We start from the raw sequence: 57,671 nt of genomic DNA, 5'->3' as shown, positions 1-57,671 counted from the left end.
ACATTTTCCACATGGAGGTCATTTTCTTTGATCAAATCCCACAAGCGTCCTGGAGTTCCAATGGCAATTTGTGGTTGATGAGCTTCCAGCTTTCTCTTTTGTCTTTCACGATCAGCTCCACCAACGAAGATAAAAACATTATATTCTTCGGGATAATTCTTCAAAATTGCTTGGGTATCTTCATAAATTTGATAAGCCAATTCTCTACTTGGAGTAGCAATCAACAATTGGACTTCTTGTGTTGGCTTTAAAGCGTTCATTGATGGTAACAAGAACGCATGTGTTTTACCTGAACCAGTTTCAGATTGAACAATAATATCCTTTTTCTTATTTACTAAAGAGATTACTGCTTCTTGAACTTTCGTTGGTTCGTCGAAATTTATTTCTTTTAATGATTTGTTAATAGCATCATTAAAGTTATATTGTGAAAATTTAGTCATCTATTCACCCTTCTGATTAAAATCAGTCACTATTTTTATTAGTTCCTCAAACATTTGTTTAACTTCATCAAGATTTTGAGCAGTTGCTCCACTGGCAAGTGGATGTCCACCACCATCGTGAGCTTTAGCTAGTTCATTAATGATTGGGCCTTGAGAACGCAAGTGCATTCTAAAAGTACCGTCATCTTTTTGAACAGCTTCCATCCAGGAAGTAACTTCTTTCAAGCGACCTGGTGTGGAAACAACTGAATTGGCTTCTTCTTGATTAAGATTTAACTTATCCATTAAATCATGATCAATGATAGCCATAGCGGCACCAGATTTATCGATTTGGAGAATATCATAAATGAAACCTTGAAGTTTGGCTTGTTTCAAACTAACTTCATTCATCTTGTTGTTAATGGCAGCAATATCGACTCCTAAGGCGATAAACTTACCTGCAACATTCATAGTATGTTGAGTCGTTGATGGATAGAGGAATCTTCCCGTATCACCGACGATTCCGGCATACAAATAGTTGGCAACTTCTTTAGTCAATTGCAAGTCGTCAGTATTGTCGATCAAATCGGCAATGATCTCTGAACAAGAACTGGCATCCGTATTAACAAACAATTGGTCTCCATAAACATCATCATTAGGATGGTGATCGATCTTGATCAAGTATGCTCCATCATCAAAACGTTGATCGTCAATTCTTGGTCGGTTGGCTGTGTCACAAACGATTACCAGGGCACCTGCAAAATCCCCATCACTCACCTTTTGTGCTTTTGAAAGCCAAATTAAACCTTCAGTATCATTTCCACCAATTAAAACTTTCTTTTCTGGAAATGCTTGACGAATTGCCGTCGCTAAACCAGCTTGAGACCCTAATGCATCAGGATCTGGATTTTGATGACGTAGAATGATAATTCTATCATATTTTTTAATTGTTGCAATTATTTCAGCGTAGCTATTCATAATTGTCCTCCTTGTAAGACAAATTCAAAGAAACCTCTTCATACGACAATGGATCAAGATTCGTGATCGTAATTCCGAGCAAGCGAATCTTTTGATCAGTTACCCTTAATTTATCATAAATATCCCTTGCGACACGATAAATTTCTGTTTTTGTTTGGACATAGTCTTGAAAACTCATCCGTTTAGTAATGGTTTCAAAGTCTGAATTACGAAGTTTGAGGACAACGGTTTTGCCATGTTGACGTTGTTTTTTCAAATCTTGACTGACTAATTCTGCTAAAAAATTTAATTCGTGATTGATCTGCTCATCAGTCACCAAATTACGATTGTAAGTCCGTTCTCGACCAATCGATTTGCGAACACGATGCCCTTTTATTGGTGAATCATCAATCCCGTGGACTCGTTTATAAATTACGTAACCCATCTTGCCAAATTTTTTCAAAAAGACATCTTGATCTAGCTTTTGCAAATCACCACCGGTATAAATATCCATCTCATGTAGTTTCGTCTGCATCGCTTTACCAATCCCATTGAATTTTTCAATCGGTATCGGTTTTAGAAATTCCGTCGCATATTTACCTAGAATAATTGTGCGACCAAATGGTTTTCGATAATCTGAAGCCATCTTGGCCAAAAATTTATTGTAAGAAATACCAACTGAACAAGTTAAGCGAGTTTCTTTAACGATTCGTTGCTGAATATAATTAGCAATCTTGATAGTATTGGTTTCACCAAGTTTATTCTCGGTTACATCTAAATAAGCTTCATCCAGAGCCACTGATTGGTAGTTGTCAGTTACGTCGCCAAAAATATCGTGAATCTGTTGGGACACTTGCCGATATAAATCAAAATTAGGTGGTGTGATAACGAGTTTTTCTTTCGGAATTAAATCAACTGCTTCTTGAGCTGGCATAGCTGAGTGGGCACCGTACTTTCGAGCGTTGTAATTAGCCGTCGTGACAACTCCATGATGGTGATGCTTTCTAGGATCTTGCGCGACAATCAGACATTTTTTCTTGTATTCGGGATGTTCTCTTTCTTCCACTGAAGCGAAAAAAGCATCCATGTCGACATGGATGACTTTTCTGTTTTCTTCAATTTTAATGGGAATTTTTAAAAAGATAACAAAGACTCCTTAATCGTCCCAAACCCAAGAATTACCGTCACGTTCCAAAAGCATCTCTGAGGCATCTGGTCCCATTGAACCACTCAAGTAATTAGGGAATTCTGGTGTTTGTGAATCCCAACGTTGTCTGATTGTGTCGATGTACTTCCAAGTACTTCTAAGTTCATCCCAAAGCGTAAAGTGAACTCGATTTCCAGAAAGAATATCAATGATCAAACTCTCATAAGCTTCACGAGCCTTATCAAATTCAGCCTCTTCAGGGAACTTGATGAAGTCTTGGCCAGCTTCTTTGTAGTTCACACCATTGATCAAAATGCTGTGACCATTTTCTCTTTCAATCAAGAGTGTCACGACTGAATTAGGTCTGATTCCTAATTCTTTAACTTGATCATTCAAAACAATATCGATTCTTGATGATTTCTTAGGCATTCTCTTACCCGAACGAACGTAGAATGGAACATTACGCCATCTGTCAGTATCAAATTCAATCTTACCAGCGACAAAAGTTTCAATATTTGAATCTTCGGCCACATTGTCTTCTTGACGATAAGCTTTTAAATCACCTAAATTATCAGTGTCATATTGACCACGGACAAAAGCTTGATCAACTTCTTCAGGTGATAATTCCTTCAAACTTGAAAAGAGCTCAGTTTTATTCTTATGAATCACATCCGCATCTTCAGATTCTGGTTCATCACTGGCAACGGCCCCAATAATTTGCATAATATGATTTTGAACCATGTCACGCAAGACACCGGCTGTTTCGTAGTAACCGCCACGATCTTCGACACCAAGGGATTCAGCAAGCGTGATTTGAATATTAGAAACATACTTGTTATTCAGTGCTTGTTCCAACTTAGGATTATTCTTACGAATATTTGGAATATCTTGAATCATTTCCTTACCTAAATAATGGTCGATTCGATAAATATCATTTTCTGGAAAGGCCTTAGAAATGTTGCCGTTCAACTCGCAAGCGGAATCAAGATCCCGACCAAATGGTTTTTCAATAACCAGACGATTATAACCACTTGCCTTCAAGCCTTCAGAATTAATGTGTTCAGCAACGGTACCAAAGAATCTTGGTGCAATTGCCATGTAGTAAACGCGATTATGACCAGCCTCAAATTGGTCATCTAGTTTACTTGCCAAGTTCTTCAAAGCAATGTAATGCTCCGAATCGTTGACATCATGTGATTGATAGAAGAAATGCTTGGCAAATTCTGTCATAACTTCTTCACTATCATCAAAATAGTCCTTTAAAGATGTGACAACTGTTTCACGGAAGTAATCATCACTCCAAGGACGACGTGCGGTACCAATTACGGCAAAGTGATCTTTTAGAAAACCCGATTTGTAAAGACGGAACAATGAAGGATACAATTTTCGATGTGCTAAATCGCCAGATCCCCCAAAAATAATAAAAATTGCTGATTTCTCTTTAGCCATTTTCTAAACTCCTTTGAAAGCATCATGTAGTTCTATTTTACATCATGCGTAATTAAACATCTTGGTTTATGACTTAAAACTTTATAAAAATGTTGTTAGATTAGTATTAATAATAGTACTTAAAGTCTGCTTTAGGTCAAGCGTAAAGTTATATAGGTGTTGTTCTTTATTTTGGGTGGCATTTAGATGCCGTCTTCCGTGACAACTCTGGGAAACGCTGGAACGCTGTGGGCACAACTTGAAGCTTACGCAAAGTACGCGCAATCTCCAAGATTGGCCTTCTTGTAAGCGCTAAAGCGCCAACAAGAATTTCACGGCTGAGCATTTCCCAGAGTTGTCACTCCAGACTAGATAACGTTTCTTTTGGTTTAATTCAATACATTCTGGGGGAACAATAAATTCTATTTTTTTTGATAGAGATTAATATTTTATAGCTCTATATCCCTTTCTATTCATAATCTTCAATTTATCGACTAGGAATATTCAATAAAAATATAAGATTCACACCAATTAATACACAAAGCAAAAACAGCATCTATTCAAAAAACGTAATTGACTATTTTCAAGTTAATACGTTCTTGAACAGATACTGTTATTTTTTCAGATTAGAAAGAAATAAAATATAGAACCACCATTTAGTCCGGAGCGACAAACTCGATTTGGCTCAGTACTGAAATTATTGTTAGTGCTTTAGCACTTACAATAAGGCCGAGCTTGGAGACTTTTTCCGATTTTGAAAAAGGCTTCAAGTCGTGCCCAGTACGTTCCAGCCAAAATCGAGTTTGTTGCGGAGGACGGGATTCTACACCAGTCAAAGTATAGAACTTAAACTATTTTTCTTCTTTTGCTTCTGGTTCTTTAGTTTCAGCGGCTTTTTCTTCAGCCTTTGGAGCTTCTTTAGTTTCAGTAGCTTCTGCTGATTCTGTTGCTTCTACCTTTTCTTCTGGCTTAGCTTCTGTTGTTGTCTTAGCAACTGGAGTTGTCTTAGCAACTGGAGTTGTACGACGAATGAAGTTTAAGTCGAATGTTAGATAAACACCATCACAATCGATTACGATTTCTTTGTCGTCACGATTGATTGAGTGAATTGTTCCTTTTAGACCGCCAAGGGTAACGGCTTTGTCACCAACAGCCATTTCCTTCAACATTTCTTGACGTTTTTGTTGTTGCTTCTTTTGTGGACGAATAGAGATAAAATACATACCAATAAACATTACCGCAACGAAAAGCAATAGACCCATTGAACCACCAGCACCTGCGCCGGCACCTAATGTAAGCATATTCAAATTTTCCACCTCTTAATAATTTACATAAGTATAGGTTACCAAAAATATGACATGGTTTCCATACTAGAAAGATTATCTTCTCAAAATCTTCTAAAAATTCTTAGCATTTTTCTTATTAAAGCCATAATCTTCAAAGACATGTTCTCTAAATTCTAATAAATTATCATCACGGATGGCTTGACGTACGCCCTTCATCAAGTTCAACAAGAAGTATAGATTATGATAACTAGTCAAATGAATACCAAATAATTCGTTGGCATTGATCAAATGACGAATATAAGCCTTAGTGTAATTACGACAAACGTAGCAATCACAGTTGTCATCTAGTGGTGTGAAATCATGAGCATATTTAGCATTCTTAACTACCAAACGTCCGTGACTAGTCATACAAGTACCATTTCTCGCAATTCTGGTTGGCAAGACACAGTCGAACATGTCGATACCACGAATAACACCGTCGATCAAGGAGTCAGCTGTCCCGACACCCATCAAGTAACGAGGTTTGTTCTCTGGTAGTAATGGAGTTGTGAAATCTAGCACCCGATTCATTTCGCCCTTTGATTCACCAACTGAAAGTCCACCGATTGAATAACCAGGGAAATCCATGCTGACAAGGTCTTTGGCACTTTGTTTACGCAAGTCTTCAAAACCAGCACCTTGCACGATACCAAATAACGCTTGCCAATCAGGATTTCTATGAGCTTTCAAACCACGTTCAGCCCAACGACTCGTTCTCTCAACCGACTTTTTGATGTAGTCGTAACTTTCAAAGAATGGTGGACATTCATCCAAACTCATCATGATATCAGGACCCAAATAATTTTCGATCTTGATAGCTTTTTCAGGTGAAAGAAATTCTTGACGACCATTTAAGTGATTGCGGAAATGGACTCCCGCCTCAGTGATATCACGCATCTTGGCTAGTGAGAAAACTTGAAATCCACCAGAATCAGTTAAAATTCCCTTATCCCAGTTCATGAACTTGTGCAGTCCACCAGCTTCTTGAACGATCTCTTCACCAGGTCTTAACCATAAGTGATAAGTGTTGGCTAGAATAATTGACGCACCGATTTTTTCTAGGTCTTCTGGAGCCATATTCTTAACTGAAGCTTCGGTTCCAACAGGCATAAACATTGGCGTTTCAAAAGTTCCATGGGGTGTTTCCAACAAGCCAAGCCGTGCACCAGTGTGTTTTTCCTTCTTTAATAATGTATATTTAATTGCCGATTCCATAACTTCCCTCTACTTAATGAACATTGCATCGCCAAAACTGAAGAAGCGATATTTCTCTTCAACTGCGTGTTGGTATGCGTTCAAAATATTTTCACGACCAGTAAATGCTGCCACGAGCATTACTAGAGTTGATTTTGGTAAATGGAAGTTAGTAATGAATTCATCAACTACTTTCCATTGATAACCAGGTTTGATGAAGATGTCAGTCCAACCACTGTCGGCTTTGATCTCACCATTAAATTTAGTTCCGATTGTTTCTAAGGTTCTAATTGAAGTCGTTCCTGTGGCAACAATCTTACCACCATTTTTCTTAACATCGTTTAAAGTCTTAGCGGATTCTTCATCTAAACGATAAAACTCTGAATGCATCACATGTTTACTAATATCGGATTCAGTCACCGGTCTAAAAGTACCCAGACCAACGTGAAGCGTGACATAAACCAATTTCACACCTTTATCTTCCACTTTCTTCAAAAGGTCTTTAGTCCAATGAAGTCCAGCAGTTGGTGCGGCAGCTGAGCCATTCTCTTTTGCATAAACTGTTTGGTAGCGGTCGGGATCGTCGAGTTTTTCCTTGATGTATGGAGGTAGTGGCATCTCACCTAATTGTTCCAAAATCTCCATAAAAATTCCTTGATAATGGAATTCGATAATCTTGCCACCGTGTTCCAAATCTTCGAGAACTTCAGCTTCGAGTTGGCCATCACCGAATTGAACTTTTGTTCCAACTTTGGCACGTCGAGCAGGTTTCATTAGGACTTCCCACTTGTCGCCTTCAATATTGTTCAACAACAATACTTCTTCGTGTCCGTCGGTATCTTCTTTAGTACCGTACAATCTTGCTGGTAAAACTCTAGAATTGTTCATTACTAAAGCATCCCCAGGATTTAAATAATCCAAAATATCATAAAAATGCTTATCACTATATTCGCCAGTTTCATGGTCGAGGACTAATAGTCTTGATTGGTCACGATTTTTGATCGGTGTTTGGGCGATAAGTTCTTCTGGTAAATCATAATCGAAATCTTCTGTTGTTAGTGTCATCAAAATTCTCCTTTTTGCGTTGGACTAGCTTTCTTCGGGATAAGGCAATCCCATGTGTTGATAACCTTTTCTCGTTACGACACGACCCTTGGCAGTTCTTTTCAAGAATCCCATCTGCATTAAATATGGTTCATAAACTTCTTCAATTGTTTCTTGTTCTTCACCGATGTTGGCAGCGATAACCTTCAATCCAACTGGACCGCCATTGTAGAGTTCAATGATCATTTCAAGGATCCGACGGTCGATGTGGTCAAGTCCGGCATTGTCAACTTGTAATTGGTTCAAAGCTGATTCTGCCACGTCAAAGTCAATCGTATCTTTATTGTCAACTTGAGCGAAATCACGAACTCGTTTCAATAAACGGTTGGCAATTCTTGGTGTTCCGCGGGATCTTCTAGCAATCTCGTGGGCGCCCTCTTCATCAACATTGATGTTCAAAACATTGGCCGAACGAAAGACAATTTTCGATAATTCATCTATGGTATAGTACTCCATTCGCTCGATAATTCCAAACCGATCTCTTAACGGAGCTGATAATTTTCCGGCAGCAGTTGTCGCACCAATCAAAGTATAAGGTGCCAATTGGTGGTGCAAGGAACGAGATTCACTGCCTTGACCGACGATGATATCAATGTAAAAGTCTTCCATTGCGGAGTACAAAACTTCCTCAACTGCCCGTGGCATACGGTGGATTTCATCAATAAATAAAATATCGCCTGGCTCTAATTCATCTAAAACAGCTACTAAATCACCTGATTTTTCAATCGAAGGACCGGTCGTTGTATGGATGTTAACGCCCATTTCATTAGCGATGATCATTGCCAAAGTCGTCTTGCCTAACCCAGGAGGGCCGTATAACAAGACGTGATCTAGGGTCTGTTGTCTTTGTTTAGCAGCTTTGATATAAACATCTAATTCTTTTTTGGCTTTTTCTTGACCTAAGTATTGGTCAAAAGTTTGTGGACGAAGTGTTTGCTCAATAATATCTTCATTATTATCGAGTGAATCTGCATCAGTTAAACGTTCATCATCATTTTGATTTTCGATTGTTAACTCCCCCTACTTACTTAATAATTTCAAGCCAGCACGCAAGTACTCATCAGCACTCTTGTGGGTTTCTTTTTCTAAAGCACTCTTAATTTTACTAATTTCACGAGGTGAATAACCTAGTGACTCTAAGGCTGCCAATCCGTCATCGAGTTCTTGATTGCCGTGACTGTATTCTACTGGAACTTCACCGAGTGTCATCTGACCTTCAGCGGTAAATTTACCGGAGAGATCCAGGATAATTTGTTGGGCAGTCTTCTTACCAATTTTAGGAAATTTGGTCAAAAACTTCACATCGTTATTCTCAATTGCGTGAATCAAACCTTGCAAGTCTTGCCCAGCCAAAATTGCTAAAGCACTCTTAGGACCAATGCCAGAAACACTGATCAGATGTAAGAAGATATTCTTCTCATTCAAATCGTAAAAGCCGTACAAAGTCTGCTCATTGTCGCGGACGATTTGTTCGACGTATACTTTGGCCGTTTGTTGTTCCTCATAGCGATAAGGGTTGGCAACTTGGACTTTATAACCGACTCCTTGTACATCCACGACGATGTAAGAAGGGGTGACTGTGGCGATTAAACCATTTAAATATTCAAACATAATTACTCACTTTCTCTGGTATCATGCGGATCTTGAATTCTTTTAAACATCTTCTCGAGGTCCTTGTTGCTGAACTCGACTAACACTGGCCGACCATGCGGACAATTATAGGGATTCTCTGCCTTAGTCAAATTGTGCAACAACGAAATCGCCTCTTGGTCCGTGATGTGATGGTTAGCCTTGATAGCCCGCTTACAACTCATCATGATGGCATTTTTTTCACGGAAACTCGCCACACTGATTTTAGAATCATTTAGCACATAGTCAATCATTTCTTTGATAGTCGACTCTTCTTGACCTTGAACAAACCAGGTCGGATGCGTGTTGACAACAAAACTGTTTTGCCCGAAATCATCCAAATACAGCCCGATACTTTCTAGCACTGGCTTTTTTTCACGAATCAGGATACTTTCTGAATTAGGATAATCGAGAACAATCGGAACTAGTAGTTTTTGCTGATCTTGTGTCACGCGACCTATTGCCTTGCGGTAATATTCATAGTTGACTCGCTCTTGGGCTGCATGCTGGTCGACTAAATAAAAGCCGTCCTTACTTTCAGCAACCAAATAAGTTCCATGGATCTGTCCGATGTAACGCAAATCCGGAAAACCACTCGGTTGCGGTTCCTTGACTGGCGCTTGGTCAGAATGTTCGACGACTTTGACCTGGGCTTCTTTCTTCAAGCGTTCATCCCACGATTTCAAATGCTCTGGATCACTAAAAATCGGCATCCCGTCAGTCGGTGTGACGAATTCTTTTTCAATTGGTTCTGTTTGTTGAGTTGCCTTTGATTCCAACTCGGATTGTGATTTTGGTTGAGCAACTTCAGTTTGTGTCAACGGCTCACTGATTTTGTCGATTGTTTCAACATCTTCAAAACTGATCTGTTCGGGCTTATACGTATCAACCGGTTTGCGATTGAGATTTTTCACTGCATCGGGAATCAAGTTTTGCTTGGACAAACGTTCTTTGATTCCTTGGCTGATCAAGTCACCAATGTGACCTTCATTTGACAAACGCACCTCTTGTTTAGTTGGGTGAACGTTGATATCAACTAGACTCGGGTCCATTTTGATGTCGATCACCGCAATTGGGTAACGAGCTACCATCAGTTTCGAACCGTATCCACGAACAACGGCATTGGTCAATTGAAAGTTTCTGATGTAACGACCGTTTAAAATCAGTGAAATGTAAGACCGATTTGAGCGGGTCGTATCAGGTTTGGAAAAGAATCCTTTGATTTGATAATCTGGATCAGAATTTTCAAATTGGAACATGTGACTAGCGATACTCCGACCATAAATTCCGGCAATCGTCTGTTGCAAGTTGTCATTACCAGAAGTCCAAACTAAGTCTTTACCTTCATGAATCAAACGAAACGAGATTTCGGGATACCCCATCGCTAAACGGTCAACGATATCAACAATCCGATTCAATTCGGTATGCAATGATTTGACATACTTCAATCGGGCTGGAGTATTGAAGAATAAATCTTCGACCAACATCGTGGTGCCGACTGAACGTGCAAAAGTTTCTTTCTTAACTAATTCATTTCCCGAAAACTTAGCCCGGACAGCCGATTTACCGTCAGTACTCGTTAGAACTGTCAATTTGGAAATAGAGGCAATACTAGCCAGCGCTTCACCACGAAAGCCGAGTGTTTTGATATTGAACAAATCTCGGTCGTTGGCGATTTTACTCGTCGTATGTGGCATGAAAGCTACTTCAACATCATCAGCGTTGATTCCGTTACCGTTGTCGTTAACTTCAATTGACTTTAAACCTGATTGAGCAACCGTGATGAGGATCTGGGTTGCTTTGGCATCAATCGAGTTTTCCACCAATTCTTTGACAACTGAAGCCGGACGCTCGATAACTTCACCAGCCGCGATTTGATTGCTCAATTCGACTGGTAACTCATGAATTACTCCCACTATTTCCACCTTCTTTACTTAAGTTTCTTTTGCCACTTGTAGAGCAGATTAATGGCCTCAATTGGTGTGACGCTCATTAAATCTTGACTCGTTAATTCTTTGATAACTTGGTTTTCTTTCTTTGATTCTTTTTTAACAGGTTTTTCCTCAGGGAAAAGCGAAAGTTGTGTTTCATCCTCAACCGGTGTCACGCTTGGTTGTGCCTGTATTTGTGCTGCTGGTTCATGAATACTTTCTGACAAAGTTGTGTGAACGGAATTACCTTCTAAGCCTGACAAAATTTTACTTGCGCTAGTTAAAACTTCATCCGGTAAACCGGCCAATTTAGCCACGTGGATTCCGTAAGACTTATCCGCTGGTCCGGGTAAAACCTTGTGCAAAAAGACTAAATCGCCATTTTCTTCAGAAGCGTCAACGTGAACGTTTTTCACTCCCGGCAACTGACTCTCCAACTCGGTCAATTCGTGATAGTGAGTTGAAAACATCGTCATCGCTTTAACATTCTTGTCAATGTATTCGATGATAGCTTGAGCTAACGCCATTCCATCATAAGTAGCCGTTCCACGACCGATTTCATCAAAGATGATCAAACTATTTTCAGTCGCATGTTTCAAGGCATCATTAGCCTCACGCATTTCAACCATGAAAGTACTGTCACCAGAGATTAAGTCGTCAGCCGCCCCAATTCTAGTGAAGATATGGTCAAAAATTGGCAACTTGGCGCTAGTAGCTGGTACAAAACAACCGATCTGAGCCATAATGACGATCAAAGCCAATTGTCGCATGTAAGTACTTTTACCAGACATGTTTGGACCAGTTATCAACAGGATGTTGGTTTCTTGGTCGAAAAAGACGTCGTTAGGGATGTAGGAATTGTTGCTGAGAACTTTTTCCACCACCGGATGGCGACCATCTTTTATTTCCAACTGGTGTCCGGAAACAAATTCAGGAGCCACGTAATGATAATCTTCACTGACGACTGCAAAACTTTGCAAGACATCTAAGCGTGACAAAATGTTAGCTAGTGCTTGGATCCGTCTGATCTGTTTTTTAACTTTGCTTCTGATTTGATCAAAGAGATGATATTCCAAACTCTTAGATTTTTCTTCAGCCTCGAGGATCAAGTTTTCCTTCTCTTTTAATTCTGGCGTGATATAGCGCTCGGCATTGACCAGTGTCTGCTTTCTCGTGTAACGGTCTTCAGGCACCTTGTCGATATTGCCGCGGCTAACTTCGATGTAATAGCCGAAAACTTTGTTGTAACCGATCTTCAAATTGTTGATACCGGTCGATTCTTGTTCCTTAGCTTTCAAGGTTGCTAACCATTGCTTACCGTTTTTCGATGCGTCGAGATACTGGTCAAGTTGGTCATTGTAGCCTTCCTTGATCAAACCGCCATCGGTAACGGAAATTGGTGGTTCTTCGACTATCGCCTTGTCAATCAAGTCACGAATATCAGCCACTTCATCAATTTGTTCAACGTAAGCTGATAAATTGTCATCGCCAATATCTAAGAGAATCGATTTAATTTCAGGAACTTGTTCTAAGGACGTCTTCAATTGAATCAAATCGCGTCCATTGACTGTTCCATAGGCAACTCTTCCGGCTAATCGCTCCAGGTCGTAAACCTTAGTCAAATAATCTTGGAATGATGAACGTTGGAAGTAATTGTCGAGAAAAACTTGCACCAATTGTTGGCGTTGTTTTAACTTATCCACACTGATTAAAGGACGTGCCAACCACTGTTTAAGCAGACGACTTCCCATAGCAGTTTTAGTTTCGTCCAATAGCCACAAGAGTGTTCCGGATTTTTTATTCGTGCGAATATTTTTGAACAGTTCCAAATTACTTTGAGCACTGTGATCCATCAATAAATATGAAGAAGTTTCATATGACTGGGCCGCCTTCAAATGGTCAAGTGAACGCATCTGGGTTTTGATCAAATAACTTATCAACAGCTTAACGGTGGATACTTCATTTTCAGAAGTGATATTGGAGAAATCGAAACTGTAATTTTCTTCTAGTTCATCTATTTTCGAGATTAAAATACCAATTTTTCGCAACCGGTCTAAATACTTTTGCGGAAATTTGCCGTAGACAACCGTTTCCTTCGTATCAAGGTTTTGCAATTCGTTAGTTAAATCGAGTTCATTATCAACCGATGTCACTTTAACTTCACCGGTGGATAAATCGGCGTAAGCTAAACCAAAGCCATTTCTATTTGAAGTGATTGCGGTGATGTAGTTATTGTCCTTAGCTTGGGATGACTTATCCATGATCGTACCTGGAGTGACAACTCGAGTGACCCCGCGCTTAACCATTTTGCCTTGCGCATCAGCTGGATTTTCGAGCTGGTCACAAACTGCCACCTTGTATCCCTTGTCAACTAAGGTATCAATGTAACCCTCGATTGCGTGATGGGGAACGCCGCACATGGGAATACCCTCATCCGCTTTCTTATTGCGAGAAGTTAACGTTAACTCTAAAATTTGCGAGCCTTTGACAGCATCGTCATAAAACATTTCATAAAAGTCACCAACTCGATATAACAAAAAAGCATCTGGGTATTGTTTCTTATACTCCAGATATTGCTCCATCATTGGTGTTTCTTTAGTTTTTTGAGGCATGAATTCCCTCCATTAATTCAAAAAAGTTTGATTGTTCGGTGTAATGACATAATTCTTAATGCTTCGAGCATTGTTGGTCTTATCATTGATTTCAATCACGCAAAAACCAATCTGCATGCGGCCATCCTCGTCCACATCAAATTTGTTCGGTCTTTGAGTGAGAAAGTTGTTGATGATTGGTTCTTTTTTATCGCCCAAAATCCCATCATATGAACCGGTCATTCCGACATCAGTCAAGTAAGCTGTCTCTTTGTTGATAACTTGTGCATCGTTAGTCTGCACATGGGTATGCGTTCCACAGACAGCTGAAACTCGTCCTACGGTGTAATTAGCAAAAGCAATTTTTTCACTAGTAGTTTCCGCGTGGAAGTCAACAAATTTTACCGCATCTTGATCCAATTTGGCTAACAATTCGTCGGCCGCTAAAAATGGATTATCAATTGCCCGCATCAAAGCCGTTCCCATCATGTTGATGACGTAAACTTTCTTTGAGTTGACATTGATTTCGATGAAGCCTCGACCAGGAACATTTTTCCCAGGAAAATTATACGGACGCAAAATATTTTTCTTAGGATCATCGATGAAATCAAGAATTTCCCGCTTATCCCAAGTATGATTTCCTCCCGTAACAACGTCAGCTCCAGCACGAGTGATTTTTTGATAGTCCGGCTCTTTAGTACCCTTTCCACCAGCCGCATTTTCACCATTGACAATGGTTAGTTGTGGCTTAACCTTCTTTTTAATTTCCGGTAGATACGTTTCAAGAGCTTTAATGCCGACAGAACCCACGACATCTCCTACGAAGAGTATTTTCATTATATTTTATCCCCAATCTTTACCTATGATATTGTATCAATTTTAACCAGAATAAAAAAGACCAAGCGAACGCTTGGTCGGGTAAAATTGGTCATCTAATGTGAGAAAGCGTTGCAATTTCCTTTCAATTGAAATATTCAAAATCATATTATTTGTACTATTATTTGGATAAAAGTATTAATTAGATAATAGTTATAATATGCATTATTTTTATTTAATCTTTGGGAACAGCACAAGTTAGGGGAGTTTTATAATTTTAAAAATGGATTGAACAAAGAAAAAGCTTTTTTTGGTTCTGGTGTGCCAATAGTAAATTTTGTAGATGTATTTCACAATAGAATCTTGATGCCGGACATGCTAATGGGACGTGTGACACTGACTGAAAAAGAGATAAAGAATCATGAAATTAAACAGGGAGATATCTTCTTTACTAGAACGTCTGAAACGATTAATGAAATTGGTTATCCATCTGTAATGCTTGGTGTACCTGATTGCACAGTTTTTAGTGGCTTCGTATTACGAGGACGTGCTATTGGAGATGATCCTTTAAACAATCTTTTTAAAAGTTATATTTTTTTCACAGAACATTTTCGTAAAGAGATGATCAAAAAAAGTTCCATGACGACAAGAGCATTAACTTCTGGAACGGCCCTTAAAGAAATGATTATTAAATTTCCGGCGTCAGAAAATGAACAAACAAATATAGGGATATTATTTAAACATTTAGATGTTATTATTGCTTTACAACAACGGCAGTTAGACCTATACACAAAACTAAAAAAAGGACTATTGCAGAAACTATTTCCTAAAGACGGGGAAAACGTGCCCGAGATTAGATTTGCTGATTTTCATGATGATTGGGAACATCATAAGTTCAATGAAATTTATAAAAAAGAGACTGAAAAAAATGATTTATCATTTGGTAGTGATAAGATCATTTCGGTTGCAAAAATGTACTTCAAAAATGATAATCAGGATTCAAAAGTCGATTATATGAAGACTTATAATATTTTCAGAGTTGGAGATATAGCTTTCGAAGGAAACAAAAGTAAAAATTTTAAATTTGGCAGATTCGTTGAGAATACAATTGGCGACGGGATTGTTTCACATGTATTTGATGTATTTAGACCAATTAATTTGGATTCTCATGGTTTAATATATTGGAAATATGCAATACATGACGAATTGTTCATGAGAGATATTCTTAGAAAAGCTACTACACATGCAACAATGATGACAAATCTTGTTTCAAGTGATTTTCTAAAGCAAACGATACGAGTACCTTGCTATGAGGAACAAAATCAAATTGGAAATTTATTGCAGAATATTGATAATTATATTGAATCTGAACAAAGCAAATTAAAAGAAATGAAAATTCTAAAGAAATATCTTCTACAAAAACTATTTATTTAACAAAACTGATGTTTTAAATTTCAACTTCTGGATAATAAATAATGGCACAAAATTAGATGCCATATAAATTATTCGGAGGTTTTTTCTATGTCCAGAACTAAATCATCACAATTATTTTACAGATATTATGAAGAGTGGATTGAGTTGTACAAAGTGAATGCAATTAGGTCAGTCACACTGGATAAGTATTACATGAGTTTAAAGTGGATCATTAAATTAGCTCCTGAATTAAAATTGAGTGATTTGAATCGTCGAAGTTACCAAAAACTGATTAATGATTATGCTTTGGAACATGAAAAACAGACAACCAAGGATTTTCATCATCAAGTGAAAAGTGCGATTATGGATGCCGTTGACGAGGGATTAATCAAACAGAACCCGACTCGAAAAATTATTATTAAGGGAAAAAAACCTAGGAATAAGAAGCCCAAATTCTTAAATCAATATGAATTACAGCAATTAATTCGGCAGCTCGACTTGGGAACAGAATTGAACTGGGATTGGTACATTTTATTAGTCGCAAAAACAGGATTGCGGTTTGCTGAAGCTCTAGCAATTACGCCAAATGATTTCGATTTTTCCAAACAATTGTTGAACGTTGATAAAACTTGGAATTACCGATCAACAATAGGAAATTTCCAACCAACCAAAAATTTTTCGTCAATTAGAAAAATTCAATTGGATTGGCAAATTGCTATGCAGTTTTCTCAAATGATTAAAGGTTTGCCAAAAGATAAACCTATCTTCATTAAACAAAGAGTTTTTAATTCAACTATAAATAATCGTTTAACAGTTCTCTGTAAACGAGCAGAAGTTCCAGTAATAACCGTTCATGGATTAAGACATACTCACGCCTCAATTCTTTTGTTTGCCGGCGTTTCGATTGCTAGTGTTGCAAAAAGGCTTGGACACTCTAATATGACTACTACCCAAGATACTTACTTACACATTATTCAAGAGTTAGAAACACAAGATAGTGAAAAAATAATGCGTCAAATGGCTCAACTAATGTAAAAAGGCAAACACAATAATTTGGGTTATTGTGTTTGCCTTTTTTGTTAGATGAAAAGCTTTTGTAAAAGAAATTGTTTAATTGATTTTAGTTTATCCAACTCTATTCGCTGTAGAATAATTAAATTATCAGTATGTATTATTATTTTTTCAATTTGTTTTTGTTCCTTTAAATGAGGAATTATTACTTCCATTTTTTTGATTTTATCTTTTGAAATATAAAAAATTGTTGATCCAGCCGATTCTCTTTTTAGTTCATGTCTTACATTTGGGGTTTGAAATAATGCATAAATGAAATCTAGAGTTATTGTTTTCTTTGGAAAAAGGCCAATAAAAGTTTGATTCGTAACTAAATCCTTCGTAACTATTGCGACAACACCAAACGTTGCACTTATGGAAACAATCAAAGAGTTTTTAGGAATAATCTTTAAATTCATTTTTTTAATAGTTTCCATAGAAACAAATTTATTTGATTTAGATTTTGATAAATATTTACCTTCTATATCTTCAATTCTAGTCCAAGGTATATTGCCACTAAATTCTTTTGGTTTATCCCGCATTGGAACAATAAATTTTTCAATCAATTGTTCTAACTTACGAAGTTCCCAATCATCATGAAAATCAGCAAATCTAATCTCGGGCACGTTTTCCCCGTCTTTAGGAAATAGTTTCTGCAATAGTCCTTTTTTTAGTTTTGTGTATAGGTCTAACTGCCGTTGTTGTAAAGTTATAATTCCATCAAGCTTATATAGCACATCGCTTATATTTTCTTGTTCAGAGATATCTGCAGGCAAAAAAATGTTAAATCTTGAAAGATCTCCTAAATAAATTCCTGGTTGAGCTGATACAACCTGATTTCTTCTAAGATCCGATTGAAATCTATTTGTTTGAATCAATATTTCAAGAAAGTACGGAATCATTGTCTTGGGTCTAAGATATGCAACACTTCTTTGAAATGTAACTCCATAGGGATTCTTTAGTATTGCACTCTGACCAATTGATCCGACTATTGTCAATAGAACATCGTTCTTCTTTAATTCAAATTTTTTATGAATCGAATGATATTCATCCCAAGATATTTTTCGATCATCATCCGTGATTATGATTTTCCCGTTTTTAACATTCTTTGCACTTAAAAGAAATGGACCGTTTGTTACATTTTTATGAGTCCCATGCGTCCCATCCTTTAATAAAGATAATTCATTTTTTAACTTGTGCTGTTCCCAATCGTCAGTAAAGCCTTTAAAACGTACTTCAGGTACCATTTTTTTATCCATGGTTATTCACCTCGTCACTCAACATAGAGATAAAATCATCAAGATCATTTTGAGTTTTCTCATCAGAAGAAGTGAGTTCTTTCATCATTGAAAGCAACTCATTTTTATTTTCCATAATTTTTTTATTATTTTCTTTAATCTCTTTAGTAATATCTCCTAAGTCAATCTCCGGTTCAGGTTCAAAAGTATCGACATAACGAGGGATATTTAAATTGTATTCATTTTCTTGAATTTCCTTAATTGATGCTACATGTGCATACTTATCAACATCTTTTCGATTCTCATAAGTTTTAACAATCTTATCGATATTCTCTTGAGTTAGTTTATTTTGATTCTTACCTTTTTCAAATTCATTACTGGCATCGATAAACAAAATATCATCATTAGTTTTATTTTTCTTTAGAATCATAATTAAAGTTGGAATACTTGTTGAATAAAAAATATTAGCTGGTAATCCAATAACAGCGTCAATTTGATTTTTATTTACTAATTCTTTACGAATAGTTCCCTCAGCTGCACCACGAAATAAGACACCATGAGGCAAAACAATTCCCATAGTACCAGTCGGCTTCAAATGATATAGTCCGTGTAATAGAAATGCATAATCAGCTTTTGTTTTAGGAGCCAATTTTCCATAATCACGGAAACGAGGATCACTCAAACGTCCGGGATTATTATCCCAATGTGCAGAATATGGTGGATTCATTGCCACAGCATCAAACTGATATGGCTCATCTGAAGGCCAATCAACATCTAGCGTGTCTCCGTTACGAGCATAAATATCTTCATAACTTACTCCATGAAGCATCAAATTCATACGAGCCAAATTAAAAGTTGTATTATTTAACTCTTGTCCATGATAGCTAATTGGTTGATCATCAGTCACTTGATCAGCGATTGTTAACAACAAAGAGCCCGAACCCATAGCTGGATCATAAACACTACGTATTTGAGTGTCACCTTCTTTATGACCAATCGAAACAATGCGTGCGATAATTTCACTAACAGATCTTGGCGTATAGAACTCTCCAGCTTTTTTACCAGCACTCAAGGCAAATTCACTAATCAAGTATTCATATGCATCACCCAGAACATCACGACCATTGTCAAAATTAATGTCTTTTAATGATGTAATAACGTCATTCATAGTTTGACTAGGATTTTTGCCTAATTTATTAGAATCTAAATCTATATCAGAAAAAAGGCCTTCAAAGTCTTCTTCAGAAGAATGTCCCTTTACCGATTGTTCAACATTAAATAGGGCTTGTTTCAAATCACTAATTTGAAATTGATGATGCTGGATTCTAATAACCATTGAATCAAATAAATCATTTGGTTCAATGATATATCCATTAGCTCCATATAGTTCACTCTTAATATCTTCCTGTTGTTCATCCCAATATTTTTTATAAACTTCAATCGGATCACCAGTTTCACCAGTCGCTTCCATAACCGTCTTTAAAGTCATATCACTGAGGAATCGATAAAAAATTAAACCTAACAAATAATTTTTATACTCACTTGCATCCATGGTTCCTCTCAATGCATTAGCAGAATTCCACAATGCTTGTTCCAATGTTTTCGATGTATCTTCACTCATTTTTTTTATTTCTCCCCTGCAATGTATGGTGCTAAATCTTCTTTGATGAATTTTCTCCAAGCACGCTGAACTGAACCTTTAAAGCTCAACACATTTCGATACTCATGTCCATTATTTTTAGCGACATTAATATCAGCTGTTTGTTTCAAAGCCTGTTCATGTCCGAACTCACCCGTAGCCTCATATTCCGTTACCAAACGATTAAATAATTCTTCATTAAGACCATATTCATTGACAAATTTAGTTATTTTTTGTTGCTTCTTTCTGCTTTGATGAAGTGCATAACTAGCTCTAGCATCATAATTTGCAGGTATATCTCCACGTTTTCTTTCCTCAGACACAAACTCACGAATATTTTCAGCCTCTTGACGATTTCCGGCTTTAGCAAATTTATCAGCTGCTTGATTAAATTCATCTGCCGCAAATAAATTTCCAACGTCCAACAAGTATTTAGTTGCCAATCCTAAGACGTATTCTTTGTCTATAACAAGTTCTGTAATCACTACATCGTCAAAGTCGTACTTCAACGAGATTGGATCTGAATCATTATCTGGAGGTTGTTTTAAATTATCCCTAATATTTTTAAATGCACCTTGAAAATAACCAAATTCCTCACTAGTCATACCATATTCATCGGCATGCTCATCCCAATCAAAATCAGAATAAGAAGAAATGTATTGTAATTCTTTAGATAAGTTCCTAAATTTCTTTAAAAAATCAACTTGTTCTTTTTCAGTACCTTTAGTTAAATCATTAGCAACTTCAGGCGTAGGAGTAAATTCTTTCAAATCTTTAACAGATTCTTTAAAAGAATCTTCCATTTCGTGGAATCCTGGTCGAAAGACTTTCTTAAATGAACCCTCACCTGCATACTTTTCAAACGCATCTTCAGTTCGTTCCCTCATTAATTTGGGTCTTCTAAACATAACAACGTTTCCTTGCGTTTTATTTTTATCATAGACACGGTTAGTTCTAGCAAATGCTTGAATCAATCCTTGATATTGCAGTAATTTATCCAAATACAAAGTGTTTAATCTTGGAGCATCAAATCCCGTCAGTAAACGAGCAACTACAATCGTTAAATCAATTTCCTTATCTGATGGCAAGTTTTTATATTGTGCTTCTGTACGAGCAGTTCTTTTCGCAACGTCATCAATATAAACACCCACGTTCTCTAAAGAAAAAGCTGTTTCTGAACCAGCATATCGAATCGAATAATCTTTCATCGCTTCAGCTAATCCTGAACGTTGTTTCTGATTAGTATCACCATTTTCATTAATGGAATAAGTCAATGCAATTTTTAGATTATGCTTACCTTCTTGCCCTAACTTTTTAAACAATCGATAGTAATTTAAGGCCTGATTGATATCTACAGTTGCAAGAATGGCGTTAAATTGATTCTTTTCTGATTTTCTACGCCAATTCTTGATAATCCATTTCACAACTTTCAAACGATAGTTTTGCGCAATTTCTTCATCACTGTTATATGCCTCATCAGGTATTTGTTCTTCTTCTACTTCATCACCCGTACGTTCATTCGTAACTTGCATTAAACTGACATATTCGGAATTAAACGGCAAAATAGCACCATCACTTAAAGCATTCCCGATGTTATACCGATGAAGTTCAGGTCCAAATTGACTTTCAGTAGTTTGATCTTGAGGTGTTTTATTGAACTCAAAAATTGGTGTACCCGTAAATCCATACCAATTTTGTTTTGGAAAGGCCTGACGAATAACTTTCTGCATTTCACCAAATTGTGATCTATGAGCTTCATCAACAATGAATACCATGCGTTTTTTCATCACATTAACTAAAGGTTCTCTATGACCAGTGTTGATAGCTTCTTCATTTCGTTCAACGGCTATTTTCATCTTATTAATAGTTGTCGTTATAACACCAGGTTTTGAACTTCTAAGTCGTCTGATTAGCTCTCCAGTATTATTAGTTTCAAAAATAGTATCGTCACTATTACTAGAGAATTTGCTAAAGTTCTTTCCTGATTGATTATCTAATTCTTTTCTATCAGATAAAAAAATCACTTGATTATTAGGATTTCTCTGTAGTAAAGTTGCTATTTTATATGCTGTAAGTGTTTTGCCAGAACCGGTAGCATGCCAGACATAACCATCCTCATGCTTTGAAAAAGCTTCACGAACAGCATTCACTGCATGAATTTGGTAAGGACGCAAAACTTTTAAAGCATCCCCGTCAGCAACGGTATAATTACTAATCAAATTGTGTGCCATAGGAATTCTCAAAAAATCTTCTGTAAATTGTTTCCAGTTATGTACTGGATGGTTTTTCTTATCTAACCATTCAAAAAAGAATTTATTATTAAATAAATCAGCACTTTTTTCATTAGCAAAATAGCGGGCCGTATCTTCTTTTAAAGCCACAAAAATTTGTACGGCTGAAAATAGCCCATCATACTTATGTTCAGACTTGTACTTCACGATTTGATTAGATGCTTCTTTGATACTGACATCGACTTTTTTCTCTTCAATTTGAATTAATGGTAGGCCATTAAACAATAGCGTTACATCAAAACGTCGATTAACATTTTCTGGAGAATCTTCTTTTCCGGGTCTGATTGCTTGTCTGATAACTTCGTAACGCATTTGACCACCAGCTATCGCATCGCGCCAAAATAATTTCAAATCCATTGTTCCCAATTCCGGATTCTCTCGAGCAATATTGAGTACAGATTCATAATTTCCAGTTAAAAACTCATTCATTTCAGTTGGGGTTTTCCCACCGATATTTCGCATAATTTCACTCATTTCGGTGTCTGTTATCTTTACCCCATTTAAAGCACTGTAGTTATTTTGATTTAGTATTTCACGAAAATGATTCTCTAAGTCTTTTGGTGTCGCATTATCTAATTTTTTGTTATACGTCCATCCATTTTGAGTCAGAGTTTCAACGAACTCTTTTTCAAAAGTTAGTTCCCCTTTCGTTTTGTACAGAGCCATATTTTCTCCCTCACTTTGTCAATTAAAAAACTATATAAAAATCCTATTATGTCCAGTTTAACTGTAGAACTTACGCAGTTCCAGAGTTTTAGTCATTAGATTACCCACTTTTCTTTTATTGCATACAAAAAAGCGACTAGACAATCCGTCTAATCGCTTTTATAACTACTCTTCAAAAAAATCCTCATCAATTTCAAATAGATCTAAATGTCTCTTAACTTGTACCCCAACTTGATATTGCAGCATCAAATTTGTTAATTGAATGCCATCAATCAAAACAATTGAGAAATTCTTTGCTGTTTCTTTTGCTCCGTCGGAGAATTTAGAAGTTGTTATAAACACTCCTCTATCAGCATGTTTACTCGATAAAGCGCCATAGAAGCCCTCAATTGCTGGTCTTTGAACTACATTATCATTTTTATACCTTTTTGCTTGAATATATACCGTGTTAGTTCCTAATGGATCTTGATTAATTATTCCATCGATTCCACCGTCGTTTGTTGGAGGAGTAACTTCAGCTGAACCATTTTGACCTTTATAACCCATTTTTGAAAGGAGATCGACAACTAATCTTTCAAAAAAAGTTGGCTTTGATTCTTGAATTTTTTTTAACAGATTAGAAGCAATTTCATTATTATATCTAGTGACCTTATTGGATAATTCAGCAACTTCATCTACTGAATCATCCTCATTAATATTCTTATTACGTTCATTTAATTCTTTTTGATGTTGAACATAGGCAGGTAAAGAATGTACTTTATCTCTAGTAATTTCTTCCCCACTATCGAGGAGTTTCTTTCCCAATTGACTAATCTGATAAATTCCTCTCGAAGGTCGTTCCAAAGCTCCTCCTATAAATAAATCACTAACAGCCCAGCCCACTCGTCCTTCAATTAGCACGTCATCTGGATATTTGGAGGATACTAAATTTCTCAAATTTTCAGGTAATTCTAAAGAATTTGCCACATCAAATGTTATCGAAGACTTTGATACTGCTCCATGTTCATTTGTATACTTCAGAACTAACGGCATTAAAGAATCCCATGTCGGCAAACCGTGCTTACTCAATTTTAACTTTTTATAATCCATAACTTCCCCCCAGAGAAACACTTACTTATATGTTTAGTATAACAGGGTAGAAATTTTAAAAATGATTTTAAATTATAGAAATCCATACAAAAAGAGCTGGACTTTAATCCAGCTCTTTTTCATTTTTTAAAACAACCCCAAAACAGCAACCACAACAATCGGCACCAACAGCGAAGGCAACAGATTCAGCACTTTGATTTTCTTAATATTCAACAATCCTAATCCTGAGGCCAAAATCAAAATCCCTCCAACTACAGTCAACTCGGTGATCATATCGGTGTTGATGGAATTTTGTAGCAACATGGCAATTAAGTAAATGCTCCCTTGCCAACAGAAGACTGCTACGGCGGCGAAGGCCATCCCTAATCCAAAGGTTGATGCCAAGACAATCGAGGTGATTCCGTCGAGCATTCCGTTGGTAAACAAGAAGGTATAATCCCTATTCAGTGCGGCCTGAATTGGTCCCAAAATTGACAGCGAGCCGATGCAGTAGAGTAATATCCCAGTCGCCAATCCTTCGGCCAAATTTGCTTTCCCATCTGTGGTTGGTTTAGAAAATTTACCGACCAAGTTGTCAAAATGTTTTTCCAAGTCGAGCCATTGTCCAATCACGCCACCGATAGCCAAGCTAACGATGAATAGTACCGGATAGTGGCTTTTTGGCATATTGTGCACCACGGCGTTGATTCCGACTACCATGGCAACCAGCCCCAAAGCTTGAGTCAGAATCTCATTATAAGCAGGTTTAATCCCCTTTTTGAAATAACTGCCGGCAAAACTGCCTAGCAAGATCATCGTGACGTTAAAAAATGTTCCAATCATGGAATTCCCCCCTCTAAATTATTAACAGAAATTATAAACTCTCTAGTAACTAGAGGGTCAATCACTTTTAATAGGTATTTTTATTTCAGTGACGTATTTAGCAAAGTCGTCGGTAATTCCGTAGTCGATCAGTGCCGTTTCAATCGCTGGACCGTCAATTTCAAAATTGTGTTTTTGACAATATTGCAACAACTTCTGGTACTGAATTGCGGCGGTATCATGGGTTCCGTGAAATCTGATTCGAACGTATTTGCCAGCTTGCAAACTACCAGTCGCATCTCCCAAATCACCCGGTTCTAAAATTAGTAACAAGCCGTTGTAACTATCAAAGTGTTTATTCAACAAATTATTGCGTGACACCATCAAGGCAATTTTGCCCAAGAAAATATTTTTATCTAGGCCAAAACGTTTTCTCAAGGTGATAATGGGAAATTCGATGTCGTCGTTTGGTCGGTAATCTTCGTCCAGATAAACTACTGGCACTGCTGGCAAATCGAGCACTTCTATCTTATCCAATGTGCTTTTCACGGCATCTTCGACTTGATTGATTCGAGCATCGATGCGGCGGTCGATATTTTTCAGTGCGGTAATCTGCTTTTGGACTTGTAACTTTTGCTCCTTTAACATGGCTTCCAACTTATTAATATCTCGCGCATCGAAAAATTGTTTGATCGTCTCAATCGGCAAATCGAGCGCTCGCAAATACGTGATCACATTTAAGCGTTCAAATTGTTGAGTCGAATAATAGCGATAATGAGTTTTACGATTTATCTTAGCTGGTTTCAACAAACCGACTTCGTCATAATAACGCAGGGTTGGCACCTTGATATTAAAGAGTTTCGACAATTGTCCGATAGTGAATAACTGATCCATCGCTATCTCCTTTTTAATGATTTATTTACTTCAAATTATGAAAGAAATATCATTCATATCTGGGATACAAACATATTTATATAATTTTATAATACGTAATGTATAGATATATTTTAAATTAAGATTTTTTATATAAATGTGTTTTTTCGGGGGAATCAAAATGAAGAACAGTCAACTGAGAGTGATTCTCTTCCCGCTACTTTTTTTAGCAATGTTCATAATAGTCGGAACCCAATCATTAACTAAGGTAAATGCAGATAGTCAAGCTGAGACTGTGGCTATCATGAAAAAAATCAATGATGGTATTTCTAATTGGGATTACAAGACGCAATATACTAATCCTAAAAATGTTATTGGAAAAATTCCTATCGGTGATGGATTATCACTAGATTACACTTTTGGGGCAGCTCAAAATCAAAACGGGACGGTTATGGCTGGTGACAATACGATCGCAACTGACCACAAGATTTCGCAAGGTTTACAAACTTACTCTAAAATAAATATTTTTCTGGAACACAATAATCAATATTACGGAATTATTCATCAAAACAAAAATGCCTATATTGGTACGGGCGGACAACCTTATACGGCTTCAGACTCCTCTTTGGACTTTGCCGTAGTTACTGGTAGTCTTACACTCTCCGGTGCTAACTATGGGGTTATGGGTCAAACGAGCAATAAAGTTTTTGCTACTGGTACTGATTCAAAGCAACGGACTGTTTTAAAAATTGGTGGAAAACTGAATAATCCATCAAATATGTATGCTGAAGTTGTTCTTCGTCCAAATCCATCGGGAGCTCCAATTGTTCAAAGAGAATTGTATCTTTATAACAATACCTCAAATGATATGAAAATGTTCCAAGTATATTTTGGTGAGGATACTGCTTTAGGTAAAGATCCTTCAATTGTCGATGATGTTCCACTTTATGCCATTGGAAATGATGAAGGATTGTACATGTATGATACACAAACTCCTTCAAATAGTGGTTCAAAACTTTACGTAACTAATAACGTTGCCGACGGCTTTAACAGTTATATGGGAAAAGCCTACGTCGACTCTGGTCTCTGGAATTTAAAGGGCTTCGCTGAAATTTATAATGGTGGACAAATTGCTAATCCCAATTTGAAATACAAAGACACTACTAATGGTGATAATGGTCGGCCCGCTGGATCAAAATTGCTCTTTGGTACAACGGAAAATTCAAATATCGTTTATCCAGTTGTTAATGGAAGAAATGGCGACAAACTACAAGATTCTGCCTATACCTTAAGATGGCCACTAGCAACAGAAGATAATCCTTTAAAGCCTGGACAAACTGCTCATTATGCATCAACCATGGGGGCAACTTTAGCTGGCTATCCGATCCCCTCCGTTTCAAAGACTTACACGAACGAGAATCCACACGCTGATGGTTTAGTTCATATCGGCGATAGATTGAAATTCACTCTGAAAGCTAAAAATGATGGTCTAAAGTCCAATTGGTCTTTGACAGATATCAGAGATGCTCTTCCAAAGGGATTAGACATTGACACAAGTTCAATCAATTACAAATGGACAGAAATGACTACCGGTGGTTCTGATCAACATCAAAAGGATACCGAAAAAACTATTGCTAGCGGTACTATTCCTAGTATGTATGTAACAAGTAATTCTCTGGGTGACACTTTGGACTATACTCCCACCAATACTGTTTTAAAGGAAAAAGATCAGTACTACGTCACTTTCTATGCGACAGTGAACAATAAAGCTCCATTTTCTGTCGATAGTTCAAAGAATTTAGTCAATGAAGCCTCTTTTACCGGCTTCAACGCTGATACCAATAAAGACAACAAAACTTTCACCGCCTCAGTCAATATCCCCATCTTGACTACTGGATTCAATTATTCATTTACAAACCAGGTTCGCAATGTCACCACCGATCCGACTGGTACTTTTGACAGTGAAGTAGATGCTCACCAAGGGGATATTGTCGAATTCAAATCTACCTTCACTGGTACTCAAGACATTGCCGCTCAATCAATCTACACGAATATCCTTAATAATTCTGACTTATCATTGATTTCTGGTTCCGTATTTCTAAATGGGGCGATGCAGCCAGACAGTATCGGTAAAGGAATTTATTTATCTAAGACGACTGCCACGAATTCTAATACCATCATGTTCCGGGCCAAAGTCAATAAATCCACATCAGGAACTATCGAAAATAGAGCCAACATGAATTCTGTTACATCCAGTTCTGGTACTTTTAACAATTTACTTTCTGATAAAGCTTCAATCAATGTTCAAGAAGACATCCCCTCGACTTCCTTTGTTGAAGTTCCCGAATTCATTGATTTCGGTAGTATCAATTCAACTGGTAACGAAAGAATGCTGACCAACAAGCAAACTAAAGGTAACCTCATCGTCAGTCACAGTGCTGAAACTCCATTTGAAGTTTTAGTCAGTTACGACAATAACGGTGATCAAGCTATAAATAACGGTAATGAAAAACTTGTTCAAGACAATGGTTTATCATTAATGCTCAACAATAACGCCAATGAATCTCAAGACAAGTGGACGCCGCTTTCTCAAGCTGGAGTTCCGATTGCCAATAAAGATTTCACTGGATCTAGCGACGAACTCGATCTAACCAAATATGTCGGTTTAGACAAATGGAAGCTAAGAGTTCCTGGTACAGCTCAATCTGGTAAATATAGCGGTCAAGTTACTTGGACTATTGCCGATACAGTTAGTTAAGAGAGTGGAACAAGAGCGGTCAGCTCCCGGACGATAACGTAATTTCAGGAATTGCTCGTCGCACTTTGCGAGTGATTCCTGAAATTTTGTTATCTCGGAGGGAGTTGCTCTTGTGTAACTCGTTTCAATAAATAAGCCATTATTCCTAAATTTAAATTAGAAATAATGGCTTATTTAATTTTGTGAAAGAAAAGAACTTTGTTATTGAATTATTTCGTTAATTATTTCACTTTATAATATATATTGTATAAATACATTCAGCGATAAGAATTTTGTTTATAAATATATTTTTATGGAGGAAATAAAATGAAAGGACATCAATCAGTTCCCAAAATATTTTTACTGGTTTTTACCGTGTTATTAATGATCCTAACTTTTAATTCAACAACGGTTAATGCCGCAACTTCAAAAACTGCCGTCATGAATGCGGAAAAAATTATGCGACAATACGACGGTGTTACCAACTGGCAACAAAAAAGTGACGTGGCAAGTAATGAAATTGGGAGAATTCCCATAGGTGGAAATGTCTCTCTTGGTTATACTTTCGGGGCCGCCCGTGATGCCAATGGTAATGTTAAGGCCGGCGACAAAACTATCTCACGAGAAAGTACTTATAGTTTTACGAACAAAATTCCTAACATAACCCATTCTAAAATAAATATTTTTCTCGATGATAATGGTAAATATTACGGTATTTTACACCAAGGTGACAACTCCTATATTGGTGGTTCTCCGGAAAATGCTTCAATTTCTTCAATTGACTTCGCATTACTGGAAAACAGCCAAAGATCTAGTGTATTTTATCAAGATATGAACCTATTAATAAAATCATCACAAATTGATTCATCCAATGGTGGAATATATAAACTCTTTTATACCGCTACCGATAAAAGAGGCCGAAAGATATTTAAAATGGTCGGACATTTTTCCGCGAAGAATCTCTTCTATGAAGTAGTTCTTAGACCATCCCCTAGTGGATCCCCAGTTGTTCAACGTGAACTATACGTTTACAATCCTTCAACTGGTGATGCAACTTTTCAACCTTTCTTTGGTGAAGACACCGGACTAGATCCTAATAATGATAATATCAGTGCGGTTGATAACGTTCCTATGTTTGCCATCGGTGGTGGCTTAGGCTTGTATATCGAAAGTGGTATTAAATCCTCTGAATCAAAGTTATTTATTACTAACAATGTTGATGGAGGATTCAAAGATTTCATGGGTCGTGTTTTGGCTTATCCTGATAACTGGAGTGCAAAAGGTATGCAATATGGCTCTACTAATTCTGCCATTCAGTCCCCCAGTCTTCCCGTTGTGGCAGATAACAAACCCACTAAAGATCAAGTCGGTGACACTAACGCCGTGGCTGATCACAATCTATTGATTGGTAAAAGTAATTCCGGTCAAGAATATAAAATCGTCGATGGTAATGGAAAACAAGATACGTCTTATATTCTAAGATGGCCTTACACTAAACTTGCTTCAGGTGGTGTCGCAAAATTCGTTTCAAACATTGGTGCCACAGTTAAACCTTACGCTATTCCAACCGTCAAAAAGACATACAAGAACCTCACTTCAACTGATGGAACTAACAATGTTGGTGATAAACTTCGCTTTACTCTATCAGTAAGAAATGATGGTTACGGTTCTAATTGGATAATCACTAATATTAAAGATGACTTACCAGAAAGCTTAACTATTGATCCAAATAGTCTTCTAGCGGATGGAAATAGTATTAATTACAACCCTAATGCCAGTATCACCGATGGTCAGACAGCAACCTATACTTTTGACGCGACAATCAACAATAAAGCGGCCTTCGGTTTAGTAAATGGAAAAATCAGTAATACTGTTCACTTCACCGGCTACAATAAAGGCTTTAGCGATAGCAAGACTTATGAAGATACCGTTGAAATTCCGGTTGTAAAACCAGATTACTCCTACATCTTCAATCACCAAGTCCGTAACATCACTGCTGATCCCAATAGTAATTTTGCTCAAACAGTAGACGCAACTACTGGAGATATTTTGGAAATCAAGTCTGAATTCATGGTTAGTACAGGTATCGCTAAAGATGCCATATATTTAAATGACCTCAACGATTATGTAGATCCAGTTACCCATAGAAAGGACACCCTTAATGATAAAAGGGACAAATTATCACTAATATCTGGTAGTGTGCACGTAAACGGTGAATTAGCTTCAGATTCTATCTCGACTAGTGGTCTATATATAGGAGCATACACACCTGCTAACCAATCAAATATTTTCACTTATAAGGTTACTGTAAATAGTGCGCTTGAAGAAAAAATTCAAAATAGCGCTGCCATGCGAAATGTCATAAACCTTAGTGGTAAAGCACTAAACATTGGACCATCAGATACCATCTATATCAATGTTCATCCGCCCGCACCAACCACAGCTTTCATCGAAGTTCCTGAATTCATCGACTTTGGCAGCATCAACTCAACTGGCACCGAGAAAACGTTAACCAACAAGCAAACCAAAGGAAGCCTGATCGTCAGCCACAGCGAAGAGACCCCCTTCCAAGTCCTAGTCAGCTATGACAACGAAGGCGACCAAGCTATAACCAATGGTAGTGAAAAATTAATTCAGGACGATGGCGTATCCCTATCACTCAACAATAATTCTCAAGATGAAACAAATGAGTGGACCCCATTGTCAACATCTGGCGTTCCAATCACCGATAAAACTATCAACGGTTCCCCCGACCCAATCAACCTAACCCAATACGTCGGTTTAAATAAATGGCAATTGCGAGTTCCAAAAACAGCTATCTCCGGTCAATACAGTGGTCAAGTCACTTGGACTATTGCCGACTCAATAGTTGAGTAAAAAAAGAGTGAGAAAATTCTCACTCTTTTTTTCACGCTCTAATTTGATTGCTTAATCATCCCAACATCAATTCCAGCTTCTGAACCAATAAAATCAACAATATAACCAATAACTTCAGTATCATCCCAGTCAGCCGATAAATCCAAATTAACTTGCCGGCCATCTTTTAAGTTAACTTCCAGATAATACGGCGTTGGCAAATGAAACATGATTTTCTTAGGAGCATAAAATGAACCACCTAAAATATTCGACGGAGCATTCATATCCTTACCAACAATCACAGTCATACTCTTAATCTCATCAAACTTAAATCGCACCCGACTCTCACTGAACGGAAATAATACCGCCTGAAACCGCACATTAAAATTTTGGTAATCGGTATTTTGAATCCCCTCAGAATCAATTTCCCAGTGCCCAAAGAAATCATACATACTACGCGTAAATAACAAAGCCACGACGACCAAAGCAGTTATCGCTAGAATTACTGCTAACAAAGTTATTTTAGTAAAAATTTGTATCCCGATACCGACGACGATCCCTATCACACAACTGATTAGCGCCGGTACATAATTGATCTTGCGACCAAATTCTATTTTATCCATATGTTTCTCTTTTCAATTTTTCTAACAATGTTTAATTCTATACTTTTTCAGAGCATGAAAAAAGCGCTAGTAAAATACCAGCGCTTTTTTATTATATTTGCCTTAATGCTCGAGAGTTGACCATGTCCTGTCCCACTCTCTAGTTGAAACGAGTTGCACAAGCCAGACTCAGCCATATAGCTACATTTCCCAAATCACACACAAGCCCGGTGTGCAATTCGTGAAATTAGGCTATCTGTCTGAGTCTAAGCAGGCTTGTTTCACTCTCTACATCATACCGCCCATACCACCGGCAGCAGGGTTACCTGCACCAGCAGCGGCATTGTCATCCTTTGGTTCTGGCTTGTCAGCAACAACAGCTTCAGTTGTCAATAACAAGGCAGCAACACTAGCAGCATTTTGTAGAGCTGAACGTGTAACCTTAGTTGGGTCAATGATTCCGGCGTCTACCATGTTTTCCCACTTGTCGTTAGCAGCGTTAAATCCAATTTCGTTATCTTGGTTCTTGATGTGTTCAACGATAACTGAACCTTCATAACCAGCGTTTTCAGCGATTTGACGTAGTGGTTCTTCAAGGGCACGGGCAACGATATTGATACCTGTTTGAACGTCTCCGTCTTCTTTAAGAGCCTTAACCTTGCCTAATACGTTCATCAAAGCTGTACCACCACCAGCAACGTAGCCTTCTTCAACAGCGGCACGTGTAGCGTTTAGAGCATCTTCAATTCTGTATTTACGTTCTTTTAGTTCTGTTTCAGTAGCAGCACCAACTTTAACAACAGCAACACCACCGGCTAATTTAGCCAAACGTTCTTGAAGCTTTTCTTTGTCAAAGTCTGAAGTTGTTTCAGCAATTTGTTTCTTGATCAAGTCAACACGTTCGTTGATAGCGTCCTTGTTACCTGAACCTTCAACAATTGTTGTGTTGTCCTTGGTAACAGTAACCTTACCAGCTTGTCCTAATTGATCCATTGTTGTGTCTTTTAGTTCAAGACCAAGGTCAGAAGTAATAACTGTACCACCAGTTAATGTAGCGATATCTTCTAGTTGAGCCTTACGACGGTCACCAAAGCCAGGTGCCTTAACAGCAACAACGTTGAATGTACCACGGATCTTGTTCAAAACAAGTGTTGGCAATGCTTCACCATCAATGTCATCAGCAATGATAAGTAGTGACTTACCTTGTTGAACGATCTTTTGTAGTAATGGCAAAATGTCTTGGATATTTGAGATCTTCTTGTCAGTGATCAAGATGTAAGGATTGTCGAGGTCAGCTTCCATCTTGTCGTTATCTGTAACCATGTATTGTGAAATGTATCCACGGTCGAATTGCATACCTTCAACAACGTCTAGAGTTGTATCAATACCTTTTGATTCTTCAATTGTGATAACACCATCGTTACCAACTTTTTCCATAGCGTCAGCAATCAATTTACCTGTTTCTTCACTAGCAGATGAAACTGAAGCTACTTGAGCAATATCACTCTTGCCTGAAACTTTGTGAGAAATATTGTGAAGTTCATCAACAGCAGCTTTTGTAGCCTTTTCGATACCAGTTCTGATACCAACAGGGTTAGCACCGGCTGTAACGTTCTTCATACCTTCCTTAACGATAGCTTGTGCCAAAACAGTAGCTGTAGTAGTACCATCACCGGCAATGTCGTTAGTCTTTGAAGCAACTTCAGAAACAAGTTTTGCACCCATGTTTTCGAAGTGGTCTTCTAATTCGATACTCTTAGCGATAGTAACACCATCGTTTGTGATTTCTGGAGCACCGTAACTCTTTTCAAGAACAACGTTTCTACCCTTAGGTCCGATAGTTGTCTTAACTGTGTCTGCTAATTTGTTAACACCTGCAAGCATCTTTGCACGTGCGTCTTCTGAAAACTTAATTTGTTTTGCCATTAATTTTCACACTCCGTAAATTATTTCATAATTGATCAAAAATTTATTTTTAAAAATTATTCAACGATAGCCATGATATCTTTTTCATGAAGGATTAAATATTCACTGTCTTCATACTTAACTGTTGAGCCTGAGTATTTATCAAATAGAATCTTATCACCTTTTTTAACGCTCATAGGCAATTTCTTTCCATCGTCAGTAACTAAGCCATCACCTACAGCAACAACTTCAGCTGTTTGAGGCTTTTCCTTAGCATTATTTGCTAAAACAATACCGCCGACTGTCTTTTCTTCTTCTTTATCGACTGTTACAATTACTCTATCTCCAAGTGGTTTTAACAATTTAAATCCCTCCGATTATTATTTTTTTCTGTTTTTATTTTTATCTTTAGCACTCGAACATCTCTTGTGCTAATCACAAGTTTTATATTAACATTTTATTGAAAACATGCAAGTATTTACCTCTAAAAATTAAAGGAGTTATCATGGCATTTCCAAAAAATCAATTTTTTACATTACTAACTTACATCCTGTTGTTGTTACTAGGATCAGTTTTAAACATGCTGCAAGTGACTGGCAGTCTGTATTTTGTCCTATTAACTTTGGGAGCAATTTTAGCCACCGGAATTATGATGTACTTAGTCAAAAAAGACCAGAAATTCAATTTTGAAAAAACTACTGACTTAAATCACAATCTCCAATGGGTCATCTTAGGAACCATCGGGGCAATCGTTTTGCAATACGGGATTGGCTTCATTGACCAGCTGATTTTCCACACTAGTACTCATTCCCAAAACACGATGCAATTATTGTTGATGGTCAAAACTTATCCCTACTATTTCATCTACGTATTGATCTGTGCGCCAATCATGGAAGAAATCGTCTTTCGTCGATTGTTCTTTGGTAACTTGATCAAACCGACAAATATTTATATTGCGGCAATCATCTCAGCGTTCTTATTCGCTTTCATGCATCAGGATACAAGATTTCTAGTTTATGTCGCAATGGGACTATGGTTTTCATTTATTTATTACAAATCTGAAAATATTTATGCTAGTGCCGGTAGCCACATCCTGATGAACGCTATCGTTTTGACTTTGTCGATGCGGTAATGCCAAATTGTAAAACTTATAAACTAACTATCAACTCATTTATGAACTAAAATCTCCTTTGAAAATATAAATTCAAGGGAGATTTTTTTATGTCTGAGAAAGTTATTGTCATCACTGGTGCCTCTAGTGGTATCGGTGCTGCTTGTGCAAAATTATTGGCTACAAAAAATAATAAAATTGTCTTAGCCGCCAGAAGAAAGAAACGTCTCCAAAAGATTGCTACTGAGATCCAGCAAGAAAATGGCTCAGCGATTGCCGTGCAAACTGACGTTACCGATCAAGCTCAGGTTCAAGAATTAGCTAAAAAAGCTGTGTCTGAGTATGGTCGAATCGACGTTTGGATCAACAATGCTGGTTTGATGCCTCGTTCAGAATTCATTAAAGGTCGAATTGAAGAATGGGACAAAATGATCGATGTAAATATCAAAGGAACCCTTTACGGAATCGCTGCCGTTTTGCCAATCATGCGTAAACAAAAAAGTGGTCAGATCATCAACCTTGCTTCTGTCGCTGGTCATGCCATCAGTATTGGTTCTGGCGTCTACTCCGCAACTAAATTTGCTGTGAGAGCTATTAGTGAAGGTTTGCGTCAAGAAGAAGCTGCGGCTAAAAGTAATATTCGTGTCACCGTAATCTCACCTGGTGCCGTCGCAACTGAATTGACAGAACACGTAAAAGATCCCGAAACTAAAGCACAACTAGATCAGTTTTATAAAGATTATGCCATCGGTGCTGACCGAATTGCCAACACGATTGCTTTTGCCATCGACGCTCCTGAAGATACGACTATGAACGAAATCGTTATTCGCCCGACTATTCAAAAATAAAAAAACAGCCTACCAATTAAATAAATAATTGATAAGCTGCTTTTCGTGTGTTTAAATTGTTCTACTCTACACGGGGCTTAATCACCACGTGTGTAGGATGCAACGTACTTTTCTCGTTTGTCCTCATCGAATTCCTTTTCACTCTTAGCAATAATGATCGTTGCTAGTGAATTACCGACAACGTTTACTGCGGTACGTCCCATATCTACGAGACGGTCGATACCAGCGATGAAGGTCAATCCCTGCATTGGCACACCTATCGTTGATACTGTGGCTAGTAGCACAACAAATGAGGCTCCTGGTACTCCGGCCATCCCCTTAGATGTTAACATCAAAACTACCACAAGGGTAATTTGTTGCCCTAAACTCAAGTGAATATTGTAGGCTTGAGCTAAAAATAAAGCTGCTAAAGATTGATAGATTGCTGAACCATCAAGGTTAAAAGTATAGCCAGTCGGAATAACGAAAGAAACGATTCCTTTTGATGCACCATACTTTTGCATTTTTTCCATCATCTTAGGCAAAGCTGCTTCTGAACTAGCAGTTGTAAAAGCTAAGGTAACTTCATTTTCAATAATTCGAAACATTTCATAAAATCTCACATGGAACAAATGTCCCACTCCGGCCATAACGACAAAGACGAAAAACGCCATTGTTGCATAGGCAATCACAATGAATAATAACAATGGTTTAAGGGAACCAAAACCCATTTCTCCAACCGTGACACCAATTAAAGCACAGACACCAATTGGAGCTAGTCGCATGACCCAATTAGTTACTTTAAACATAACATTGGCAACGGCGTTTAAAACATCAGTGATGATCTTACCTTGCTTGCCAATTGAGGCTGTTCCTAATCCGAACAATACGGAGAAGAAGATAATTGGTAACATATCACCTTTTCCAAGTGATTCAAAGATATTGGTTGGAATGATACTCATTAGGATCGACCAAATACCCGAATGTTTGGCGTTCTTTGCTGTCGCTGTATATTGACTAATATCCGAACCTTTTAGACTATGAATGTCAATATAGGTACCGGGATGAGTAACATTAGCAACAATAATACCGATAATAATCGCTATTGTTGTCATAATTTCGAAATAAACTAGCGTCTTCAGACCGATTCGACCAAGTTTTTTGATATCACCCATATTTGCAATCCCAACTGTCAAACAGGAAATGACAATTGGTAAAACAATCATCTGAATCATTGAGATAAACATCGTCCCAATGTTCTGCATTACTTGAATAGCGGCCTTATTTTGATAAAATAGCTGTCCTAGGACAATACCTAAAATCAGACCGATTATAATTTGCCAACCGAGGCTGACACGAAAAAACTTTCGTCGTTGCACTTTTCTTACCCCTTTGTCGATAACATAGTTCTAATTATAGAAGATTTTTTTGGAAAAATGAAATAGATAGCGGTTCCAAGTTAGAAACTTTCTTAAAACGTTATCAGACACGAACATTTCTAGGCGTGACACTTATTTTTGTTCTATATTTGATTAAATTTTCCACAAAAAAATACGGAACATCCGGTTTTTTCAAACGGACATTTCGTATTATGACAATCTGTATTAATTATTTTTAATCTTCTCCAGATTCGGAAGCGATAATATCGAGGTCGCCATCTAACTTCCAGCTATCAACTGTAGCAGGAACAATCAAATGGACACCTTTCTTCAAATCATAATCTTTGCCATCAACGGTGATCTTACCAGAGCCATTGATAACTGATATCAAAGTATACTTACCAATTTGGTGGTGCAATTCAACTGGTTCTTTGATTTCCCAGTGATATACAGAGAAGAATGGTGAGACTGGTGGTTGAACAAAGGTAGTAAACTTGTTCTTACCAACTTCTTTTGATTCGATGTTTAGTTTTGGATCTTTGTGTGGCACGGCAATTGTGTCTTCTGATTGTTTGATGTGAAGATCACGTTTCTTACCAGTTGTCTTGTCAACACGATCATAGTCGTACAAGCGATAAGTTGTGTCACTACTTTGTTGAGTTTCCAAAGCCATGATACCTTTATTCAAGGCATGAACTGTTCCACTTGGTACATAGTAGAATTCACCAGTCTTAACGGGAACCTTTCTCAAAAGATGATCCCAGTCGCCTGATTCGATCATTTTATCAAGTTCAGCTTTGTTCTTAGCATTGTGACCATAAATCAAGTATGAACCTGGTTCAGCATCGATGATGTACCAGCATTCTGTCTTACCTAATTCATGTTCGTGCTTTTCGGCATATTCGTTGTCGGGATGAACTTGAACTGACAAACTAGCTTCGGCATCCAAAATCTTTGTTAGAAGTGGGAAAACTTTGCCCTTTGGATTACCGAATAGTTCTTTGTGACTCTTCCACAAATCGTTAACGTATTGACCAGCAAATTCACCGTTTTGGACTTTAGTTGGTCCGTTTGGATGTCCTGAAATAGCCCAGCATTCACCGATAGTTCCATCAGGAATGTTGTAATCAAACTTAGTTTCTAGCTTTCTTCCACCCCAAATCTTTTCGTGGAATACTGGCTCAAGAAATAATGGTTCACTCATAATGTAATTTCCCCCAAAAAATTATTATTATTTTATTCTTGCTCTTGGTCCTCTGTTTATGACTTATCACGGTCTAAGAAGAAGATCAGTGTTTGTAACTCATTCGCCAAATCAACATAATGAACTCGAATGCTGCTTGGAACGTTGATGATAACTGGCGTGAAGTTTAATACCCCACGAACTCCAGCATCGGCCAACAAGTCAGCTGTCGTTTGGGCCGCATTTGAAGAAACAGTTAAAATGCAGACGTCAATCTGTTGTAAATGGAGTTGTTCCTTTAATTCACTAATGTCGTAAACCGGAACTCCACTCTTAACTGTGCCAACAATTTCCTTATTTATATCAAAAGCTGCGGCAATTCGAACATTATTCGTCCGAGAAAAGTTATAATTTAATAAGGCGTTACCTAAATTACCTACACCAATTAAGGCTACGTTGGTACGCTTATCTTGATTCAAGAGCTTCTTAAAGAAAGCTACTAAATCGTTAACATCGTAGCCATAACCACGTTTTCCTAGTGCTCCTAGATATGAGAAGTCACGTCTAATTGTAGCACTATCTATCTTAACCCCTTCGGATAATTCTCCAGAAGAGATTTTTTTTGTACCTTCATCCTTTAAAAATTGGAAGTACCGATAATATATTGGTAAACGCTTTATTGTTGCGTTTGGAACTGTTGTTTTTGTCATAATTTACCACCATATGTGTGTCATTTCACTAACATTTATACTAAATAAAAATCCATAAAAACGCAATACGTTAAACCTATAAAGACATAAATTATTAAATAATGATAAAATTGTGAATACGTAAAGGAGTTTCAAATGATTTTATTACAAGCACAGAATATCACAAAAAATTTTGGTACGAAGCGCCTCTTTGAAAATGTTAGCTTCGAAGTCCAAGACAACAGCCGTATTGGCTTAGTTGGACGTAATGGAGTTGGAAAATCCACTCTTTTAAAAATTATTTCCGACCAAGAAAGTTACACTAGCGGAAATATTGCCCTGAAAAAAGATACCAATATCGGTTATCTGGCTCAGGATTCCGGCTTAAATAGTGAAAATAAAATTTTCGATGAGATGGAAAAAGTTTTTGACTATTTAAAAGTTCAAGAAAAAAAGATGCGTGCTCTTGAGGAAAAGCTCGCTAATCCAAATGTTCAAGACTACGACGACATCTTAAAACAATATGACCAATTGCAAAATACCTTCCGTTCGGAAAATGGTTATGGTTATCAATCCGAAATTCGCAGTGTCCTCAAAGGATTTGGCTTTGATGAAGACGTTTGGCAAGACCAAATTTCAACTCTTTCTGGTGGTGAACGTTCACGTTTGGCAATGGCGAAGATGCTTTTGGAACATCACGACATTTTGCTACTAGATGAACCAACTAACCATCTGGACATCAACACCGTCGAGTGGCTGGAAGGTTATTTGAAGAACTATCGCGGAGCCTTGGTCATCGTTTCCCATGATCAGTACTTCTTGGACAAAGTAGTTACCGAAATCGTCGAAATCAACCATCACTCTTCCACGCATTACTCTGGTAACTATACTTTCTACTTACAAGAAAAGAAGAAAAATCAAGAAGTTGCTTGGAAACATTATGAAGAGCAACAAGCCGAGATCAAGAAAACCGAAGAATACATTCAAAAAAATATCGTCCGCGCTTCAACAACCAAGATGGCTCAAAGCCGTCGGAAGAAACTCGAACATATGGATGTTTTAGACCGACCTGACAGTGACCAAGGATCCGTTCATTTTAACTTCCAAATTGATAAGGAAAGTGGCAACGACGTTTTAAATGTCAGTGACGCCGCTATCGGCTATGACGACCAGATCATGTCAGAGCCCATCAACTTAGACGTTAAAAAAGGCGAACGTGTCGGTATTATCGGTCCTAACGGAATTGGTAAATCAACCTTTCTAAAGTCAATTTTGGGCCAGATTCCCTTCATTAAAGGGCAATCACGCTTCGGGGCCAACGTACAAGTCGGCTACTACGACCAAAACCTCAACAACCTCGATCCTAAAAAAGATGTCCTTCACGAAATTTGGGATCTCTACCCTCGCCTAGATGAGCAAGTCATCCGTAACATGCTGGGAGCTTTCCTATTCAGTGGCGACGATGTTCTAAAACCAGTTGTCGGCCTCTCTGGTGGTGAAAAAGCTCGTTTGACGTTAACTAAACTAGCGATGGAACACGATAACTTCTTAGTAATGGACGAACCGACTAACCATTTGGATATCGACAGTAAGGAAGTCCTAGAAGATGCCTTAAAGAGCTTTGAAGGGACCGTCCTGTTCGTTTCCCATGATCGTTACCTGCTGAACACACTAGCCGATAGAATCGTTGACATCGGCTCTCATGGCAGTAAAATCTATCTTGGTGACTACGACTACTATTTGGAGAAGACAACCGACAAACCAGTCGAAGAAGTCGCTCAAAAGAATGTCGTTAGTGAAAAGAAAGTCGAATACCAACAATCTAAGGAACAACAAAAACAAGAACGTAAACTACGTCGTGAAGTTGAAAGCCTAGAGAAACAAATTTCTGACCTAGAAGACAAGAATTCAGCTATCCAAAAAGAAATGACCAAAGAAGAGAATTTAACTTCTTATAGCAAGTTAGCTGATCTACAAAAAGAACTCGACGAAAACAAGCAACAACAAGATAAAATCGAAGAACAATGGACTGAGAAATCAATTGAATTAGAAGATTTTACTGATTAATAACACTTTAAATGCCGTCTTCCACACAAGCCCTGGTTCTATACTTGATTTCACTTGATTCAAAAAATAATAAAGCTGTATTAATGCGAAATATCATTAGCAAAATTTTTTAATTTTATAACCGAACTAAAATAAATATATACTAAAAAAGCTGTACTAATGAAAAAATATCATTGGTCAGCTTTTTTATTTATCTCCAATCAAACCAAGAAAAAATCATAACAAACTCGGACCATGAACTGATCTAACGGATAATTTGAATGGACGCACCATACTCTTCTTAGAATTTACAAAACAATTGCAAAGAATAGGATTCAGTCTGGAGCAACAGCTCTGGGAAATGCTCAGCCGTGAAATTTTTGTTAATGCTTTAGCATTTACAAAAAGGCCAATCTTGAAGATTGCGCGCACTTTGCGTAAGCTTCAAGTTGTGCCCACAGCGTTCCAGTCATTTCCCAGATGTTGTGTAAGACGGCATCTAAACACCAAACAAACAAAAGAAGTACCTCATACCCTACTCTTTTTCGTTGATTAAACATAATTAATTTGATAACTTAGTTGAAAAGACTTTAAAGAGGAAAAATTGAAAATAAAACAAGAAAATTTTTTAGTGAGATTCATTAAAGGGGTTATTATTGCTTTAGGTTTCATCCTACCGGGGGTTTCAGGTGGCGTGTTAGCTGCTATTATGGGGATTTATGAACGAATGTTGAGCTTCATGGCTCACGTCCGACAAAATTTCAAACGGGATTTTCTCTACTTCTTACCAATTGGTCTAGGTGGCATTGTCGGAATTGGTCTACTTTCAAAACCACTTGATTTTCTATTGCAACACTATCAAGTAATCGTTTTATGGGGCTTTGCTGGGACGATTATTGGGACGATGCCAACTTTATTGCGTGAATCTACTTCTAAATCTTCACGAGACAAAATTGATATTGCTTGGTTCTTAGGAATCTTAATTGGTGGCGGTTTGTTCCTATTTTTCATGAGTGAAATCTTTGGAACCATTCCGGCCAATTTCTTAGGATTCGTGATTGCTGGAGCGTTAATTGCTTTGGGTGTCTTGGTTCCCGGCTTGAGTCCATCCAACTTGTTGATCATCTTAGGATTGTACTCACCTATGCTCAAAGGTTTCAAATCTTTTGACCCAATGGTCTTCATCCCGATTGCGATTGGTGGAATCATCTCAATGTTAGTTTTTTCCAAAGCTATGGAGAAGTTGATTCAAAATCATCATTCACGCGTCTACCATTTCATCTTAGGAATTGTTTTGGCTAGTACGATTTTGATTTTGGTTCCAAATCCATATCAAAATGACGGCATTTCCTATGCTGGTGTGAGTGGATCAATCATTATTTTAAGTATCATTTTCTTCATCTTAGGGTGCGGTTTAGCTCTTTGGATGAGTAAATTAGAAGAGAAATATAAATAGCGTTGGGATTTTCTCCCAGCGCTATTTTTGTAAGTATTTATTTCTAATTTTATAAGACGGCTTTACTTTATCATCGTTAATGACTTTGATTGAATCTGAATATTTATGTTCAAAAGCTGACGTCGTTTTGAGATTACTATTAGAAAATCCCAATAATTTTTGATAATGCAAGACTTCATTTTTAGTAAAGCCATTCTCCGACAACAGACCAAGAATCGGAAAACTCTGCGTCTCATTAGCAACAAAACGCATGATATTACAGAAGTCTCGGCGACCATCTTGAAGATCAGGATTAGCTACGTAACCATAAATTGCCGGATTTGCCATCAACAAATCATCACCCCGCTGCATGCCACTAAACCAAGTTAAATTCCACATAAAGTTCATATTGTCATAACTCAACTTATACCAGGACTCATTTTCGTTTGTCGCAAAAACATCATTATCTGATTCAAAAATAATGACAGAATAATTATAAAGTTTTGTGTCACGCGAAAAAGATACGTTAGTAAACGGAATAAACAAATGATCAATGTCAATATTAGCATCCACAACCTTCAAACGTTCAATAATATGCATCTTCAGTTGTGTGGACGTTGTATTTCTAGTTGGATCCAGCTCCAAATTAGGAATCATAAATTTGCCTTGATCATTATTGACCCCTTTTGTGTAGATAGCATCCGTCCTTTTATCATACTTTAAAATTACGTACGAAATGGTAGTTCTATTTTCCATCAATTACACCTCCCATTATTTTTAACACAGTTGGGCCGATTTATTAATCCTTTTTTGAATTTAATTGCAAATCGTACACAAAAAACCTCAAATCAATTTCAATTTGAGGTTTTTTTACTGTTTCTAAATCTTTAAGGGTACAAAAACGATTTAGTGTGCTTTCTCTGACTGTGTTTTGTTTTACTGTTTCTAAATCTTTAAGGGTACAAAAACTGTCTAATGCCTTCTGAGCGTTCACATTGTGTTTTACTGTTTCTAAATCTTTAAGGGTACAAAAACTAATAGTGAAGCAGGAATAACTATCAACGGGTTTTACTGTTTCTAAATCTTTAAGGGTACAAAAACTCTAAGTGTATCTAGGTCGATTGTCGATGGGTTTTACTGTTTCTAAATCTTTAAGGGTACAAAAACCACCTCATAACCGTACAAAATAGCTTCTAAGTTTTACTGTTTCTAAATCTTTAAGGGTACAAAAACTTTCGGGCTCCATGCTTCTGTAGACTTTATGTTTTACTGTTTCTAAATCTTTAAGGGTACAAAAACACGTAGCGGAAGCTGCTGGGCAATTAGGAAGTTTTACTGTTTCTAAATCTTTAAGGGTACAAAAACACGTAGCGGAAGCTGCTGGGCAATTAGGAAGTTTTACTGTTTCTAAATCTTTAAGGGTACAAAAACGATAAGTATCGGCGTACACCATAGCATTAGGTTTTACTGTTTCTAAATCTTTAAGGGTACAAAAACTGTTCCATTAATTCAGTTTCATAAAAAGTCGTTTTACTGTTTCTAAATCTTTAAGGGTACAAAAACGCATTTCATCTACGAGATCCCATTTAACAGGTTTTACTGTTTCTAAATCTTTAAGGGTACAAAAACTATTGTCCACGTCAATGAACACCTTTAAATGTTTTACTGTTTCTAAATCTTTAAGGGTACAAAAACACTTGCTAATTCTTGAGTTAGTTCAATAATGTTTTACTGTTTCTAAATCTTTAAGGGTACAAAAACTGATGATTGTCGGATTCGTAACTGCACTAGGTTTTACTGTTTCTAAATCTTTAAGGGTACAAAAACGTTACCTTTGAAGATTCGTCAAGGCGACACGTTTTACTGTTTCTAAATCTTTAAGGGTACAAAAACTCACATCTTTGAATACTTTAGCCATAAATAGTTTTACTGTTTCTAAATCTTTAAGGGTACAAAAACCGTTCGCATTTCCTTTATCTTCCATAATTAGTTTTACTGTTTCTAAATCTTTAAGGGTACAAAAACAGTTCAAGATTAACGGGGACGCAGACGAGCGTTTTACTGTTTCTAAATCTTTAAGGGTACAAAAACCTCAAATTAAAAAAATAACTAAATACCTAATTAATCTTTCAAGAATTTGGTTTCCGTACTATTGAGTAAATTACATTCTAAATTAAACGACGTCTCGTAACCTAAAACCTCATTTACTACTTTCAATAATACCAAATCTTTACTAGATATAAACATTTTTTTACTTGATCCAACAAGTGGAGCAATTCTCCTTATGGCATTTACTGTGTCTTCAGGACTCCAATAGAAATCAGATGGATAATGTAACTTTATGGTTTCTAGCAAATTCTCAAAAGGTAACATTTGGTGAAATTCGTCGGCTGCAATTACAATATTTTCGACATCATGCTCATTGATTGGAATATTCTCTAAGCTGTTGCCGATAACCATTAATTTCATATCGGATTCTGCTACCATCTTTTTTGCTTTCAAAACAAAATTGTACATCTCCTCAGCAGAAACAAAACTTTCTAAATTGTAAAGAATCAGCCAAACCGTACGCCCATCATTATCAAGTTTAAATTTAAGAAAATTCAAAAATTCATCTAACAAGGCTTCTGTATCCATGAATTCCAAAGGATAGATACTATTATCTAACTCATAATTTATCATCAAATTATTTTTCAATAAATCCAAATAGGTTTGTTCTTGAAAAGAAGCCTTTAGATTATTAGAATTCTTGTCCAAAGTATCTTGTAAACTCAGCTCTATCTTTAATAGCTCATCGTTCATTCTTTCCAAGTCATGATTGATTTCTATATTATCAGACTGACTATTCAGATAATCAAATAACAAGGAATTCTTTTTATAAATCATTTGATTATAAATACTTTCCCTACTGTTGATAAAGTAAGTTTCATTATTTTTAACCGACATAGCCTCATCATCAAAAGCGATTTCAATTTTGTCATCACCATAAATATTCGTCGACAATTGTGGAGCTCTATTGAAGTAATAGTATAAACTACGAAAAATTTTCCACATTTGCTTCTGATTGGGGCCAGTAATATATACTGATTCATCCAGATCAATATCTAAGAATTTTTGATTTTCTAACTCGATGCTCAACATCATATGACCACCAGCTCCTTGTTTCCAACTAATAATTCTTGTTTGCTTCTATTGCCGACAAGCACTTGCATATCGCCATATTGCTTCTCACTAACATATACTAATCTAACTTCACCATGCGGTGGTAAATAATTCTTTATATCATTTTCATATTTCTTAGCCGCCGCTCGATTTTGGACTGCTCGGCAATAAATTGAATACTGTAACATTGTAAAGCCATTCTTCAACAAGGACTTTCGAAAAATTCGATAATTGCGCTTTTCATTTGAAGTTTCCATGGGTAAATCAAACATACACATCACTCTCATATTTTGATATTTCATCCTTTTTCACCTATAAAATTATTTAACGTAATCTTTACTAACAAATCTGGATCAGTTTGCTCAATAGCTGTAACAAAACTATTAACGTATTCTTGCATGGAATTACTAATCGTCATTTTCTTATTATTGATGACAATCTTTTGATTCATAAATTCAATAATCTTCAGTCTTGATTCATAAGTCAAATAATCCTTATCACTTAGAGCAAACTCATTAACCCAATAATCCATCAATGGACGATATGGTTCCATTAAGTCGTCTGCCAGATTAAAGCTATTAAACTCATTACGATGAAATATGCCTAACATGGTTATCAAGCCATTTCCAACTACAATCCTAGCCATACTAGATCGAATAATCGCATATCCAAAATTCATCGCTCCATTAATTAGACAATCTTCATCCCTTGTAAACGACTTTCCATAAAGTGAATCAAAATAAACTTTGGCGACATGTCCTTCACGGTTAGTAGAATCCCCGATTTCCAGTCCATCAATCAAATCTTCTATCAATTCGATTCTGTTACTATCCACTCCGCAATATTTGATATAACCTAATTGATTATTCATTTTTTGACCAACTACGGCTTTCCAAAGTATACCTTTTTGTTCAGGAGTCCATCCTGCTTGGTTAATAACCCTTTTTGAACAATGATGGTATTGTCCGTACGGTAAATACATCCCGACGGGCAAATACTTATCATCACAAATTACTAGACCAACATTATTCTGACTTAACCTGGACATTAGCTTCGTCGTAATTTTAGTTCGATTTCCTTCCAAAACAACCATTGAGATATCACTTAATGGAATATAAACTTTATCCTCTTTTTTACGCACCTCCAAATTATCTAGCCTTAATCGTAATTCATCGCCTTCTTTGACATGGACAATTCTCCAAGCCATGATTTAACCTCCAAATTTTGATAAAAAAAACCACCTATTTTTTCAAATAGGTGGTAAATTCGGAATAAATCCTTATTTTTGTAGATCCTTAAAGATTTAGAAACAGTAAAACTAAAACTTTAAGCGAATGAATATTCAAACATATAAGGCGTCCCTTACAACTAAGATATTACCATATCAAGATGATTAATCAAGAATATCTTTTGGATTTTCTCCCTCTTTTTCAAGGTAATATGAATCACCTAAAATGTTTGTATTTACTTTCCAAATTTTACAATTTTTTGGTATAAGTTTCTTAATTAATCTTCCTTTTCCATACACTGGTAAAATCTGACTATTATCATATTCATATATGGGTTTTAATTCAGCATATCCTTTTTGCTTGTCCATCGTTCGTGACCAAAATAGCAATTCAACTGATTCATGAGTACCCAAATCCTCAACCTTAATCCGATCCTTACGATACAGACTGAACATGAATTCTGAAGTATCGGCTACACCTTCACGTTTTTTTATCTCTAAATACTTAGCTTTCTTAATACCGTATCCTTCACCTTTATTGAACTTCAAATCTGAATATTTGATACCCATAATTTCATATTCATTGGTCTCGTGGTTAAAGTAGACATCTGTCCGCCAAGGTTTCAAGGATTGTAAAACAACATGCTTGTCTTTGGCGGTTTTTGGCGTGATATCGATATGCGAGCCGAGCTTCTTGTCTAAATATTTAAGTTGTTTAATTACTGGACCGTTATTCTTTTTCGCATATTTTTGAACCATGCCATGGTCGAGTCGATAACTTTCAAATGGACTAATGTCAAACACTTTATATTTGCCATTTGCTTGTTCGACTTCTCTCTTATTTGGATAATTATTCATTATCTCAACTAGCTTGGCAAAACTTCTTGGATCATATTTGGCTAATAAAAACTTTGTTTCGTCTTTATCACAAAGAGCCTTAAATTTCTTATAGCCATCGACACTATAAATATCTTTGATTTTACCTACGACATACTCAGATTCCTGTTTATCTTTTGCTAATTGACCTTTTCTCGTTGAATAAATCGTCGCATCACTGACTTTTCGATTCATCTTTTTATCAACTTGATGAGAAAACTTGATTCTGTCGTCCGCATTATTTAACTCAGTGAAGAAACCAGCATAAGGCTCACTGTACATCGTCTTATTAAAATCATTATCATCTAAAATTTCACCAGTAGTAATATCAATTGATGACTCACCAACGTTTTTAGGAAAAATAGTGCTGCCTTTTTTCCACATATTCAAAAATGGTGTTGCAGCAATAATCGAAGCATCAATGGCGTGATGATGGAAAGTATCACGTGTCTTATTAATGTTCCAGTGTTTCCGCATATTGGAAGTGAATTTTCCACGAATAACCGTCACTTTGGTTCCATCATTCTTTTCTTTGAAGAATTCTTGCAAACTATTTAAAACAACTCTAGAAGAATATCTTGTATCAACTAAATTACGAGTGATGAATCTTTTTCTAGTATCGATATCATTGACATTTTCTTCAAACAAATAATTATCACGTTTAGCTTTATTGTAGTTTTTATTCTTTAAAATTATTGCTTTGAACTTTGCAAAACCGACGCCGTGCCCCTCATTCAGAAATTCAAACGGAGTTTTTTTGTCTTTTATCTGATTCATGTTTGCATAACAAAGGGTTTTATTATTTAGACTATCGTCAAAAGAAATCGACTGTGGAATAATGTGGTCAATTTCAAATTCATCTGGATGACTTAGAAGATTTTCTGGCTTGATTACCTCACCACAATAAGGATCTATCCTATCTTGTAAATACCACAATCGAATTTCAGTTTGTAACTTATGATTGCCATATAAAGCAGCCTTAACCTTTTTTTCATTCCCAATAGCATCCACAAAAGTTATATATGCCTTATCCTTTTGTCGCTTATTTTCCTTTTGGAATTTTTTAATTTGATCTTTTTCTTCATCCAAATTCCTATCTCGAGGCATTTCCACAACTAAGTAATCAATTTTGCCATACTTTTTTAGTACTACATTTACAATTTTTAAAGCTTCACGAACCGCTTTTGATGCAACCGGATTAAAAATATCATTAGCAATTTCTCGATAAGGTAAATACTTATTATTCTCAAAACGATGTTGATTTTTCTTAACCAAACCCAGTTCATTCAAAAGTGTCATCTGCTCAACTGGACGTTCTTCCATAATCGGAATCAATTCTTGCATTGTTTTAACTGAGAAACGATGCCATTTATGATTAGTATTAATTTTGAAGCTGGCTTTATGATCAATGATAAATTGGATTAAATCGTCAGTTAAAAATTCAAATTCCGGTTGCAAGCGATTTTTCAGTTGCTTTCTAATTTCACCATTTTCAGTGTTAAGTGTCACAATAAAGCTCAAACGGTCGAGGAATTCTACCGGCCAATCCGAAACATCAACTCCATCAGCCAAAAAATCTTTATGAACTTTTCGATAAATACTCATCGAACTTATCTCAGGTTTGTCCTTATCATCAACTCGGAAGCCCTTAATATCACTCTCTTCACAACCAGTAACCTTTTTAATCAAATTCATCATTCGAATCGTTTTAACACTAGTTTTCAATTCATGAATAATGGCCTGCTTGTTTTCAGCTGTGAGTTTCTGATCCTCTAAACTAAGAATTCGCAAGTTATTCAAATCATTCAACAAATTAAACAACTGCGCCGTATACGAAGCACTCGAGGCCCGCAATTCCTCAGGATGAACTTTGTCATGACCAATTAGCTCTTCAAATAAATTATCAAGTGTTCGCCCATCAGTTTTATAAATGCCGTAATCCGTCCGTGATAATTCATTTCCGGGACCTTCAAAGTAGCCTCTTTTACGGGTCAAAATTTGTGAGTACTGTTCAGAGAATTCACTCGTCAAAATTTCCGGATAAAATTGTTTTTGCTCTTCAATAATCTGCTTAGCTTCTTTTTCATAAGCACTAGTTGGAAATACATTTAGTAAAACAGTCTGTTCATCATCTTCTCCAACCACAACTTTTCCACGAACTGCCCCATATTCTTGCAGTCTTTGCAATTGAATTTGAGCTGGAGTCATCTTCTTTAACTCATCACTATTGATTTTCAAGCTCTTTGAATAGTCATTGCCACTATCTTCATCCACGTCAGCATCTTTCAATGCGTAACTAATTCCACGGTGCTTAATGATTTGATACAAAGCATAGGCCAATTCAGCTTTAGATAACTGCCCACTCAATCCTTTGACCCGGATCTCATAAGGATTCCAATTTTGATTAAACTCTGAATCAAATTTAGAATCTTCAGCTATTAATCCAGATTCCTTAAATAGCTTCACAACATCCATTCGTCTTTGACGATTACGATTCAAACGCCTTCTAGCGCCACGCATACCTCGGCGTGTTTGATTTTCTTCAGCAATTTTGGCATTAAAGAGTCGTGAACCCAGCTCAACAATTTTTGCTTGATCAATATTCAAAACACTAAAACCAACTGAAGCAACTCCGATATCCAAACCTAAACTAATTCTATCTGCCATCTTTACATCCCCTAAGGTAACTTAATAAGTACTAGTTATTTACTTCACTAGTTTGACTATAGCATATTTTAAACACTCAAAATATCAAAAAAGGCACCTATAAATAAATAGGTGTCCGTCACTAAAACTATATTTATTAAAAGTCCAAACTAGGGTCAGCGTTCAAATCTAAATCAGCAAAATCGCCTTTATCATATTGAATTTGGGCCATTGCGCCAATCATTGCAGCGTTGTCCCCACAAAGACGAAGTGGAGGAAAGACTAGCTCCATATCCAAATTACGTTCCTTGATTTCTTGTGCCAAGCGTTTTCTCAAACCTTGGTTAGCGGAAACTCCTCCACCGACGATCAATTGCTTCACTGGGTGTTGTTTCAAAGCTTTGAAAGTCTTGTTACTTAAAATATCTAAAACAGCCCCTTGAAAACTTGCTGCTAGATCATTTTTATTGAGTTCTTCGTGAACTTGATCAGCGTGGTGAACTCGATTGATGAAGGCACTCTTTAATCCACTGAAACTGAAATCTAGATTGTCTTCTTGAACCATGGCACGTGGAAAATCAAAGGTATCCTTACCAATTGCTGCCATTTGGTCAACTTTTTTACCGGCTGGATAATTGATGCCAAGAATTCGACCAATCTTATCATAGGCTTCTCCGACGGCGTCATCTCTAGTGTCACCAAGCGTCTGGAAAACTCCAGGGGCGGTAACCAAAACTATTTCAGTGTGACCACCAGATACCAAGAGTGACATGAATGGATATTGTAAATCAGTTACAATATTTGCTGAATAAATGTGTCCTGCCAAATGGTTAACTTTGATCAATGGCAAATTATGGGCAAAAGCGACTGTCTTAGCAGCCATGATACCGATCAATAGTGAACCGACAAGTCCTGGTCCATAAGTTACGGCAACGGCATCCAAATCTTGATAACCAACTTTAGCCTCTTCTAATGCCAAATTGATACAGTGAGTGATTTCTTCAACGTGATGACGGCTGGCAACTTCTGGTACTACACCTCCAAAACGTTGATGACTCTTAATTTGTGTTGCAATTATATTTGATAATATTTCGTTTCCATTTTTAATAACTGCGACAGATGTCTCATCACAACTACTTTCAAATGACATGATTAATGTATCTTTTTTCAAAATAATCTCCTTAAAGGTCAACCATCATTTCTAAAGCGTCGTGATGATTTCTAAAATAATACCGTTTATGAACTGTTTTGACTTTGAACCCGAAGGCTTTGTATAAAGCAATGGCTGAATCGTTAGTTACATCGACTTCGAGTGACATTTTTTTAAAATTACGTTTTCGACAATAATGAAAGGCTTGATTCAAAAGAAGATGACCTATTCCTAATTTTTGAAATTCACTATGAACCGCCAAATTAGTAATGTGTGATTCGACCTTATCACTTAAAGAGATGCCAATGAAGGCAACTACTCCCTTTTTATTTTCCAATGACAAATAGAGCGCATTCTTATTGCCAATTTCCATTTTCACAATATCGATAGGCCATGGTACAGGAATAGGATAAATGGTTTCTTGAATTCGCATATATTCAATGGCATCTTGGCGAACAGCTTTACGCAAAGTGTATTCTTGTCCGTCAATGGTAACTAACTGCTTATCAAAATCAAATTTTTCCGTTTTACTACCTAAAATATTTTTAAACTTCTTCAACATAGGAAACATTCTTGTCTTCCTTATTACCTTTAGCATACCAGTCATGTTCCGCTTGTGTGAGGCGCAAATATGTTGGGATAAAGTTATCAATATCCTTAACCGCTGGTGTCGTCTCTGCAATTTTACTTAATTTAGCAGCATCTGGCAACGAATCCTCAGTAGAAATAATTGAAGCTTTGGGAAAATGATTTTGAATTAACTCGGCTAATCTTGGTGTGGCATTGATGAATTCTAATTCTTGTGATTCATACTGCTCCAAAGTCTCAAATAAATTTTTCATTGAAGTATGGTGGTCACTGATCACAGTTAATAAACGACCATCCCGATTGTTAACGTAAACTCCAGCAAAGGCGTTGTCGTTTCTAGCATCCATCAAAGGAACTAACAGATGCTTCTTATCACCATTAGTGGCTAATAATTTCAAACTAGAAACACCGACTAATTTTTTATTCAAAGTATCGGCTAAAACTTTCGCAACCGTAACAGCAATCCTGACACCGGTATAAGAACCTGGTCCCTTAGCGACCGCAATCAAGTCAATATCATCGACTGTCAAATTGGATTGTTCTAAACCTTTTTTTATGTCTGGCAAAAGAGAAACACTGTGGGTCTTTTTTTCAGTAGATTCAATATGTGCTAAAACTTTACCATCATCAACTACTGCAACGGATAATGGCTTATTAGATGTATCAAATGCTAATATTTTCATAATAATCCCTCATTCTTAATAGAATTATTTTAACACATAATTTTTATGCAAAAAAAAAATCGACCTATAGGCCGATTTTATTAAATTTTGAATTATCAATCCATTTAAGAACGATATACAAAAGTCCTGTTTGATAAACCAAACTGAATGCCTCTTTGGCAAGTCTTGGTACCAATAAAGTCATGACCGGTAAATTGGTCATCATCTGAATCCACAAGGTATTCATTGCAGTATTAACAATTACCGTAATCAATAACACGGTGATGAACGTTCTGAGAACTGTTACTTTGTGGTTGTGTAACATGTACCCGTAAATCAAACCTGCCACAAGTGCTGACAAGGTGAAACCAAAGAAGAAACTACTACCTGAAGCTAAAACTGTGTGACCGATAATATCAGCCAAAACATTAGCAATGGCGGCTTTGTAAGGTCCAAAATAATAACCCATCAAAGCAATCGCAATAAAACTAAAACCTACCTTCAGGGTGTTGCTACCAATCGATAACTTTCCTAAAACCATTTGTAAAGCTATCAACAGTGCCATCCACGTAACTTCTTGAACACTAATTACCTTTGTTCTACTGTTGTTCATAATTCGACATCTCCCAAACGGAGCTGCCACCGCATATAAAAGAGGCCTATATAAAGTGGCGAATGCGGAAACAAGATCGCGAGTTTACTCTTTGTCCGATGTTCACATTCCGTTCCATCAGCACTTAACGCCTTGAATCCTACTCCAAATATTTTTTAGTACCTCAATATAGTAGCACAAATAATTTTGGTTACAAGTGATTAGTTTGGATTTTATTTATCTTCCCATTCAAATTGAGCTGTAACGTTCAACACGTCACCATCTTTAATCCAATGAATAGATTTATTATTCGTATTATCAAATTTTGCATAGGCAACTGGTTGACTGTCCAAATTCAATTCTTTTTCATATTTAATATCCATGCTCTTAATACGATGACTAGCAATAAAATCGGTATCAAGTGTATCGATCATCCAATCGAAATAATATGAATTATTAACATGTTTATTAACATCGATGTTGTAGTAACCAATATGTTGTGGTTGCTTGAAATCATAATCATCTGGAATTTTGATGCGATTGAACCGTTGAATCCGGTTAACTTCTTCAGCACCGAATTTATTATCCAAACGGTCTGCTGCCCCAACGATTTTCCGTTCTTTAATATCGATCAAAACAAAGGCACTTTGAGCTTTAGCCAAGACGTTTCCATCCAAATCTTCAACCCAGAAATTGCGGTAAAAGAAATATTTGTTATAACTCGTTGCTTGCGTCGTCACTTTCAACTTTTGACCTAAGGTAGGCATTTGTAAGATGTCCAAATGATATTGAACCACTACCCAACCTAAGCCGTTATTTTCAACCATCTCAGTACTATCAACGTCTGCTTGATGTAACTGCTTTTCGGATGTCAACAACATGATATCGATCAAAGCTGATAAACGAATATCGCCAGTGAAATTTACAAAATAATATGGTACTTCTGTTTCAATTGAAAAGGTTTCTTTAGTCACTTTTCTTCTCCAATTCCATGATAAAGGTTATACACAGCTTGTTTCTTCAAGCCATTAGTCAAGGCAACTTCTTTGATGGCCTTGTTAGGTTTCTTGCCAGAGGCAATCAAGTTATCCACCGCTGAAATCAAATCTTGATCAGAACTTGCCGCAACTTCTTCTTCAGGTTTTCCGGCAATTATCAAAACATACTCACCTTTAGGGTCATTGTCTTCATAATAGGCAGCAATGTCTTTCAAACTTCCCCGTAAAAAGGCTTCGTGAATCTTAGTTAATTCTCGGGCTAAAGCAATCTGGCGGTCATCCCCGAATCGTTCGATCAAGTCTTGAATCGTCTTCTTAACCCGATAAGGTGATTCATAAACGATCGTAGTTTCAGAACGTTGGGCCAAATCGACTAAGGCTTGTGTTCTTTCCTTACCTTTTCGAGGTAAAAAGCCATAGAAGTAAAATGGCTGTGGTTCGATTCCTGAAGCAATCAAAGCGGTGATTGAAGCCGTAGCACCTGGTAGCGGAATGACTGGAATCTCTTCTTTAATGGCCGCTTTAACTAGTTCCTTACCTGGATCACTAATTGAAGGAGCTCCAGCGTCACTAACTTGAGCAATTTTTAAACCGTCATTCATTTTTTCTATTAATTCTGGAATACGTTGAGCAGTATTATGCTCATGGAAACTTATTAATTCTGTTGGTATTTCAAAATGATTTAATAAATTTTTGGTATTACGAGTATCCTCTGCCGCAACCAAATCTGCTTCTTTTAAAGTGTTAACAGCTCGAAAAGTCATGTCTTCTAAATTACCAATTGGTGTTGGCACTAAAAAAAGGCAGCCCTTCGAATTTTCAACAAAACTTTTTTGTTCCTTCATTCAAATAGCTCCCCTTACTTTTTAACTTTTTTATTCTTCTTCCAGTTCGTCCCGTACAAAACATTCATACAGAATAAACATTCCTCATCATTATCACGATGAGATCCGTAGTACTGTTGGCAAACGTGAAATCCTTTGCGATAAAGTTTTTCCAAATTCAATCGCGAATCAGACAACGCATTGCCATTAAAATCCTTTTCCTCATAGCCAACTTTTTCTAAGTGTTTCCGAAGATTTTGGTTCTCTAACTTAATTTCCTCGTTTTTCTCCAAAGTATCGGACAGTTCCTCTTTCAATAGAGAAACCTTTTTACTTATATCATTTAGTTGATTTGTGATTGTTTCAAATTCATCATATAAATCCTTCTCTGACATGATTTCACCTACTAATCCACAAATTTTAATGACAAATCTTCTAAAATAGCTTGAAAAGATACATTACTTTTCCACATCTGTTCGGCTGTGAATAAGTCATCAGACATCCCAACAATCTTTTGTATTCCCTTGTTGGCAAGTAAATCCTCAGTCGTCAATGTTGATTTTTCTAAATTGTACCTAACTGATAATATATCACTAAAAATCTGATTCAACATGTCGAAAACCAAATGTTGCTGGTTTTTATTCTCTACTAAAGGCATGATATCAGTCTGTATATCAATAAAACTATTTATTTTTTGATTATTAATTTCTCTCAACCAGTTGGTGATTGCCGACAACATCGACTGATATTTATCACCGGTAATGCTGTCCAAATATTTAATATCCGTGAATTTCAAAGCCTTCTGAGCTTGCGGTACTTTGAAACCGACTTTCACCAAACTGTTGATTTCATCTTCGTTACTCTTATTCGACAAATGAAAAATCTGCACTCGTGATTGAATCGTTGGCAACAGCTGTTTAGCCGAATCCGCCAACAAAATAATCATCAAGTTACCTTCAGGTTCTTCAATCGTTTTCAACAAATTATTACTAGCTGCGTTAGTCATCTTCTCAGCTTCATCGATGATCAAAATTCGCCTTTTCCCCTGAGTGGCAGTCATATTGGCTTCTTTTTTGAAAAACTTGATATCGTCGACACCAATACTCTGCTTCTCGGTCTCCACTTCTAGGACGTCGGGATTATCGCCCAAGGCAATCGTGTTACATTTTTGGCAAGTTTGATCCGGTGCGCCGTCTTGTAAGTTATCACAAAACTGACTCTGAGCTAACCAAATTGCTACCTGTTGGCGAATTTTTGATGACGCGCTATCGATCAAATACGCATGCGATAACATATTTGAAGCAATTATCTTTTTAAATTCCGCAATTACTTTCGGTTGCTCATCTTGTATTTTCATTTTAGAATCTCACAAATTTTTCCACAGGTAAGATGAAGCAAGTTGCTCCTCCGACTTGAACTTGAATCGGTTCAGCCAAACTGCTGGCAGCTTCTGGCATCAAAAATGTTGGCGTAACGTATTGTGAACGGGTATGACAGTTCTTTCTAATAACTTCTAAGGCAATATCGACTTTTTCATCCTCGACACCAATGATAAAAGTACAGTTACCAGCCTTCAAAAAACCACCTGTAGATGGCAATTTAGTTGATCTGAAGCCGCCTTTGACTAATTTCTCTTGCAACACTTGACTGTCTTTATCTTGAACAATAGCTAAAATTACTTTCATGATTATTATTCTCCTTTGGCAAAAGTTTTCGGGAATCTCTTAACGATTATATCCAAAACATCTTTGACAACCTGTTCTGGACTTTGATTAGCGTTGACAGTTTTGATCCGGTCAGGATTGTCTTTAACAATTTCTTGATATGAATCATAAACTCTTTCATGGAAACTGAAAGCTGCCTTCTCGAGTCGATCCATTTGGCCTTCATGATCTTTTTTGATTCGCGACAAACCTATATCTGGCGTGATATCGAAATAAACTGTTAGATCAGGAAAATGGCCTTCAATAGCGAAGTTATTAATTTCAGCAACTTCCTTAGTTCCGATTTCTCGACCACCACCTTGATAGGCGATTGAACTATCAACAAAACGGTCACTAAGCATAACTTTGTCTTGTTTCAATGTTGGCAGGATAACATCAATCAAATGTTGGCGTCTAGCTGCCGCATACAACAAAGCTTCTGTTCGCGCATCCATTTCTTCATTTTCTTTTTCTAAAATTATTTTTCTAATTTTTTCTGAAATTGGGCTGCCACCTGGTTCTCTTGACAAGATAACTTCCTTGTCGGTTCTTTTCTGTAATAGTGGCATGAGTTTCTTTAACGCAGTAGTTTTGCCTGCTCCGTCTGGTCCTTCGAATGAAATAAATATTCCTGACATAAAATAATCGCTCCTAGATGATTACTACTATTTTACTTGAAATCGGTTATAAATGAAACTTCTTGAAGGTGGTAAATTGTATTTTTAGGTTTTGGTTAGTATGTCGTCCTCCGTACAAGTCCTGTGATTGGCTGGAATGCACTCGTCCTTGTCAAGTTGACATTTTCTTGGCTCAAATAATATAACTTTTTAAGCGACCTCACCCCAAAATTCTTCGTTGGTGAGGCCGTTTC

47 protein-coding genes, 1 CRISPR repeat array and 1 riboswitch (1 of these 49 running past the window's edge) are annotated in these 57,671 nt (G+C 36.9%); of the genes, 8 read left to right on the top strand and 39 right to left on the bottom strand.

Features of this window, described 5'->3' with window-relative positions:
- The 12 genes from EGT49_RS04930 to EGT49_RS04875 all read right to left on the bottom strand — a co-directional run.
- Window positions 1–440 carry the start of a DEAD/DEAH box helicase gene (locus tag EGT49_RS04930; RefSeq protein WP_135372097.1) on the bottom strand. 907 nt of this gene lie to the left of the window's left edge, so the window shows 440 of its 1,347 coding nt (coding positions 1–440); its start codon is at window positions 438–440; its stop codon lies off the left edge, out of view.
- On the bottom strand, window positions 441–1,397 hold the full coding sequence (locus EGT49_RS04925) for a DHH family phosphoesterase (protein WP_135372095.1): 957 nt from the start codon (window positions 1,395–1,397) through the stop codon (window positions 441–443).
- On the bottom strand, window positions 1,390–2,520 hold the full coding sequence (dinB, locus tag EGT49_RS04920; RefSeq protein ID WP_135372093.1) for a DNA polymerase IV: 1,131 nt from the start codon (window positions 2,518–2,520) through the stop codon (window positions 1,390–1,392). The genes EGT49_RS04925 and dinB overlap by 8 nt, the downstream gene beginning before the upstream one ends.
- 12 nt (window positions 2,521–2,532) lie before the next feature.
- Entirely contained in the window at window positions 2,533–3,972 is a 1,440-nt protein-coding gene (zwf, locus tag EGT49_RS04915) for a glucose-6-phosphate dehydrogenase (RefSeq protein ID WP_135372091.1), read from the bottom strand.
- An 830-nt stretch (window positions 3,973–4,802) separates the two neighbouring features.
- A complete protein-coding gene (gene yajC / locus EGT49_RS04910) occupies window positions 4,803–5,252 on the bottom strand; it encodes a preprotein translocase subunit YajC (protein ID WP_135372155.1) in 450 nt (149 codons plus the stop codon).
- A gap of 96 nt (window positions 5,253–5,348) precedes the next feature.
- Window positions 5,349–6,491, bottom strand: a complete 1,143-nt coding sequence (tgt, locus tag EGT49_RS04905) for a tRNA guanosine(34) transglycosylase Tgt (RefSeq protein ID WP_135372089.1) — start codon at window positions 6,489–6,491, stop codon at window positions 5,349–5,351.
- Between the two features lie 9 nt (window positions 6,492–6,500).
- Window positions 6,501–7,535, bottom strand: a complete 1,035-nt coding sequence (queA, locus tag EGT49_RS04900) for a tRNA preQ1(34) S-adenosylmethionine ribosyltransferase-isomerase QueA (protein WP_135372087.1) — start codon at window positions 7,533–7,535, stop codon at window positions 6,501–6,503.
- Between the two features lie 24 nt (window positions 7,536–7,559).
- On the bottom strand, window positions 7,560–8,582 hold the full coding sequence (ruvB, locus tag EGT49_RS04895; RefSeq protein WP_135372085.1) for a Holliday junction branch migration DNA helicase RuvB: 1,023 nt from the start codon (window positions 8,580–8,582) through the stop codon (window positions 7,560–7,562).
- Window positions 8,583–8,594: 12 nt separating this feature from the next.
- Window positions 8,595–9,185: a Holliday junction branch migration protein RuvA gene (gene ruvA / locus EGT49_RS04890; protein ID WP_135372083.1), complete on the bottom strand. Its 591-nt coding sequence runs from the start codon at window positions 9,183–9,185 to the stop codon at window positions 8,595–8,597.
- Between the two features lie 2 nt (window positions 9,186–9,187).
- Window positions 9,188–11,119 (bottom strand): DNA mismatch repair endonuclease MutL, encoded by a 1,932-nt coding sequence (mutL, locus tag EGT49_RS04885; RefSeq protein ID WP_135372081.1) that lies wholly within the window; start codon window positions 11,117–11,119, stop codon window positions 9,188–9,190.
- 14 nt (window positions 11,120–11,133) lie between these two features.
- Complete coding sequence (gene mutS, locus EGT49_RS04880) at window positions 11,134–13,746, bottom strand: DNA mismatch repair protein MutS (RefSeq protein WP_135372079.1); 2,613 nt, start codon at window positions 13,744–13,746, stop codon at window positions 11,134–11,136.
- Between the two features lie 12 nt (window positions 13,747–13,758).
- Window positions 13,759–14,562: a TIGR00282 family metallophosphoesterase gene (locus EGT49_RS04875; RefSeq protein WP_135372077.1), complete on the bottom strand. Its 804-nt coding sequence runs from the start codon at window positions 14,560–14,562 to the stop codon at window positions 13,759–13,761.
- A 267-nt stretch (window positions 14,563–14,829) separates the two neighbouring features.
- Here EGT49_RS04875 and EGT49_RS04870 point away from each other — a divergent pair, with 267 nt between their 5' ends.
- Window positions 14,830–15,975 (top strand): restriction endonuclease subunit S, encoded by a 1,146-nt coding sequence (locus EGT49_RS04870; RefSeq protein WP_135372075.1) that lies wholly within the window; start codon window positions 14,830–14,832, stop codon window positions 15,973–15,975.
- A gap of 87 nt (window positions 15,976–16,062) precedes the next feature.
- Complete coding sequence (locus EGT49_RS04865; protein ID WP_135372073.1) at window positions 16,063–16,989, top strand: site-specific integrase; 927 nt, start codon at window positions 16,063–16,065, stop codon at window positions 16,987–16,989.
- 44 nt (window positions 16,990–17,033) lie between these two features.
- On the opposite strand, the gene EGT49_RS12450 is transcribed toward EGT49_RS04865, so the two are convergent.
- From EGT49_RS12450 to EGT49_RS04835, 6 genes are all read right to left on the bottom strand, one after another.
- A complete protein-coding gene (locus tag EGT49_RS12450) occupies window positions 17,034–18,263 on the bottom strand; it encodes a restriction endonuclease subunit S (RefSeq protein WP_167849756.1) in 1,230 nt (409 codons plus the stop codon).
- Complete coding sequence (locus tag EGT49_RS04855) at window positions 18,256–19,863, bottom strand: type I restriction-modification system subunit M (RefSeq protein ID WP_135372071.1); 1,608 nt, start codon at window positions 19,861–19,863, stop codon at window positions 18,256–18,258. The genes EGT49_RS12450 and EGT49_RS04855 overlap by 8 nt, the downstream gene beginning before the upstream one ends.
- 5 nt (window positions 19,864–19,868) lie before the next feature.
- Window positions 19,869–22,838, bottom strand: a complete 2,970-nt coding sequence (locus EGT49_RS04850) for a type I restriction endonuclease subunit R (protein WP_135372069.1) — start codon at window positions 22,836–22,838, stop codon at window positions 19,869–19,871.
- Between the two features lie 165 nt (window positions 22,839–23,003).
- Window positions 23,004–23,927, bottom strand: a complete 924-nt coding sequence (locus tag EGT49_RS04845) for a restriction endonuclease (protein ID WP_135372067.1) — start codon at window positions 23,925–23,927, stop codon at window positions 23,004–23,006.
- A gap of 126 nt (window positions 23,928–24,053) precedes the next feature.
- On the bottom strand, window positions 24,054–24,749 hold the full coding sequence (locus tag EGT49_RS04840; RefSeq protein WP_135372065.1) for a DUF554 domain-containing protein: 696 nt from the start codon (window positions 24,747–24,749) through the stop codon (window positions 24,054–24,056).
- Window positions 24,750–24,806: 57 nt separating this feature from the next.
- Window positions 24,807–25,622: a MerR family transcriptional regulator gene (locus tag EGT49_RS04835; RefSeq protein WP_135372063.1), complete on the bottom strand. Its 816-nt coding sequence runs from the start codon at window positions 25,620–25,622 to the stop codon at window positions 24,807–24,809.
- Between the two features lie 160 nt (window positions 25,623–25,782).
- Here EGT49_RS04835 and EGT49_RS04830 point away from each other — a divergent pair, with 160 nt between their 5' ends.
- Both EGT49_RS04830 and EGT49_RS04825 read left to right on the top strand, forming a co-directional pair.
- Entirely contained in the window at window positions 25,783–28,359 is a 2,577-nt protein-coding gene (locus EGT49_RS04830; RefSeq protein WP_135372061.1) for an isopeptide-forming domain-containing fimbrial protein, read from the top strand.
- Window positions 28,360–28,665: 306 nt separating this feature from the next.
- A complete protein-coding gene (locus EGT49_RS04825) occupies window positions 28,666–31,215 on the top strand; it encodes an isopeptide-forming domain-containing fimbrial protein (RefSeq protein ID WP_135372059.1) in 2,550 nt (849 codons plus the stop codon).
- A gap of 38 nt (window positions 31,216–31,253) precedes the next feature.
- On the opposite strand, the gene EGT49_RS04820 is transcribed toward EGT49_RS04825, so the two are convergent.
- From EGT49_RS04820 to groES, 3 genes are all read right to left on the bottom strand, one after another.
- On the bottom strand, window positions 31,254–31,817 hold the full coding sequence (locus tag EGT49_RS04820; RefSeq protein WP_135372057.1) for a hypothetical protein: 564 nt from the start codon (window positions 31,815–31,817) through the stop codon (window positions 31,254–31,256).
- Window positions 31,818–32,084: 267 nt separating this feature from the next.
- Window positions 32,085–33,722 carry a chaperonin GroEL gene (gene groL / locus EGT49_RS04815; protein WP_135372055.1) on the bottom strand — a complete coding sequence of 546 codons (1,638 nt, stop codon included), beginning with the start codon at window positions 33,720–33,722 and terminating at the stop codon, window positions 32,085–32,087.
- Window positions 33,723–33,778: 56 nt separating this feature from the next.
- Window positions 33,779–34,063, bottom strand: coding sequence for a co-chaperone GroES (gene groES, locus EGT49_RS04810; RefSeq protein ID WP_135372054.1), 285 nt, complete (start codon window positions 34,061–34,063; stop codon window positions 33,779–33,781).
- 143 nt (window positions 34,064–34,206) lie between these two features.
- Here groES and EGT49_RS04805 point away from each other — a divergent pair, with 143 nt between their 5' ends.
- Both EGT49_RS04805 and EGT49_RS04800 read left to right on the top strand, forming a co-directional pair.
- Window positions 34,207–34,833 (top strand): CPBP family intramembrane glutamic endopeptidase, encoded by a 627-nt coding sequence (locus tag EGT49_RS04805; RefSeq protein ID WP_246013801.1) that lies wholly within the window; start codon window positions 34,207–34,209, stop codon window positions 34,831–34,833.
- Window positions 34,834–34,922: 89 nt separating this feature from the next.
- Window positions 34,923–35,660, top strand: a complete 738-nt coding sequence (locus EGT49_RS04800) for an SDR family oxidoreductase (protein WP_135372052.1) — start codon at window positions 34,923–34,925, stop codon at window positions 35,658–35,660.
- Between the two features lie 77 nt (window positions 35,661–35,737).
- Here the strand turns inward: EGT49_RS04800 and EGT49_RS04795 are convergent, their stop codons facing one another.
- The 3 genes from EGT49_RS04795 to EGT49_RS04785 all read right to left on the bottom strand — a co-directional run bounded on the left by EGT49_RS04795 (window position 35,738) and on the right by EGT49_RS04785 (window position 38,911).
- Window positions 35,738–37,018, bottom strand: coding sequence for a cation:dicarboxylate symporter family transporter (locus tag EGT49_RS04795; RefSeq protein ID WP_135372050.1), 1,281 nt, complete (start codon window positions 37,016–37,018; stop codon window positions 35,738–35,740).
- Window positions 37,019–37,253: 235 nt separating this feature from the next.
- Window positions 37,254–38,222 carry a mannose-6-phosphate isomerase, class I gene (manA, locus tag EGT49_RS04790; protein WP_135372048.1) on the bottom strand — a complete coding sequence of 323 codons (969 nt, stop codon included), beginning with the start codon at window positions 38,220–38,222 and terminating at the stop codon, window positions 37,254–37,256.
- A gap of 56 nt (window positions 38,223–38,278) precedes the next feature.
- On the bottom strand, window positions 38,279–38,911 hold the full coding sequence (locus EGT49_RS04785) for a redox-sensing transcriptional repressor Rex (RefSeq protein WP_135372046.1): 633 nt from the start codon (window positions 38,909–38,911) through the stop codon (window positions 38,279–38,281).
- Window positions 38,912–39,046: 135 nt separating this feature from the next.
- Between EGT49_RS04785 and EGT49_RS04780 the strand changes: the two genes are divergently transcribed.
- Together EGT49_RS04780 and EGT49_RS04775 are read left to right on the top strand one after the other, a co-directional pair.
- Window positions 39,047–40,957 carry an ABC-F family ATP-binding cassette domain-containing protein gene (locus EGT49_RS04780; protein WP_135372044.1) on the top strand — a complete coding sequence of 637 codons (1,911 nt, stop codon included), beginning with the start codon at window positions 39,047–39,049 and terminating at the stop codon, window positions 40,955–40,957.
- Window positions 40,958–41,540: 583 nt separating this feature from the next.
- Window positions 41,541–42,392: a DUF368 domain-containing protein gene (locus EGT49_RS04775; RefSeq protein WP_135372042.1), complete on the top strand. Its 852-nt coding sequence runs from the start codon at window positions 41,541–41,543 to the stop codon at window positions 42,390–42,392.
- A 21-nt stretch (window positions 42,393–42,413) separates the two neighbouring features.
- On the opposite strand, the gene EGT49_RS04770 is transcribed toward EGT49_RS04775, so the two are convergent.
- The 15 genes from EGT49_RS04770 to tmk all read right to left on the bottom strand — a co-directional run bounded on the left by EGT49_RS04770 (window position 42,414) and on the right by tmk (window position 57,438).
- Entirely contained in the window at window positions 42,414–43,127 is a 714-nt protein-coding gene (locus tag EGT49_RS04770) for a hypothetical protein (RefSeq protein ID WP_135372040.1), read from the bottom strand.
- A gap of 111 nt (window positions 43,128–43,238) precedes the next feature.
- Window positions 43,239–44,462: direct repeats of the CRISPR family, unit length 36 nt; unit sequence GTTTTACTGTTTCTAAATCTTTAAGGGTACAAAAAC.
- A gap of 30 nt (window positions 44,463–44,492) precedes the next feature.
- Window positions 44,493–45,515: a CRISPR-associated protein Csn2-St gene (csn2-St, locus tag EGT49_RS04765; RefSeq protein WP_135372038.1), complete on the bottom strand. Its 1,023-nt coding sequence runs from the start codon at window positions 45,513–45,515 to the stop codon at window positions 44,493–44,495.
- Window positions 45,512–45,820 carry a CRISPR-associated endonuclease Cas2 gene (gene cas2, locus EGT49_RS04760; RefSeq protein WP_135372151.1) on the bottom strand — a complete coding sequence of 103 codons (309 nt, stop codon included), beginning with the start codon at window positions 45,818–45,820 and terminating at the stop codon, window positions 45,512–45,514. Before cas2 ends, csn2-St begins: the two co-directional genes overlap by 4 nt.
- 11 nt (window positions 45,821–45,831) lie before the next feature.
- Entirely contained in the window at window positions 45,832–46,740 is a 909-nt protein-coding gene (gene cas1 / locus EGT49_RS04755; protein ID WP_135372036.1) for a type II CRISPR-associated endonuclease Cas1, read from the bottom strand.
- Between the two features lie 186 nt (window positions 46,741–46,926).
- Window positions 46,927–50,304 carry a type II CRISPR RNA-guided endonuclease Cas9 gene (gene cas9 / locus EGT49_RS04750; RefSeq protein WP_135372034.1) on the bottom strand — a complete coding sequence of 1,126 codons (3,378 nt, stop codon included), beginning with the start codon at window positions 50,302–50,304 and terminating at the stop codon, window positions 46,927–46,929.
- 136 nt (window positions 50,305–50,440) lie between these two features.
- Window positions 50,441–51,433 carry a tRNA (adenosine(37)-N6)-threonylcarbamoyltransferase complex transferase subunit TsaD gene (gene tsaD, locus EGT49_RS04745; protein WP_167849757.1) on the bottom strand — a complete coding sequence of 331 codons (993 nt, stop codon included), beginning with the start codon at window positions 51,431–51,433 and terminating at the stop codon, window positions 50,441–50,443.
- 31 nt (window positions 51,434–51,464) lie between these two features.
- Complete coding sequence (gene rimI, locus EGT49_RS04740) at window positions 51,465–52,004, bottom strand: ribosomal protein S18-alanine N-acetyltransferase (RefSeq protein ID WP_135372030.1); 540 nt, start codon at window positions 52,002–52,004, stop codon at window positions 51,465–51,467.
- Entirely contained in the window at window positions 51,979–52,704 is a 726-nt protein-coding gene (gene tsaB, locus EGT49_RS04735; RefSeq protein WP_135372028.1) for a tRNA (adenosine(37)-N6)-threonylcarbamoyltransferase complex dimerization subunit type 1 TsaB, read from the bottom strand. The genes rimI and tsaB overlap by 26 nt, the downstream gene beginning before the upstream one ends.
- A 64-nt stretch (window positions 52,705–52,768) precedes the next feature.
- Window positions 52,769–53,296 carry a folate family ECF transporter S component gene (locus EGT49_RS04730; RefSeq protein ID WP_135372026.1) on the bottom strand — a complete coding sequence of 176 codons (528 nt, stop codon included), beginning with the start codon at window positions 53,294–53,296 and terminating at the stop codon, window positions 52,769–52,771.
- A 54-nt stretch (window positions 53,297–53,350) separates the two neighbouring features.
- Window positions 53,351–53,445: riboswitch (THF riboswitch) on the bottom strand.
- A gap of 63 nt (window positions 53,446–53,508) precedes the next feature.
- On the bottom strand, window positions 53,509–54,249 hold the full coding sequence (locus tag EGT49_RS04725; protein WP_135372024.1) for an acyl-[acyl-carrier-protein] thioesterase: 741 nt from the start codon (window positions 54,247–54,249) through the stop codon (window positions 53,509–53,511).
- Complete coding sequence (gene rsmI / locus EGT49_RS04720; RefSeq protein WP_135372022.1) at window positions 54,246–55,118, bottom strand: 16S rRNA (cytidine(1402)-2'-O)-methyltransferase; 873 nt, start codon at window positions 55,116–55,118, stop codon at window positions 54,246–54,248. Before rsmI ends, EGT49_RS04725 begins: the two co-directional genes overlap by 4 nt.
- Before the next feature lie 14 nt (window positions 55,119–55,132).
- Window positions 55,133–55,492 carry a DNA replication initiation control protein YabA gene (locus EGT49_RS04715; protein ID WP_135372020.1) on the bottom strand — a complete coding sequence of 120 codons (360 nt, stop codon included), beginning with the start codon at window positions 55,490–55,492 and terminating at the stop codon, window positions 55,133–55,135.
- An 11-nt stretch (window positions 55,493–55,503) separates the two neighbouring features.
- Window positions 55,504–56,454, bottom strand: a complete 951-nt coding sequence (locus EGT49_RS04710; protein WP_135372019.1) for a DNA polymerase III subunit delta' — start codon at window positions 56,452–56,454, stop codon at window positions 55,504–55,506.
- A gap of 1 nt (window position 56,455) precedes the next feature.
- A complete protein-coding gene (locus tag EGT49_RS04705) occupies window positions 56,456–56,782 on the bottom strand; it encodes a cyclic-di-AMP receptor (RefSeq protein WP_135372017.1) in 327 nt (108 codons plus the stop codon).
- Window positions 56,783–56,787: 5 nt separating this feature from the next.
- A complete protein-coding gene (gene tmk / locus EGT49_RS04700) occupies window positions 56,788–57,438 on the bottom strand; it encodes a dTMP kinase (protein WP_135372015.1) in 651 nt (216 codons plus the stop codon).
- Window positions 57,439–57,671: the final 233 nt, after the last annotated feature.

The organism is Companilactobacillus suantsaicola, assembly GCF_004745525.1.
Classification (GTDB): Bacteria; Bacillota; Bacilli; order Lactobacillales; family Lactobacillaceae; genus Companilactobacillus; species Companilactobacillus suantsaicola.
This window is presented reverse-complemented; position numbering and strand designations above follow the sequence as displayed.

What these genes read in the sequence shown, in the direction of transcription:
- zwf (WP_135372091.1), bottom strand. Translation starts at nt 3,972, where the DNA reads ATGGCTAAAGAGAAATCAGCAATTTTTATTATTTTTGGGGGATCTGGC.
- cas9 (WP_135372034.1), bottom strand. Translation starts at nt 50,304, where the DNA reads ATGGCAGATAGAATTAGTTTAGGTTTGGATATCGGAGTTGCTTCAGTT.
- EGT49_RS04850 (WP_135372069.1), bottom strand. Translation starts at nt 22,838, where the DNA reads ATGGCTCTGTACAAAACGAAAGGGGAACTAACTTTTGAAAAAGAGTTC.
- EGT49_RS04805 (WP_246013801.1), top strand. Translation starts at nt 34,207, where the DNA reads ATGGCATTTCCAAAAAATCAATTTTTTACATTACTAACTTACATCCTG.
- EGT49_RS04840 (WP_135372065.1), bottom strand. Translation starts at nt 24,749, where the DNA reads ATGATTGGAACATTTTTTAACGTCACGATGATCTTGCTAGGCAGTTTT.
- EGT49_RS12450 (WP_167849756.1), bottom strand. Translation starts at nt 18,263, where the DNA reads ATGGATAAAAAAATGGTACCTGAAGTACGTTTTAAAGGCTTTACTGAC.
- rimI (WP_135372030.1), bottom strand. Translation starts at nt 52,004, where the DNA reads ATGTTTCCTATGTTGAAGAAGTTTAAAAATATTTTAGGTAGTAAAACG.
- queA (WP_135372087.1), bottom strand. Translation starts at nt 7,535, where the DNA reads ATGACACTAACAACAGAAGATTTCGATTATGATTTACCAGAAGAACTT.
- tmk (WP_135372015.1), bottom strand. Translation starts at nt 57,438, where the DNA reads ATGTCAGGAATATTTATTTCATTCGAAGGACCAGACGGAGCAGGCAAA.
- EGT49_RS04835 (WP_135372063.1), bottom strand. Translation starts at nt 25,622, where the DNA reads ATGGATCAGTTATTCACTATCGGACAATTGTCGAAACTCTTTAATATC.
- manA (WP_135372048.1), bottom strand. Translation starts at nt 38,222, where the DNA reads ATGAGTGAACCATTATTTCTTGAGCCAGTATTCCACGAAAAGATTTGG.
- EGT49_RS04705 (WP_135372017.1), bottom strand. Translation starts at nt 56,782, where the DNA reads ATGAAAGTAATTTTAGCTATTGTTCAAGATAAAGACAGTCAAGTGTTG.
- EGT49_RS04800 (WP_135372052.1), top strand. Translation starts at nt 34,923, where the DNA reads ATGTCTGAGAAAGTTATTGTCATCACTGGTGCCTCTAGTGGTATCGGT.
- EGT49_RS04770 (WP_135372040.1), bottom strand. Translation starts at nt 43,127, where the DNA reads ATGGAAAATAGAACTACCATTTCGTACGTAATTTTAAAGTATGATAAA.
- tgt (WP_135372089.1), bottom strand. Translation starts at nt 6,491, where the DNA reads ATGGAATCGGCAATTAAATATACATTATTAAAGAAGGAAAAACACACT.
- EGT49_RS04855 (WP_135372071.1), bottom strand. Translation starts at nt 19,863, where the DNA reads ATGAGTGAAGATACATCGAAAACATTGGAACAAGCATTGTGGAATTCT.
- tsaB (WP_135372028.1), bottom strand. Translation starts at nt 52,704, where the DNA reads ATGAAAATATTAGCATTTGATACATCTAATAAGCCATTATCCGTTGCA.
- EGT49_RS04845 (WP_135372067.1), bottom strand. Translation starts at nt 23,927, where the DNA reads ATGGATTATAAAAAGTTAAAATTGAGTAAGCACGGTTTGCCGACATGG.
- EGT49_RS04710 (WP_135372019.1), bottom strand. Translation starts at nt 56,454, where the DNA reads ATGAAAATACAAGATGAGCAACCGAAAGTAATTGCGGAATTTAAAAAG.
- csn2-St (WP_135372038.1), bottom strand. Translation starts at nt 45,515, where the DNA reads ATGATGTTGAGCATCGAGTTAGAAAATCAAAAATTCTTAGATATTGAT.
- tsaD (WP_167849757.1), bottom strand. Translation starts at nt 51,433, where the DNA reads ATGTCATTTGAAAGTAGTTGTGATGAGACATCTGTCGCAGTTATTAAA.
- cas1 (WP_135372036.1), bottom strand. Translation starts at nt 46,740, where the DNA reads ATGGCTTGGAGAATTGTCCATGTCAAAGAAGGCGATGAATTACGATTA.
- EGT49_RS04780 (WP_135372044.1), top strand. Translation starts at nt 39,047, where the DNA reads ATGATTTTATTACAAGCACAGAATATCACAAAAAATTTTGGTACGAAG.
- ruvA (WP_135372083.1), bottom strand. Translation starts at nt 9,185, where the DNA reads ATGTTTGAATATTTAAATGGTTTAATCGCCACAGTCACCCCTTCTTAC.
- EGT49_RS04875 (WP_135372077.1), bottom strand. Translation starts at nt 14,562, where the DNA reads ATGAAAATACTCTTCGTAGGAGATGTCGTGGGTTCTGTCGGCATTAAA.
- EGT49_RS04730 (WP_135372026.1), bottom strand. Translation starts at nt 53,296, where the DNA reads ATGAACAACAGTAGAACAAAGGTAATTAGTGTTCAAGAAGTTACGTGG.
- EGT49_RS04715 (WP_135372020.1), bottom strand. Translation starts at nt 55,492, where the DNA reads ATGTCAGAGAAGGATTTATATGATGAATTTGAAACAATCACAAATCAA.
- EGT49_RS04820 (WP_135372057.1), bottom strand. Translation starts at nt 31,817, where the DNA reads ATGGATAAAATAGAATTTGGTCGCAAGATCAATTATGTACCGGCGCTA.
- groL (WP_135372055.1), bottom strand. Translation starts at nt 33,722, where the DNA reads ATGGCAAAACAAATTAAGTTTTCAGAAGACGCACGTGCAAAGATGCTT.
- mutS (WP_135372079.1), bottom strand. Translation starts at nt 13,746, where the DNA reads ATGCCTCAAAAAACTAAAGAAACACCAATGATGGAGCAATATCTGGAG.
- rsmI (WP_135372022.1), bottom strand. Translation starts at nt 55,118, where the DNA reads ATGAAGGAACAAAAAAGTTTTGTTGAAAATTCGAAGGGCTGCCTTTTT.
- cas2 (WP_135372151.1), bottom strand. Translation starts at nt 45,820, where the DNA reads ATGAGAGTGATGTGTATGTTTGATTTACCCATGGAAACTTCAAATGAA.
- EGT49_RS04865 (WP_135372073.1), top strand. Translation starts at nt 16,063, where the DNA reads ATGTCCAGAACTAAATCATCACAATTATTTTACAGATATTATGAAGAG.
- yajC (WP_135372155.1), bottom strand. Translation starts at nt 5,252, where the DNA reads ATGCTTACATTAGGTGCCGGCGCAGGTGCTGGTGGTTCAATGGGTCTA.
- EGT49_RS04925 (WP_135372095.1), bottom strand. Translation starts at nt 1,397, where the DNA reads ATGAATAGCTACGCTGAAATAATTGCAACAATTAAAAAATATGATAGA.
- EGT49_RS04785 (WP_135372046.1), bottom strand. Translation starts at nt 38,911, where the DNA reads ATGACAAAAACAACAGTTCCAAACGCAACAATAAAGCGTTTACCAATA.
- EGT49_RS04830 (WP_135372061.1), top strand. Translation starts at nt 25,783, where the DNA reads ATGAAGAACAGTCAACTGAGAGTGATTCTCTTCCCGCTACTTTTTTTA.
- EGT49_RS04825 (WP_135372059.1), top strand. Translation starts at nt 28,666, where the DNA reads ATGAAAGGACATCAATCAGTTCCCAAAATATTTTTACTGGTTTTTACC.